Below are 45,887 nucleotides of genomic sequence, written 5' to 3'. Positions count from 1 at the left end.
ACCCGTGCGGCCAGGGGCGGAAGTCCACGCTGGTCGGCGCCAGTCAATCCCTTCGACAAGCATCGACAACTGGGCCTGCGTCAGATGCGCAACACCATCTTTCGCCGTCGGCCAGGGAAAGTATCCGCGCTCGAGAATCTTGTAGAATAGGCAGAACCCTTGGCCATCCCACCATAGAAGCTTGATCCGGTCGGCGCGCTTTCCACGGAAGCCGAAGATTGCGCCGGATCCTGGCGCCTCCTTGATAACCGTCTCAACGAGCGTGGAGAGTCCATCAATGCCACGCCGCATGTCGGTCACTCCGCAGGCCAGATAAACCCGCACATTTCCCGAAGGCCCGATCATGCTGCCTCCACACAAGCGACAAGCGACGATAGCACTTCGAGATCCATATCCGCTGCAATTCTCAGTAGGCGGCCATTCCTCAAGACGATTTCAACGTCCTTGCATCTCGACCGAGCACCGCTCCTCTTGGAACCGTCACTCACGCTCTCCGACGCTCCGATAAGCGAAACCGGGATGAACGATGGGGTCTGTGGAGGTTTCAATTCGGATGGCGAGAACTTCTTTCGCCAGGCGTATATTTGTTGCGGAAGAACGTCGTGCCGGCGCGCTACATCCGAAACGCTGCCATCCGCGCTGAACGCTTCTTGCAAGATCGAAAGCTTCAGTTCCGTGGACCATCGACGTTGTCGCTCGGCACCCGTCAGGATCTCAACCTTGGCCATTCATACCCTGTTACGTCACAAATGAATCATCTGTGACGTAACTTGCGCCAATTCCCCGCCGGACCAAAATCCGCTCACCGGACGCTCACAAAAGATGGAGGATTGGCGCAGAGACTACAATGAGTTTCGGCCCCATGGTGCGATCGGCAACAAGGTACCGATCTCACTGATGAATCCGGGAAGCGCCGCCAGCCCGCTTCCCTGAGTTAGGCCGGAAAACTCTACCATCCGCTGGTCCAGAAACTTGGGGCGGTTCAGTAAACCAAAGAATCTCTCGAAATCTGGAGGGAACTTGGGTCTCAGGTCAATGTCCCGAAAGGGTTGCTCGCAAGACAACGCCGCGTGCGAAGGGTTCTTCGGTCGGTTGAAAACCGAGCTCTTCTATCCACGAGACTGGAAGGTCATCACGATCGAGCAGTTCGTGGCAGAGGTGGACGCCTACATCCGGTGGTCCAATGAAACGCGCATCAAAATATCACTGGGATTACTCAGCCCGGTCGAATATCGTAAGAGCCTCGGCCTGAACTTATAAAGCAGTCCAACTTTTTATCCGCACCCCACCGGCTCAGTTCCGCGTGAAAACCAACACTCTGACACCGCAATTCAAACGCATCCTACCGCCAGCCCAACACTCGGGAAATGATCCTCACGCCACGTCGCCAACGCGACCCCGATTTTGATCGAAACATCGCAACTGCATCGTTATGTATCCGCCGGTCCGATCCATTGTGCACGCGAACCAGCCGATCCACTAGGAGGTTCATTTGCTCTTCCGGCGGAGAGACATTTGCCGCAAACCATTCAGCGGAAGGGGAGGCTATCGGGATATCCCGCAATAATGCCTGAAACGAGCACTCTAGCCCGCTACCTTTGAAAAGTAGGTTCCCAAGATAAGGGCTCCACCCGAAATCTCCCAATACCGCTGTAGGAATATTGCGGGAGATCGCATGGACGAGTACAGTGCTGGCAATCCCTATACACAAATCTATGTCGCAAAGAATTTCTTCTGCCGGCGCGGTAGAAATGCGAATGTTTTTCGGCAGCGCCCCTCCGGCGGACACCAGCAAGAGGTCATCTATGGGGTAAGCCCCCGTGTGGGCAGAGCGGTTATGCGCGCTATCGCGACAGAGGATCCAGAGTTCTCGCTCGGGAAAATGCTGAGCATACCGGACTAAGCTCTGCGCCAACCGAAATCTCTCAGCGTGACTTGCTGGGACGCCGTTTTGGTCGATGTAGGCGACCTTGGCTGGAGGGGTGGAGTAGCCCACCCGAGCCTTCACATCAAGCAGCGCAGGAAACCCGAACAAGAGAGCATTTTCAGAAGAGGCGCCTATCCGAACACAGTACGCCTGATAGTCGACCATGTTCTGGCGCGAATTGATCAATATGACATCGCTCGTTAATCGCTGGGAGAACCCCATTTCCTGACGATATAGCACGACACCGGGAAAACAGCTCACGCATACAGGTGGAGTGTCTTGGTTCGCATGTATCATGCGAATTGTTCTCTCCAATTCCGGACCGGCAAAGAACAGAAAAGACACGTTTGGCTTTAGCCTCGAAGCTTCATCGGGCACGCTGCTGACTTCAGCATAAGAGACACTTCCAAGCGCTTTGAGAGCAGCAAGCCGCGCGCCAGAGAAGAACTGCTTGCCATCCTGTGTCATGACAAGAAAACGCATTGAGGTTACCCTACTGCGTAATGCCGTTGCAACTTGCTTTGCAGCGTCAGCGTACGAGTCGTATGAAATGACGAAAAGCACATCCTGGATCTCGTCCGACATTCTCAGTTCCACTTTCCGTTTGAAGGTAGATCAGAGCACCGTTGCGCGATATTTGAGATCACGACCTTCATCTCCATCCCAATCAGCGGCAGAACGAAGGGCCACCGTAAGTCTCGTTCAGATTTGGGCGTGAGATGAATAGGTAATTGTTGCTCTTGGCGATAACAGAAATGTTGAGAAGCAAATGCTCGAACAAACAGTTCAACTTCCTAAAATCTAACGATTCGATCTATCAACGATCCTCGCCGGGGCTCCGATGGCGACTTGAAAGTCGCCGACGTCGCGTGTCACCACACTTCCAGCACCAATGACTGCGTTTCGCCCAATTGTTACACCCGGCAACACAATTACCCCTGCGCCTATCCAAGCCCCGCGCATAATACGTACTCTCTTAGGGGAGTCGTGTCCTTGATGATAGATGTCAACCGAAGTCTCGGAAAACCTGTGGTTGGACACGTAAATATGCACATCGGACCCAATAAGAACGTTCTCTTCAATAATTATCTGACCACGCCCTTCTGCATCCGGCACTGCGAACAGTTTACAGCCTGGACGGATAACAACATTGCGCCCAAGGGAAATATGCTTTGTTTCAACGAGATAAGCAGCCGGACGGATTTCCGCGCCCTCTTCACAGAGTTTCAATTTGCGTCGCGCGAGCCAGTGGCCAGCACGCTTCGAGTAAAGAAGCAAATGCGTTAATGGCATGTCGGGACCAATTCTGGGCGCGCACAGCCAGAAGTGAAACTTCTTGTAGATACCTAGCATGAAAACCCGTCGTCGACGACGATATTCTGCCCGCAGATATACTGAGCAGCGTCCGAAAGGAGAAACAGCACGGCACCTGTTATGTCATCCGCATCCAACATTCCCTTGCCCCGGGTGAAACTTTTGTAACGCTCGACAAACCGTTCGTCCTGATGAGCGAAAATCCCACCCGGACTGACGCAGTTGGCGCGGAAAAGGGACCCCGTGGTGTATTTAGTGACATAGGCCGTGAGATGTTGCACGGCGGATTTGATCGCTGCGTATTCCACCGGCATTGTCATCGCCGTGCCATCATAGACCTCGAAACGAGGTGCCATCACACCATAAATTGAGGACATACTTACCAGAGAGAATGGCTCCCCACGCTCGATCGCATACTTTGCGCATTGCTGCATACAAACGAAATACCCCCCCAAATGGGAGCCTACATTATCCGTAAAATCGTTGTACGCGACATCAAAGAACTTACGACCATATCGTGGATTGCGGGGATAGGCACAGTTTACGGCACCATCTACTTTGCCGAAATGCGCGCTCGCACTTTGCAAGACACTATATACGAAATCGGCGTCCGTGATGGTTCCCGCCGCGGTCAAGAGTCTTTCCGCGGCGCCGACCTCCGCCGCCAGACGCATGAGGGAAGTGTCGCTGACATCGTTCAGGATAACATTAGCACCTGAGTTCAGCAGGGCCTGTGACAAGACCTTGCCCAACTGACCGGCAGCACCGGCAACCAAGATAGTCTTACCGTGAAGGTCGATCACTGACATTTTTCAAACAAGGCCTCGGCAATAATAAAATCGAATGCGTCGTCGATGTCCACGGCCCGCTCTTTGGGAACCACTACCGAACGGACGCGTCCCTGAAAAAGCCCGGTGGTCCGCATTACGAAATCCGGTCGAGTTACATATGCCACCGTGCTCATATCGTAAACTTCAGGAGCATCCTGGCGCCGTTTGTATCCCACGTCACCGAGAACAACGCGGCTCGATCCGTTGGCTTCGCGAATGACCATGTTAAAGTACGGGCTTCGCGCAGCGGGAGAAACGGTCACCACGACATCGGTTTCATCATCCAGCGCCTGCAGGCACTGCCGGACATCTTCCGCGCTCCGTAGTGGAGCTGTTGCAGGTAGGCTCAAGAATACGTCGAATTCTCTGCCTTGTTCGCGCAAATACTGGATCGCGTGCTGCCAAGCAAGCCATTCCGACGCGGTATCAGTTGCCAATTCGGGCGGACGGTCAATGACCTCCGCATTGTAAGCTCGCGCAACTGCCGCTATATCCGGGTCGTCCGTTGAGACGAAAACCCGCTCAGCGGCCACCTCGAACCCGGCACGAATTGAATGCGCCAAGAGGGGCACGCCACCGATGGGTCGGATATTCTTGCCTGGCAGCCCCTTGGAACCGCCTCTGGCAAAAACGAATGCAAATATTTTCATGGTTGAAGGGTCTCAATTGAAACGGCCTTGCGCTCGCGAGCAGACGCTTTCATTGCATCGACCAGCCTTAAGACGTAAAGACCGTCCTCTAGACTGACAAGAGGGGGAAGCGTTCCGCTCGCGACAAGAGCAAAACGCTCGAGTTCGGAAATATACATCGCGTTCCTATCGTATGCCTCATCCGCGAACAGCACTGCTTCCTGCTTCCCAGGCGCCAACAAGGATACGGAATTCGTCGCGATGTTCCATCGCAAAGTGCCGTTTTCGCCGATCACTTTGCATGTTCGATTGACTACACGCTGCAGGAAATCCATATGCACAACGGCGGTTAACCCGTCGTCACGGCTTAGTATGGCATCCACGCGGTCTTCCACATCGATATCTAGGTTTCCGCTTTCACCGGTCACGCAATATACCTGCTCGAATCGGCCAAACAGCCATGTGAGATAGTCCAATTCATGGCTCAACTCCAGCAGGACACCACCACCAAGCTCCCGTCTGGCGGAGACGTTGAGACGGTAATCGCTTTGGGGTCTCCAATCCGGCAAATATTGTCCCACATCGATCAAGACGCTGTGAATTCGGCCGAGTACGCCCGCATCTAAGAGGCGCTTCATCTCCTGAGCAGAAGGCAAATAGCGCAGGTTATAGCCGACCTCCAGCCGATCTGCATAGGGCCGAAGCACATCTATCTGCTCGACCGCCAACCTGAAATCGTTCGCCAGAGGCTTTTCTATGATAGAGGGCACACCTGCGGCCACAAGTTGCCGCACCTGTGCCAGATGCCATGGTGACGGCGAAGCAACGATGGCAAACACAGGCTTCCAAGTCGCCAATGCCTCGTCGAGCGATTTGAAAACACGGTCCGCACCGCACTCGCCTGGCAGCAAAGCTCGTCCACTCGCCGCAATGCAAGCTATTTCCGCATTCGGAAAAACAACCTTGAGATTCCCAATGTGGCGCCGCGCAATACTGCCGCTGCCAATGACAAGATAGCATGGGTTCTTCATGAGCCTCACCCAATAGCCGTCACAACACTTCGCATCAGACACTTCAAAGGCGCTGATACTCCACTACCTAACGCCGTAAGCTTGTCGGTCACCGAGACGATCCTTGCCCTGCACGTTTTCAGCTTGAACCGGCGTTTTCTCCGCCCTTTCAAACGAAAGACCTGCGCGCCCCTGGTCGCGCGCCATGATTTCAATCAAATAGTTGTCGAACTCGTCGCTATTGTTATCAATAAGTGGCGGCAGCAACCGCTCACGGTCAAGCTCCCGCAGGTTGCGGTAGAAATCATCAGGATCTTTCAAATACCTCAAACGACCCTCTTCTATAAGATCCGCATAATCTACGAGAGGCTCATCTCCGAAAACAAAAGTTGGCACGCCGTAGTACTCAAACTCAAAAATCGATGAGGAATTCACCGTTATATGCAATGTCGCATAGGGCGCCAAGTTTGGAATACTTGTCTCCTTCAGGCCAGCAGGCATATATACATTCTTAAGCTTGGGAATTCCGTTCAGTTTGTTGTTCTTCGGATGCGGTTTAACCAAGAATACGATCCCAGCCTCGGCAGCTCGATCATCGCTAATGATTGCTTTGAGCAATGGCGGGAATTCAACTTGGTCGCGTAACGTAATTACGACGACTTCACTGTACTTACCTACTTTCGCCAAAATCTTCTCGACTACACTCGATCCCCGTACACTCTTCTCCTCAAAGTAATCGAGCCAAGGATATCCCGCGGTTACAATCCGCGTTGAGGGAAATGTTTTCGCAATAGCCTTCTTTTCACGACTTCCCCACGCCAAAAAAACGTCCGGGAATAAATCATAGCCTCCGACGGGAGCTTCATCCCAATGATTATACGGCAGATTGAAACCGACATGGTTGCCGTGTTGTATATCAACAGCAACTACGCCACACTCCTTGCAGGCCATGATTAGAGGAAATGAGTAGTCTACAGGGCTAAAAAACGCGCAACGCGGGCGAAACTCATTTAGGATCTTTTTGTAACTCTCCTTCATGTTAAAAAACTCATCAATATAAAAATTAATGATATCCTCGCTGATTTCAGCTTCGGCGAAGGCCCGCTTCATTGCAGGAACAGCAGAAGACAAATTACTTACCAGCAAATGATAGCGGGTCGCCCTTACGACGGAAGGCAAGATATACTTCGGAACGATATGGCGATTGTGAGGTAACGGACTTTGACCCTTTAGAAATTCTATTTTCTGCACGCTCCCATAACTGGCAAGTCGTTCACATAGTGGATCGGACAACCGATTATATGAAACCCCATCCACCTCACAGAGATCGACGCTATTCTGGTTCGAAAATACTACAAAATCAACAGGTTCCGACGCAGCATCAAGATCGTCTACACATACGGCATTGTGCTCGTCCACATAGTAGTCCCGCCACACCATCCCTGGCGAGTTGTTGATAACGTGTTTCCCCTTTACCGTCTTACCCATTATAAAACAGATCAGGCGCAGCCAAATATAAAAACGCAGCGCCGGCCACATATGAATTTCTTTATACTTTATAGCATTAACTGGGTAGCTCGCAGGGAATGCTCTCACTGTCTGCGAGTGGGCCAGCCATGATGCGAAGCTACTATCCGGCACCTTTGAAATTGCGATTGGCCCCGCTTTGCCAACGGATTTTCTTAGGGACGCCATAGGCCCAGCGACTAATTTTCGAACTTTTTTGTAAGAAATCATTCTCGTTCTCTCGGAATTTCCGGTTGGGACAGCGTTCTCGGCTGCCATCGGGAAACCAATTAACTAGACAATGGGACTAGCGCTGAAACTCCAGGGCTGTCAATCGAAGCTGACCTCGCCTCAACTTTTATCCAGTTTTGATTCGGCACCGGCTATCGACGGCTGAAGTTGTGCGGCATGGGGCGGCTCCGTTGTGGTGCGTTCAGGCCGCGCAACAACTGGCCCACTCTATCCGACGCTTTAAGATACTCCGCACCGGATTGCGTCGTGTGACCATAAAAAGAGCCCTCGGCTTCATCTGCCCAGCTTGAAACGCGCCATGTCCAGTATCTCTGATCGCGGCGCCTTTTTCCAACTTTTCAACTCGGCATTACTCGGTGTGGTTTTCGGTCGGTCGTCGAAAAATCTCAGCGTGAAGCTTTCCAGGCACGTATCCGCTCCCCGCAAGTCTAAAGGGACGGCTCGTTCCGAACATCAAGACAGCAAGTCTTATATTATTCTAAAATTGGATATTCATGGTGCACTCACAGCAGTGTTTTGCGTACAGAGGAATTCTGCATATGCAAAATCCTCTTCGGTATCGATATCGACCGACGCGGCAGGAGACATGTTGTACGCATATACGTTTTCCGTTAGATAGAAGTGACCTTGCTCCCGAAGCTTCCTGGTATTGGCAATGAAAATCGCCCCATTAAGTGTATGGTAGACTGGAAAATCCTGACTTCTTGTCTCGATTAGTTGCCGATCCAGGAAATGGCTCATACTCCCATCCTCCGGTAGAATGTTACACCATAACGGCGAGACGGGGGCTTTTGTCACGGAGATGATCCCATCCGCTCCCTTTTGCACATATAGCTCAAGAGCCTCATCAATGTGAATTGCAGTGCGGAACGGAGATGTCGGCTGCAGGAGGATTACGGCATCATACGGCTGGCATAACGAGTCCATCGCATGAATGACAACGTCTGGCGTTTTTGCTGTATCGCTCGATAGATGCTCCGGACGGTTGATTGTGTCTACGCGTTGTCCGTATGCGCCGGCGATATTCAGCACGTTTAAATCATCGCTGCTCACAACGATTGTGTCGATAAATTTTGATTCCAACGCCGCCTCGATACTCCATGACACCAGCGGTTTTCCGTGTAGCGGGCGAATATTCTTGTTGGGTGCACGCTTGCTCCCGCCACGCGCCGGGATAACAGCGAGGAAGGAAATCGCATTCCCGTCGGGCTTGTTGATAAGCATAGAACACCTGGCAGTGCGGTTGTTTGTAGAGATCGGACGTACCCCGCTCTGCGTACAATCCCTAAGATCTATCGTTTAGCTTGCGGAACACGTTTGTGATCACAAGGATCCAGTTAGCCGATCGCGGTCATATCGTGGACTTTAACAAAATGGAATCCCAGGTTCTGAGAGAAAATCCTATCCTGCTCGCGATCGCCAAAGAAGACGACGTTGCCCGGATCGAGCGAGAGCGGAAAATTCGATAACGTGAGCCTCCTCTTCTCCATTCCGCTGCCAAGCTCGCTGGTGAAGACCATACGATCTTCCGGAATGTAGCGAGCGAGATCCAAGGCTTTTGCTTTGCGGCGCTGTAAGGCACCGCCTCCATCGGTGACTAAGAAGACTTGGCAGGATTGGGCGAAGTAGTGCAGCCAGAATGCCGCGCGCGCGGAGAGCGACAACTTCGGAACGACGTTTCTAAAGGCTTCCAAAGCATCGCGAATAAAAGCCTCTCGCCCCTCCGCGTTAACGTCCTTTCCAAAACGCACGTGGGTTTCCTCAAATATTCTGTTGTATGAGCTGCCCTTTTCAAGCCAACGAAACTCCATGAACGCACGCGCCAGCTCCTTGTCCGTAAGACGGTCGGCGCAAGCATCCAATACGCTATCATAGGCCTGCGTAATGAACGTAAATTCATCATAAAGTGTACCGTCCATATCGAAGCCGACATAGCGGACAGCAGACCAATCACGATGCGGGAATAAAGCACTCAGCATAATATCGCACCATTCTCAGGTCATAGCATACCGGTTTCGGGGTGACATCTTCCCCTCGAACAAGATTTGAAGCAATGAGGGCAATCCAATTCTCCGAGGCTGCGAAACCCAGTGCCATTCCACCAGCTATTCTGGGGTTACACTCGATGAAGAACAACTCGCCTTCCGCCGTTTCAATACACTGGAAGTTCACGGGCCCACGCAATGCGATTTGGCTGCCAATGCGGCGGATATGGGCGTCGATGCGCTCGTGACGGACAGTAATGCCCTTCAAGGATTTCCCATCCACCACGGAATCGCGCCTGCGAGGCACGATGTAAACAGGTTCGTTGTTGCGGTCGAAGAAACAATCACAGGTGTATTCCGTACCCTGGATGAACTCTTGCGAAATCATATCGGTCATATCCTGTGGCGCATCCCCCATATAGATGCCCTTCCCCCCACGCCCCAGACGCGGCTTCACGACCCAATGGTTTTGCGTGAGTGATGTTGCGGGCGTCGGAATCCCAGCTCGGCGGAAAAATTCGTACGTGCGCCACTTATCCTGGAATATCGCAACAGTCTCCGCGTCGGATAGGATGATGTGAATCCCGAGCGCGGAAAAATGCTCGCGCCGCTCCGCCCAGCCAACCAACGTCTCGTCCAAGGAGGGAATGACAATATCGACCCGGTGCGCGCCCAGCAGTTCCTCCGTTTGCTGCCAGAGGTCGGGGGCACTCACACGCGGCATCTTGATGAAGTCGTCGGCCAGAACCGTGCCATGGTTCGCGACATCGATATCAGACGCCACTGCTGTATGTCCGGCCTCCTGAATCGCCTTGATGAGATATCCTGAGACAAGGCTGCCCGAAGCCTCTATCATAATCCGCATTGGTTCAGCCTTCCAACTGTATCGGTTCATCGGCTTCGAAGGCGCGAGTAGCCTTCCTTCCGATGACCTCATCCCAACGCATCGGATCAATTCCGCCTGCGGGTCGCTTCACCGTCAGATTTACCTCGCTGAACGTTTCTCCGGCCTGTATGGGACCATTTGCAACAATGCTTTTGCGGGCGGCATTGCGGTTCACACTTTCACTTTTGCTGGGCTGCTTCACCCCGTCGCCAAGAATCGCTTCGGTGGTGCGAATAGCCGACACCATCTCTTTCAGTTCCTGAGGTTCAAGGCTCGCAGCGTGATCAGGACCGTCCATGGTCCTGTCAAGCGTGAAGTGCTTCTCGATTACCGTTGCGCCCAACGCCGTTGCAGCGACTGGAACCACGATGCCGAGCGTGTGGTCGGAGTAACCATAGGCAACGCCAACTGTTCGACCGATACTTTGCATTGCGAGCAGGTTCACATCTTCTGGCGGAGTAGGATAGGCCGTATTGGCGTGCAGGACGGTGATCTGCTTCTTGGAAACGCCGCTGGCGATCAGTGCTGCTACAGCGTTCTCGACTTCCCGCATAGTCGCAAGACCGCTCGAGAGGATAATGCGTCTTGCCACCGCTGCAACCTTGCGAAGATAGGGCAGATTTGTAATCTCACCGCTGGCAACCTTGTAAATGTCCATGCCCAGTTCGCTCAACAGCTTAATGCTGGGTAGATCGAACGGGGTTGACATAAAAGTAATCTTACGCGTCTCGGCATGCGCCTTCAGCAGGACATGATCGTCCGCGGACAATTCAAGCCGCTTAAGCATATCCAATTGGGACTCACGTTTGTCGGTCAGGTTCTTCTGGTAGTCAGCCTTTTCCGCGCGCGCGCTGGCAAGCTCAGAAGCTCGGAATGTCTGGAATTTCACAGCATCCGCGCCGGCGTCGGCTGCAACATCGATCAGCTTCATCGCCAGTTCGAGGGAGCCATTGTGATTGACCCCTGCCTCGGCAATAATGAACACCTTATTCATAGAAGGCCCTTACTTCTGAATTTCCTTGAGGAGGGAGAAGCTCTCCGCATACTCGCAGCCCGCAGTCGCTCCCCTATGCACCGCAAGCGCTTCGGCGTTCCGCAGACTGCGCGGGAAAGGATGCGGCGCGAACTCGCTTTTGAACACTTGAAGGATCTCTAGCTTCCTCTGGAGATACGGCGAAATATCCACGAAGACATTTGGCAGGAAAACATCTTCCTTCGTCGCAGGAGCGAACTCGGTTTCGCTGGCCGTTTCCATCATCAGCACACGCTTGATATAGGGATAGCGGAAGCTTTTGGTGCAAGCGAAAGCCGCATTAAAGATGTGCCGGTGGTCCGAGTGCACATCACTTTTGAAGGGCAGGTAGACAACTTCCGGCTGGATCAGGCTGAAGATGCGAGAGAAGTGCCCGACCAGTGTGCTAGCATCATATTCATCGACCCGCATCGTCTTCAGGCCAAGTTGATGCACACCATCGAACCCGAACATTCCTGCGACTTTGTCGATCTCAGCACCACGACTGGTGAGGCGCTCGCTTGAGAAGCCCTCTACTTCGTACATGGAAGTGCAGATTATCCAATGGATCTCATCTCCCTGCGCCTTGTGTCGCAGAAGAGTGCCACCGCATCCAATGGCTTCGTCGTCAGGATGCACGGCGACGACAGCGACTTTTCTCATTCTATTGCCCCTGCTATGATAGCATCTTCATTCTTGGCGAGCATCGCACGCCAGTCTGTGCGCTTGATGATGTTCAGCGCCTTTCGCGCACTGTCACCGTCCCCGTAAGGATTGCGAATGCCGGAAATCCGCGCCCGGAAAGCATCCGACGTAGCAAGATCAATGGCATCCGATATGGCCTGCGCTTCCGGCTTACAGAAGATCACGTTCTCACCAGCAACCCGACTGGTCTGCCTTAAACCGACGTTGATCGCGGGAATCGGTACTGAGGCGGATTCAATGACGCCGGACGACGAGTTTCCAATAATGAAGCGCGCGTTCTTATAAATTGACAGAAAGGCATGCGCATCCAGATTGCGGTAAAAATGGAAGTTTATGTCATTTCGATATTTGTCGATCATCGAAATAATCCGGCGGTTACCTGGATCACTGTTCGGATATCCCACGAAAGTCTTGATGCCGCGCGTCTGCAGTGCCTTCAGGATGCACTCAAAATAGACGTCCGCTACGTCCTCCTCTTCCCCCACTGGGTGGAAGATCATCATAGCAAAAGGCGCAAAGTCTTTGCCGACGCCCATGTCCTCGCAAACCTTCTCCGGAGAGTCAGGCTGATTTTGGACGAAGCGATCGAGTGCGATGTTACCAACGACATGGATCCGCTCGGCCGGCTCACCCATGCGGATCAGACGCTGGCGATGCTGATCCAGTGTCACCATATGGCCAGTGGACAGCTTTGAGGTCGCGTGGCGGACAGGATTATCGATGTGAGAGTCCTGTACATGATCGCCCCCATAGAAATGCAGAGTTGGGACGCCCAGATAGCCACCAATGAGCGCGCCCATGATGACCTCTTCCCTGTCTCCGGCGTAGATGATCAGATCGGGGTTGTAGTTGGCCACGGTGTCGATTGCGCCTTGAAGAAAGATGCTGGCCGTTTTGATCCGTGAGGCACGGCTATCGGCATCGAGCAAACTCTCGATCCGCAGCAGGATATCAAACCCGTCCTGTTCGATCTGCCGCGCGGAATGTCCGTATAGCGGCGAAAGATGCGCGCCGGTGACGAGGAGCTTTAGCTCCATCTCCGGATCAGTACGCAGAAGCTCAAACAACGGGGACATCAGGCCATACTCGGACCGCGCGCCTGTGATGGCCAAGACTTTCTTAACACTCATAATGCAATTCCAGTTCTCTGCGGTTAGTTGATGAAGACCCGATCGTACTCATCGTTCGCCTGCTCAAGCTGCTCCTTTCGACCAATATCGATCCAGTATTCCTGCAATGGGAAAGCAATATTCTTGAAACCGGCCTTTTGAAGGTCATCAAACAAGCTCGGCATGTCATAGAAGGTATCCTGCGGAATGAACGACAACGCTTCGGGGCTAACGACATAGATGCCCGCATTGACAAAGAAATGCTGCACCGGCTTTTCCATAATGCGCGCAATTTCCGTATGTTCTAGCTTCACCACCCCAAAAGGCACCTGGAAGTTGTATTCGCGGACTGCCATGGTCGCGAGAGTGTCGTGATTGTTGTGGAAATCCAATATATTGTGAAACCGGACGCGAGTCAGCAAATCGCCATTCATCACGATCATAGGCTCCTTTGGTTTTTCCGAGATTAGACTCAGCGCGCCAGCGGTGCCCATCCGCTTCTTTTCTTCGACATAAGTAATTCGGCAATCAAATTTCTCACCATCGCCAAAAAAGTCTTTAATAACATCGGCATGATAGTTCACCGCCAAGTGAAAATCACTGAAACCTTCATTGATGAAATTCTCGATGATAGTTTGCAGAATGGGCTTTCCACCCACGGGAAGCATGGGTTTAGGTGTGGCCTCAGTCAGCGGCATTAGGCGAGACCCCAACCCCCCGGCCATAAGAAATACTTTGTTAGGGTGGTTGTAGTCTGTACTCAAGCTGTCGAGCGTAGTAATTCCGATGACCCGCCTCCCCTCATCAACCAACACGATCTGCCGGACGCCCGCTTCCAACATCCTCTGCTTCTGTTGGGCGTGCGAAGCCGTCGGCGGAAGAGTAACAGGGTGATCATTTAAGATTTGAGACACCGGTGCGTCCATTCCGATTCCCCGCAACAGGGCTCGGCGCACGTCGCCGTCAGTAACGGTCCCCACCAGCCGGCGTTCAGCGTCAACCACGAGAATGATGCGAAACTCTGCGGCACAGTCAAGCGCGTGCAGCAGTTCTTTTAGGGTAGCGTTCGAACCCAACAGCGCCTTGTCGAAATTGTAGCGTGTCATCGGTTATCGTCCCGGCAATCTAGGAATTAAACGTTAGATTAACGCTGCTCGGAAGGCTCACAACCTCCCTGCTGAGCATTGTCGCAATGTCGAGATTCATACTGGGACATTGCCCATACATGGGCAGCGTATGCATCAGGTCCCATAAAGGTCGGACCATGATACCGCGATGGTTCGCTTCACTAATTACAGTACCGAAAGCCTCTGAATCTTTGATTCGTATTGACGAAAGCCAGTAGTTGGAGCGTGTGTTTGCGGGCTCGGAGATAAAGGATACATCAAGGACCCCGTCGAAGAGTGCCTTGTATTGCTCGGCGATACTGCGCTTTATGTCGAGGAATTCCGGCAGGCGCTCCAACTGCGCGCAGCAGAGCGCAGCATTGATATTGGGCATACGATAGTTATAGCCCACATCGTCGTGGAAAAAGAACCCGCCCTGGCTGGTTTTCGCTGTGGTCGAGAGATGCTTCAACCGCGCGCCAAGCGCCTCATCATTCGTCGCGATTGCGCCGCCGCCCCCAGCAGTGATGATTTTGTTCCCGTTGAAACTTATAGCGCCCATACGACCGAACCCACCGGTGTGCTGGCCCTTATATAAACTCCCGAGAGATTCAGCAGCGTCTTCAATAACGATGATGTTGTAGCGCGAAGCCAACGCGACCAACTTCTCAAGCTCGACAGGGTGCCCCATGCAATGCATGGGAACGATCGCCTTGATGCGCTTTCTTGTGATCGCATTGAGGCAATATCCTTCGTCGTCCATGACAGCGATCGCTGCCAAATGTTCGGCGAGTTTCTCGGGGCAAAGGCCGAGGGTATCTGGCGCGCTATCGCAAAAATGCAGCGTGGCTCCCGTGTAGGCGACAGCATTGGCTGTTGCGACGAACGTCAAGGCCGGGACCAAGACCTCATCCTCGGCAGTGACACCGGCCGCGACGAGCGCCAGGTGAAGGGCGGCGGTACCGTTAACGGTCACGACCACGCGCCTGACTCCTAGATACTCAGCAAGGTTCCGCTCTAACAGATCAACATACGAACCAACCGAGGACACCCATCCGGTACGAATGCACTCGCTGACGTAGGACTCCTCGTTTCCAGCAAATATCGGCTCGTGAAGGGGAATGAAATCCTTCCCATTGCTCAGCATAGAGAGGCGGGAGAGAATGAGATCGCTTGTAGAGGTCATAACTACCGTCTTAGATATTGTACTTATCATGCTTGTACTGAGCGAGGTTCTCCGGTTTGGTGAACCATTCCACAGTTTTCTCAAGCCCCTTGCGGAACCCTTCAATTGAGCCACCGAACTCGGCACTCCATCCGAAGAGGCGTTGCGCCTTCGTCGTATCCGCCCACAGGCGTTCGACTTCGCTCTTCTCCGGACGGATGCGTTGTTCGTCCGTGATGATCTCTACGTCCACGCCCATGACGTCGGCAATAGCCATAACCGTATCACCGATAGAGATCTCAAAGTTGCTCCCAATGTTCACCACCTCGCCGATTGCAGAGTCACAATCGGCGATCGCGGCGAAACCGCGTACTGTATCCGTGACAAATGTGAAATCGCGCGTCGGACTGACGCTACCCAGCTTGATCTGCCGTGAACCAGCGGCAATTTGCGCGACGATCGTTGGGATGACCGCCCGGGCCGACTGTCGCGGCCCATAGGTATTGAAGGGGCGCAGTACTGTAACCGGAGTGTCGAAGGACTTCTGGAAGGACAACGCCATCTGGTCTGCACCTATCTTCGAAGCGGAATAGGGCGACTGACCGACGAGAGGATGCTCCTCCGAGATGGGCACGAACTGCGCGGTGCCGTAAGTTTCGCTGGTAGACGTATGCACCACGCGCGATACACCCAGTTCGCGCGCCGCCTGTAGAATGTTCAGCGTACCCGTGATGTTGGTGTCCACATACGTCGCCGGACTATGATAGGAATAAGGGATAGCAATGAGTGCCGCTAAATGCAGCACCACATCGCATCCCTGCATCGCGGCCTTTACACCGTGCGGATCGCGGATATCCCCAAGGAACGGCTCGAACCGGTTTTTCACTTCAACGTCAAGCGTATCAAGCCAACCGAGAGAACCAAACGAGTTGTACAAACAAAAGGCCCGTACCTCGTGTCCTTGATTTACGAGGTGTTCGACTAGATGTGAACCGATGAACCCGTCTGAGCCTGTTACGAGGATTCTTTTGCCATTAAGCATTGTCTTTATTTCCGCTATGTTATGTTCCCACACGCAGTGGGCGAGCAGGGTTTCCTACTACGGTGGTGAAAGGTGGCACATCTCGAGTAACAACAGCGCCCATCCCGATGACAGCGCCCTCACCGATTGTGAGCGGCCTCTGATTGCTTCCTTGCCGCAAAAGGGCGCCCGCACCGATATAGGCGTGATCGTGGATGTGAACATTGCCATTGCAGCATGCTCGTGGACCGAACGTCACGAAATCCCCAATGACGCAGTCATGAGCTATGTATGTATAAACGTTTGCCTGGCAGAATCTACCTATGCGCGTATCGGGCCCAATTGTGGAGTAACCGCAAATGATCGTCCCTGCGCCGACTTCGACATTCATATGCACCGTCGCGTTGGGCGCCTGCAACGAAAGGGGCAGCACACCGAACGCGTTGCACTTTTCTGCAATCCGTTCACGAATACGAGAGTCCGCGATGGCAATTATAAAGTGGCGCTCGCCATGTAGGGCAAAGAATGCCTCTTCCGTTAATTGCGGAGTGTTGGCAGAAATAGCATGAGCGCTGTCTTTGGCCACGAAGCATACAGTTCTCCCGCGCCTTTCCTTCAAGGGCTCCACATAGGACGAAGGATCCAAGGCAAGGGGCAGGACTTCCTTGCCACAACCTCCTGAACCGAAGATCCCGATGACATCATCTTCTCCGTGCCACCGATCATGATCGTTGACGCCTACATTGCTAGACATTGTGTTCAACGCGGGTTGCAGCAAAATATCCTTCGCGTTGGGCGTTGACTGACTTTTCACAGGTCAATTTCTTTGTCACATATGCCCCACGTCTTTTGGCGGCCGGCAATGCACATACAATCTTGGGTGAACTCTGCCGCAATTCGCCATTCAACTGAGAAACGTTCGACAATGATCGGTTCCTATTCGGTTGGCTACACAGGAGAGTTGCGGGACGCTCATTACCACTGTCTGGACACCGCCTCAAGCGCCAACTCGGCTTTCCGTTGGGCCATTCAGGCGCAGAGAATCACCGCGTGTAAACAATCCCGTACACCTCCGGTAGCGAACCCACAAGATAGATTCACACAGTATCACACGCGCAGATTGTATATTGATACTATCCCATCGGATGCCTCGTAAGAAAGGCTTCATGCCTGACGGGACCTTCCAGAGCGTATCGCTCGGATAACGTGTTGCAAATGGGCTTCGTCGATCAACGCGCCGCCCCAAATTACAAACGTCGCCGATGACCACCTCGGCGACAAGCTGACTTCGATCGTCGATCTCTGTCCCCTTTCAGCCGACGCCACATCGTCCGGGCTCGCTCCAAGGGCCACGTCGTCAACGATAGAGTTGAGCGGGCGCAATGCCGTTCTGTGTCGCCGTCACCGACCGACGTTTTACGGACGATCCTCGATCCGACGACGCGCAAGTATGTACTAAGTATTGAAACGTTTCGTCCTGAGTGAGTTGTGCGGCAAAACATAACGATTGACCAGGAACCGGCAGTCTAAAACCAAGAAAACCATCGAAGCTATGGAAAAAAGTTCAGTAGGGCCCAGTTTTCTGGTAGCCACCCACAGAAAATAGGCCGACTGTCACAAAGGCCGGCTCACGGATGACGGGGAATTCGCTCATCTCGCAATTTTACCGAAATCTCCTGCAATTTCTCAATTTTCTGCCGCGGAACCTGATACATCGCTGACGGCAGCACTTGAGGTCTTCCTAAAGCTTATCGCGGGGGTGTTCCCCTCGAACGCCTCCACCCGCCGGTCATAGTTCGGCGCGACCGTGCCCATCACGCGGTCCCAGAACGAGAAATAGTTGGCGTAGTTGTACTTGAATTCGGCGTGGTGCTGGTCGTGATAGGTCGTGCAAAGCATTGGCGAAGGATACCGCGCCGTGCGTGAGGCGAAGTATTCGAAGCCGGCGTGGCCGAAGGTGCCGTTGATCTGATCGAACAGGCGATGGGCCAGAAGGATGATCGGCGGGAACGGCACAAGGAACGTGATCACGGCGTAGTAGCCCTGGCTCATGGCCGTATCAACCAGTCCGATCGAATCGTTGCTCCAAGCCGTCGGCGCGACGCTGCGGTGGTGCAGCAAATGGTACTTATAGAAGAGCTTGGTGTGCAGCAGCCGGTGGGCGAAATAGAACCAGGCGTCGAAAAGCACCATGCAGAGCACGAAGAGCGGAACGGCCGTCCACCAGCTGAACGCCCAAGGCGAAAACAGCGTCCATCCCTTGTACTGGACGAAAAGTCCGATCGCCACCGACGTGCAGGTGACAAGGATCGAGGCCATGCTCTGGCGGATCTCGATTGCCTTGCGCTTCTCGCCACGCCGGCCCTTCTGGATGCGGCGCTCGGGGTTGCGGTCGTTGAGCCAGGTGATGCCGTAGCCGAGGATGAAATACAGCGCCACCGTCGCCGCATAAATTGCGGTCAGCAAGCCGACAAAGGTGAGACTGTCCTGAAGAAGGGCGCTCAAATCGTGATCCGTCGCGGAAAGAAAAAGTTGAACTGGCGCGTGGACTATACCAAGCACCCTCTTCCGCGCAAGGCGTACGGCTCTAGCCGCGCTCAAGCTCGGCCAGAAATGCGCGCAGTTCCGCGCCGTCAATGCCGACGAGGTGGCCCTCTTGTGGGTAGCTGCCGGAGCGCACATCCTGGACAAACTCCCCGAACGCGGCGATCCGTTCGTGCTGGAGCCGGTCATATTCGGCGGCAAAGTTGCGATAGGTCTTGGCGTGACGCGGCACGTGGCCGCGATTGCTGCCGATTACGTCGGCGGCAAACAGATATTGGGCGTCGCAGCCGGAACCCGCTCCCATCGAAAGCATCAGCATCGACGTTCTGGCACTGATCGCCCCTGCAACATCTCCCGGAACGACCTCGATTTCAGCGGCGAAGGCGCCGGCTTCCTCAAGCGCCTTGACCTGTCGCCAGATCTCAAGCGCGCTCGCCGCCGTCTTGCCGACGGCGCGAAAACCGCCGGTCCAGGTGGCTTTCGAAGGGATGAGGCCGACATGGCCGCAGACGGGAATGCCCTCCTCGCGCATCCGGCGGACGGTGGAAAGCCCGGCGGCACAATAGACCGCATCGGCGCCGGCTTTCAGTGCCTTGAAGGCCGCGCGCATGTATTCTTCCGCGGTGACGTAGTCGCCATATTCGAGGCCCGGAAAGGCAAAGCAGGTCGGCGCCACCTCTCGAAACTCCGGCCCTAGGAGCGCCGGCGGGACGGAGACGAGATCGATGCCGGCGGCTTCCGCCGCTTCGGCCTCATCCAGCGTTTCGACACGCAGCATGGTGAGTTGGCGCTTGCCCTTCATCGACAGGAGATCGGCAACGGTCGGACGGTGGCTTTTCATGAGAAGGCTCCGGATTATGAAAGAAGGATGATTTGCCTGTCGCGCTAGGCGGCGAGGAGTGCTTTGAGCTTGGTTTCGGGCGAGATGAGCGCCTGCGGATCCGGTCGTTTTCGCGCTGCAATCAGCATTTCTGCAAGCCGAATGTCGCGCGCGACCGCATTGCCCGGTCCGATGCCGGAGGCCGCAAGCAGCCGACCGGTGTCGTCGAGATGAAAAAGAATGAAGGCATCGTCGGTAAGTTCGCGCCGCACGGTCGTTGCAGCACCCTCGGCAAGCCCCGCGATCTGCAGTGTCAGATCATACTGGTCGGACCAGAACCACGGCACGCTGGTGATCGCCTCGCCCCCGCCGAGCAGATTGCCGGCAACGAGCGTCCCCTGATCCTGCGCATTGCGCCACGCCTCAAGACGTATCCGACGATCACCATAGTGACAGAGCGGGAACGAGCAGCAATCTCCAGCGGCGTAGATATCCGGGTCGCTGGTTTGAAGCGTTGCGTCGACCGCAATGCCGTTCTCGATTGAAAGGCCGGCGACGGCTGCAAGCTCCGTGTTGGGGACCGCGCCGATGCCAACGACGACGAGATCGGCCTCGATTGTCTCGCCGCCTGCGAGAACGACCCGCGCACGGCCTTCGTCCGCGTCGATACGCTCGATCTTGGCGTCGCATCGTATGTCGACGCCTTCTGCACGATGCCGCGCGGCAACGACCGCCGCAATCTCCTCCGGCACTCCGCGAGAAAGAATGCGCGGCAACCCTTCGATAAGCGACACGGCAGCACCGAGCCGGCGCGCCGTTGCGGCGAGTTCCAGACCGATGAAGCCACCGCCGATGATCGCAAGCTTGCGACCGGGCGAAAGTTCGCGGCGGATCTCTTCAGCATCGGCATGGGTTCTTAGCGTGCGGATACGGCGTGACGCCTCATCCATACCGGCGATGGTTCGCGCCCGCGCACCGGTCGTCAACAACAGCCGGTCATAGGCGACGCTGCTTCCGTCTGCGAGCGTCACGCGCTTCTCGGCCCGATCGATGGCAATGACCGGGATATCCGTCAGCACTTCGATCCCCGCTGCCGCGAAGCGCTCGGCATCGGCGACATATTTCGGCGCGACCTCTGCCTTGAGCCCTTCCTTCGAAAGAGGCGGCCGCTCATAGGGAAGATGCGGTTCCGCGCCGATCAGTGTGATCTTACCGTCGTATTGCTTTTCCCTGAGGGCAAAGGCGGCCCTTGCGCCACATTCGCCGGCGCCCACGATGACGATGGAACCCATCTCAACCTCCCTGCCCGCCGCGGCGAGCCCAATCCTATCGAGAGCGGCTTCAGCCGAGCGCGATGAACACGCTTCCGGCCTCGACCTTCACCGGATAGGTCTTCAGGTTGACGCAAACGGGCGCGCCCTTGGCCTGGCCGGTCTTGTAGTTGAAGCGGCCGTTGTGCTTCGGACATTCGATGATGTCGTCCATCACGAGGCCATCGGCGAGATGAATATGCTCGTGGGTGCAGAGCCCGTCGGTGGCAAAATACTCGTCGTCCGGGCTGCGGTAGACAGCAAAGGTGCGTCCGTCGTGATCGAAACGGATAACATCTTCTTCGTCGATTTCGTCCGCTGCGCAGACTTCAACCCAGTTTCCGCTCATGATTTCCTCCCATTTCCTGGCATCGGTTGGTTATTCGGCTGCGTGCACGATCGCATCGCTGTGAAATTCTTCCCGGTAGGGCTTTGCCGTCGCCGGCAGCTCGCGCCTCAGGAAGTAATCTTCGTTCCGCAACTGCCGCAGGAAGGCCGGGACCATTTCTCGGTAGCCGTGAAGCATTGACGGGTTCGGATCCGGCAGATCATGCTTGATCATGGCGTGCAGCTTCGGCAGCGCGTGATAAGGCACCATCGGGAACATGTGGTGTTCCACATGGTAGTTCATGTTCCAATAGACGAAGCGGCTAACCGGATTCATGTAGACGGTGCGGCTGTTCAGCCGATGGTCGGTCACGTTGTCGGCCAAGCCGCCGTGCTGCAGCAGCCCGGTCAGCACGTGGTGCCAGGCGCCATAGAGCCTCGGCAGACCGATCAGCATCAGCGGCAGGATCGAGCCGAGATAGAAACAGGCGGCGATGGTGGCCGCATAAATCGCAAACCAGATGCGTGCGACCAGGATCGCCTTCGGCTGCTCCATTTTAGGGATGAAAGTCGCTTCCTCGGCGCTGATGATGCCGAACGTGTTGCGCACCATGTCGATCATCGCGTGCCAGACGTCGAGCACACCGAAGAAATTGAGGACGAGGCGCAGCAGATCCGGCGGCCGCATGACAGCGATTTCGGGATCCCGGCCGACGATCACCGTATCCGTATGGTGACGCGTGTGGCTCCAGCGCCAAGTGACCGGATTGCGCATGATCATGAAGCAGGCGATCTGGTAGACGGCATCGTTCATCCACATCGTCTTGAACGCCGTGCCATGGCCGCATTCATGCCAGCGGCTATCGGAGGCGGAACCGGAGAGAACGCCATAGGCAAGGAAGAACGGAACGGCCCACCACGTGCCCCAGAGGGTGATGCCGAGTGCACCGAACAGAACGAGACAACCGAGCCAGATCGCAGTGTCGCGGATGGCCGGCCCATCCTCGCGCTTCATCAGTTCCTTCATCTGCTTGCGCGGAATGTCGGTGTGATACCACTCTGCGGCCGAGAGACCGTTGGCGACCGCCGCCTGGGCATCCCGGCCAAGCAGGCTGTAGTCTCGCTTCGTCGGCATCATCGTCATTTGCGCTCCTCCCCGCGGTCCGACCCCATCTGGCCGGAGACGTCTCATGTCGTGCAATGACGATAGGTTGACTTTTGCCAGGTCTCAATGCAGCAATGATATATTCTCTCAAATGATGTCATAACCCGCATTTCACGCGTGATACAAACCTATCAGGAGCCACGATGAGCAACCGTCCGACCATTGCCGACCTTGCGCGCACTGCCGGCGTCAGCGTCGCCACCGTCGACCGCGTACTCAACGGGCGCCATCCCGTGCGTGAGGAGACCGCGCGCCGGGTCTATGAGGCTGCTAAATCAATCGGCTATCACGCCGTGGGCTTGATCCGGCAGCGCGTCTTTGAGGACCTGCCGCAATACAGGCTTGGCTTTGTGCTGCAAAAGCCGGAGCAGGCCTTCTATCAAACGGTTGCGAAGGAAATCGAAAACGCGGCACTGTCGCTGTCGCATGCCCGCGTCTTCGCCCAGGTCGATTTCGTGGCAAATTCCACCCCATCGGCCATCACGGAAAAGCTTCGGGCCGCTGCGACGCGGAACCAAGCCATTGCGCTCGTCGCTCCCGACTACCCGGCCGTGACCACCGCGATAGAAGAACTCAAGGAACGCGGCATTCCGGTCTTCTCCCTGCTTTCGGATTTTGCCGCCGGCGTTCGCGAGGGCTATGTCGGCCTCAACAATCACAAGGTCGGCCGCACGGCCGCGTGGATGATCACCAAGGCGGCCAAACGCCCCGGCAAGGTCGCTGCCTTCGTCGGCAGCCATCGCTTTCTCGGCCACGAGCTTCGGGAAATTGGCTTTCGCTCCTATTTCCGTGAGCACGCGCCGGATTTCGAAGTGCTGGATACGATGGTTAACCTCGACACGGCCGAGATCACCCATGAAGCTACGCTCAATCTGCTGCAGCGCCACCCGGACCTGATCGGCTTTTATGTCTGCGGCGGCGGCATGGAAGGGGCGATCTCGGCGATCCGCGAGGAAAAGCTTGAGGGAAAACTGATCGCGGTCGTCAACGAGCTGACACCGGATTCCCGTGCGGCCCTTGGCGACGATGTCGTGACCCTGGCGATATCGACCCCGACGGCCGCCCTCGCGCGCGAAACGATCAACCTGATGATCCAGGCGATAGACAAGGGCCCGACCGGAGCGCCGGGGCAAACCTTCTTGCCGTTCGACCTCTTCACACCGGAAAATATCTAGGCAGATGGTGGTTCGTGAGAATGACGGCGCTACGCCTCGCGCCGCGTCTGTGCAATTTCTTTCACAAGGTAATCAATGGCCGCCAGTGTATCCAACCGCACCCATGTCTCAGGATGGCGATACACTGGATAGAGACTTAAAGCCGCAAAGGTGAGTTGATCGAGCGTTGGGCGCGCCGCCGACCTGCGACGCAAGGTGCTTTGCGAAGCCTTGCCCGATCGGTCGTCGGTAAGACCCCAGCCCGCATAAAACGGCGTTGCATAGCAACGGACAGGCAATCCCCGCAAAAGCGCATCGAAGCCCATTTGGCTGGACACCGTCCAGACCTCATCTACGATTTCGAGGATTGAGGCGGCAGAGACCTTGTCCGCCATCAAGATGATCCCGGGCGATTTGGCAGCCCGCTCTGTCATGTAGCCGCGTCTATGGCCGGCGATCACATCTGGATGTGTCCGAACAACGCACTGAGCGCCGCTAGCGAGGGCATCATCCAACATCCGATGAAAGGATGCCGGCGATCCGAGCGCCTTTGCAACGGAAACATCCCCGTACACTTGATCCACGAGCAGAACCCTGCGCCGGTTAGTGCGTTCAATGCGCGGACTATGGTGGGGCAAGCTGTTGTATTTAGAAAGCTTGTTCGCCACCAGGGCCTCCCGGATGGCGGCACCCGTGTTTGTGAACTCCGTACGACCCGCTTCGGCGATCAACAACTCTAGACGCGAGGCACGACCCGCTTCGACCGGAAGCGCTTTGTCGTCGATAACAATCGAAATCGGCACACTGCCTTCCTTGCCCAGACCCACGGAGCGTAGAAAGCCATCTTCGAGGTGCCAATGCGGCAGACCTCTGAGGCGTGCAATACGGATAGCTGCCTTTGCCGGCAACCGACCGCCCCAAGAGACGATCCCGTCGAGTGAAGATGACAGCGTCGAATGAAGCGGCGCATCCCCGAAGTAGTTCCGCAGCCAGGGGAATGCCTGCTGCACGAAAAAGGATGCCCCTATTCTGGAACCCCATCTCGGGTGCCAGGGGCGCGTTGTTTCTGGCGATACTTCGTCCAGCTCGTTCATCCCTTTGTCTCAAGCCGCTAAAATTCTCAACTTCGTCCGGCCAAAAACCATCTCCCCTTCAGAAATGCAATTGCCAACTTGAACCAGGAGCGATCGGAGATCTCCTAACCACTGGGAAGCATGTCAGAGAGAATTTGGTACCCACGCAGGAATGAGAGAATTCCATCACTGACGCAAGACAATCTTGCAGTAATGCAAGGCCTTTTCGCGCTGTGCTCTTTGACTGCGCTCCGACAGTTGGTGAATTGTCCGCAAGGTTATAAATGGAATGAACGTTCCATTTATAACCCATAGCCACCCCACTGGAGGAGACATTCCCGTGACCGCCCTGCCCTTCGCCCTCAATCACATGACGACGCCGAATCTACCGCTTGGCGACTTTTTCCAACTCGCCAAATCGCTCGGCATGACCTCTGTCGAAATCCGCAACGATCTCACCGGTAACGCCATCCTGGACGGCACGCCGGCGAAGGATGTCGCCGCCCTCGCCGGCCGTCACGGCATCACGATCATCTCGATCAATGCCCTTCAACGTTTCAACGAATGGAACGAGGCCCGTCAGGCGGAAGGCGAAGAACTGATCGCTTATGCGCGCGACTGCGGCGCCAAGGCCCTTGTTCTCGTTCCCGTCAACGATGGCACGGGCCAGGCCGATGGCGAACGCCAGGAAAATCTGCGCAAAGCCCTTTCGGCACTGAAGCCGATGCTCGAAAAGGCCGGAATTATCGGCCTCGTCGAACCACTTGGCTTCGAGATCTGCTCGCTGCGCTCGAAGACGGAGGCTGTTGAGGCAATCAAGGCAGTCGAGGGCGTGAAGACCTTCCGCCTGGTGCACGACACGTTTCACCACCACCTCGCCGGTGAGCGGGCGGTCTATCCCGAGATGACAGGCCTCATCCACATTTCCGGCGTCACCGATGAACGCGTGGCCGTGTCAGATCTGCGCGATTCGCACCGCGTCCTCGTCGATCGGAGCGACCTGCTCGACAATGTCGGACAGATTCGACGTCTGCGCGCGGCGGGCTATTCAGGGCCACTCTCCTTTGAGCCTTTCGCCGCCGAAGTCCACAGACTGGCGGATCCGGCCGCAGCCGTCAGGCAGAGCGTGGACTACATCCAAACCCAGATCTGAGCTTCCCCGGCCCCGAGGCCGGCAAATCAACAACGGGCGCCGCATCAGGCCTTGACGGCGCCCGCATAAAATGGAATACATATTCCGTAATCGCAATCTACTGGTTCGTTTATTCCGTTTTATTCGAAAGCGCAGCGGGAGTGCCGCTTTCGAAATGAATGAGCGCAATCCGGCATTGCGTCCCCGGCAGGAGAAGGTGGCGCCGGGCACCATTGTGGAGGAGAAAGATAATGAAGAAATTCGTGCTCAGCACAGCGCTGGCCGTGATGATGTCGACGGCAGCCCATGCCGAGACCATCGGCGTATCCATGGCCCTTTTTGACGACAACTTCCTGACGGTCTTGCGCAACGGCATGTCCGACTACGCCAAGACGCTCGATGGCGTCGAACTGCAGATCGAAGACGCGCAGAACGACGTCTCCAAACAGCAGAGCCAGATCCAGAACTTCATCGCCGCCGGCGTGACCGCGATCATCGTCAACCCGGTTGATACCGATGCGACGGCTGCCATGTCGAAGATCGCTGCGGACGCCGGGATTGCGCTCGTTTACGTCAACCGCGAACCGGTCAACGTCGATACACTGCCGGAAAAGCAGGCTTTCGTGGCGTCGAACGAGCAGGAATCCGGCACGCTGCAGACGCAGGAAATCTGCAAGATGCTTGGCGGCAAAGGCAAGGCCGTCGTGATGATGGGTGAACTGTCCAACCAGGCTGCCCGCATGCGCACCAAGGACATCCACGACGTGCTTGCGACCGACCAGTGCAAGGGCATCGAGATCGTTGAGGAGCAGACCGCCAACTGGTCGCGTACCCAAGGCTCCGACCTTCTGACGAACTGGCTCTCAGCCGGTCTTGAATTCGACGCCGTCATTTCCAACAACGACGAAATGGCGATCGGCGCGATCCAGGCGCTGAAGGCCGCCGGCCGTTCTATGGATAGCGTCGTCATCGGCGGTATCGACGCGACGCAGGACGCGCTTGCAGCCATGGCCGCAGGCGACCTCGACGTCACGGTGTTCCAGAACGCCGCCGGCCAGGGCAAGGGCTCGGTCGATGCCGCCCTCAAGCTCGCTAAGGGCGAACCAGTCGACAAGAAGGTCTACATTCCCTTCGAACTCGTGACGAAGGAAAATCTCGACAAGTACCAGGCGAAGAACTGATCGCCGCAATAGAGAGCGCGGGAACCCCGCGCTCTCTTTCAAAAATGCAGGTCCGACCGCAAAACTCTGCGTCCAATGGATGCCGTACGCGGTAAAATGGGCTGGTCACCCGCCAGCGATGAGGACTTTCCGCGACAGCCGGAAACGACGGGGAGGCAAGGAACATGACGCTCAGTCCGACAACGATGGCAGCCGTGCGCGCCAGCGGCGCGGTACCCAAGGCCGAATATCTTCTTTCTGCGGAAGGGATCCGCAAGGAATTCCCCGGTGTCGTCGCGCTCGACGATGTCGAGTTCAAGCTGAAGCGCGGCACGGTCCACGCATTGATGGGCGAAAACGGCGCCGGCAAGTCGACGCTGATGAAGATCCTCGCCGGCATCTACACACCCGACAAGGGCGACGTGAAGCTGAAGGGTACCGAGATCCGGCTGAAGTCCCCGCTCGACGCGCTCGAAAACGGGATCGCCATGATCCATCAGGAACTGAACCTGATGCCGTTCATGACGGTGGCGGAAAACATCTGGATCCGCCGCGAGCCGAAAAACCGCTTCGGCTTCGTCGATCACCGCGAGATGAACCGCATCACCGCGCGCCTCTTCGATCGCCTGAAAATCAAGATCGATCCCGAAATCGAAGTGCGTCACCTATCGGTGGCCAACCGGCAGATGGTCGAGATCGCCAAGGCGGTTTCCTATGAATCCGACGTGCTGATCATGGACGAGCCGACGTCTGCGCTCACCGAGCGCGAGGTCGCCCATCTCTTCGAAATCATTCGTGATCTGCGCGAACAGGGCATCGGTATCGTCTACATCACCCACAAGATGAACGAATTGTTCGAGATCGCCGATGAATTCTCGGTCTTCCGTGACGGTAAGTTCATCGGCACGCACGCGTCGAGCGACGTTACCCGCGACGACATCATCCGCATGATGGTCGGCCGCGAAATCACCCAGATGTTCCCGAAGGAAGAGGTGCCGATCGGCGACGTCGTTCTGTCGGTCAAGAACCTCGCGCTTAATGGCGTCTTCCGCGATGTCTCCTTCGACGTCCGCGCCGGTGAAATCCTCGGCATTGCCGGTCTTGTCGGCTCCGGCCGCTCGAATGTCGCCGAAACCCTTTTCGGCGTGACGCCGGCAAGTTCCGGCACGATTTCGATCGACGGCAAGACGCTTTCGATCGACAGCCCGAACACGGCGATCCGCAACCGCATGGCGTTTCTGACAGAAGACCGCAAGGATACCGGCTGTCTCCTGATCCTCGACATCCTCGAAAACATGCAGATCGCCGTTCTCCAGGATCGTTTCGTCAAGGGTGGCTTCGTTACCGAAAAGCAGATCACGGCAGCCTGCGAAGAGATGAGCCGCAAGCTGCGGGTCAAGACGCCGAACCTGCAGGAGCGCATCGAGAACCTGTCGGGCGGCAACCAGCAGAAAGTACTGATCGGCCGCTGGCTGCTCACCAATCCGCGCATCCTGATTCTCGACGAGCCGACACGCGGCATCGATGTCGGCGCCAAGGCGGAAATCCACCGCCTCGTCACCGAACTCGCCCGCAACGGCGTCGCGGTCATCATGATCTCTTCGGAAATGCCCGAAGTGCTCGGCATGAGCGACCGCATCATGGTCATGCATGAAGGCCGCGTCACCGGCTTCCTCGACAGGGCGGAAGCAACCCAGATCAAGGTCATGGAGCTCGCCGCGAGCTGAGCGAAGAGCCACCCGACGAAAGGGAGGAATGAAATGGACACCAACATCGCCGCACAGGGAGCAAGCACGCAGCTTGCCGGCGCAAAGCGCCGCCTGCCCCCCGAATTCAACATCTTCCTGGTGCTGATCGGCATCGCGCTGGTTTATGAGATCCTCGGCTGGATCTTCGTCGGCCAGAGCTTCCTGATGAACCCGCAGCGCCTGACGATCATGATCCTGCAGGTGTCCGTGATCGGCATCATCGCCGTCGGCGTCACCCAGGTCATCATAACGGGCGGCATCGATCTTTCCTCCGGCTCCGTCGTCGGCATGACGGCGATGATCTCGGCCAGCGTCGCGCAGGCCTCCACCTGGCCGCGCGCACTCTATCCGTCGCTCACCGACATGCCAGCGATCGTCCCGATCGGCCTTGGCGTCGGCATCGGCCTGCTCGCCGGCTTTATCAACGGTCAGCTGATCGCCCGCACCAAGATCCCACCCTTCATCGCCACGCTCGGCATGATGGTCTCTGCACGCGGCATCTCCAAGTGGTACACCAAGGGCCAACCGGTCTCGGGCCTAACCGAGCAGTTCAACTTCATTGGCACCGGCATCTGGCCCGTCATCGTCTTCCTCGTCGTCGCGATCATCTTCCACATAGCACTGCGCTACACCCGCTACGGCAAGTTCACCTATGCGATCGGCGCCAACGTCCAGGCGGCCCGCGTCTCCGGCATCAACGTCGAGGCGCATCTGATCAAGGTCTATGCGATTGCCGGCATGCTGGCGGGCCTCGCCGGTGTCGTCACGGCTGCCCGTGCCCAAACGGCACAGGCCGGCATGGGTGTCATGTACGAACTGGACGCGATCGCCGCGACCGTCATCGGCGGCACCTCGCTGACGGGTGGCGTTGGCCGGGTCACCGGCACGGTCATCGGCACCATCATCCTTGGCGTCATGACCTCGGGCTTCACCTTCCTCCGGGTCGACGCCTACTACCAGGAAATCGTCAAGGGCCTGATCATCGTCGCCGCCGTCGTCATCGACGTCTATCGACAGAAGAACCGCAAGAAGGCCTGACACCCAAAAGCAATACCCTCCTCCCAGTGAAGCCAACTGGCCGGGATGACGAAAGTCATCCCGGCATTTTATTTTGGCCAGAAGCTATATCGGTAGGTTCAAGGCGTTTTCCACATATGCCTGGCGCGCAGGGCTGCCCCAGCGCACGCGCTCTGGCAAAATCCCCGGCGATGCACTATATGCCAGATGTTCAAAACTATTGGAGACTTCCCATGTTGTCGCAGCGCAAGCTTGCGAGCCAGTTTCAGCCGCGTTTCGTTCTTCAGCTTTGGAACGCGATGCTGCGGGTACAGACCCGCGAGACAGCTTCCTTCTTCGGCCACCGCGGCCGCTAAGCAAGACCCAAAAAACGAGAACTGCCTGAACCATCTGAGCGTGTCGCCTGACCGCTCGCAGATGGCTTTCGCTCAACCGGCCCGCATGTGGCGGCGCCGGATAGAGCCCATTCGTGCTTAGCCCTCCGGAAAGCGAATGGTCACCTTGAGACCGCGGCCGTCGGCCCCTTCGCTCAGGCTTGTCGTCGCGCCGTAAAGCTCGGCAATCTCTTCTACGATCGGCAGGCCGAGCCCGGAGCCTGGCGCATCACTGCCGCCGCGCTCGAAACGCCTGAGCACCGTCTCGCGCAATTCCAGCCGTATACCCGGTCCGTTGTCCTCTACCTCCAGCGACACCGAACCGTCCCGCACAAAGACGCGGCTCGTCACCTCCGCGCCGCGGCCGGCATAAAGCAACGCATTGCCGATCAGGTTCTTGAGCAGCTCACCAATCAGCAACGGCTCGGCGCGGATGAAAGCCTCACCCTCACCGTCAAAGCCGAGATCGATATCCGCGTCTCCAGCCGCCGGCACGTGTTCGGCCGTTATCTCCCGCACGAGCTCGATGAGATCGACGCGCTCCAGCGAACGTGTCTCGTCCTTGCCGGCAGCATCGATCTTCGCCATCAGCAGTAACTGCCCCAGGACGCGCTCGGCATTGGCAACCGCCTCGTCGGCCTTTTTCACAGCACTTCGCGTTTCCTCGATCGAGCCCGCGCGTTGCGCAAGCGCGAGCTGCGTGCGGATGATGGCCAGCGGCGTACGCAACTGGTGGCTGGCATTGCCGGTAAAGTTGCGAAGCGCATCGAGCGCCGACTGCAGGCGCCCCATGAAGGAATTGACCGTATCGACGAGGCCCTGGACCTCGTTCGGAACCCGCTCGCCGATCGGATGCAGATCGTCTGGACTGCGCTCCGAGATCGCGTCACCCAGCCTGTAGAGCGGCCGCAAGGAAAACGTAACCGCGGTCCAGACGATAACGGCCGCACCCGCAATCATCATCCCGAGGCGAAGCGCCGATCGCACCAGGATCGTCTGCGCCAGATGTCGGCGCGCGATCGTCGTTTCGGCGACCGTGACCACGAAGGGCACGGAATTGATGCCTGTTGAGGCGGAGCGACGAAGGGCGGCGATGCGGATCGGTTCGCCGCGGAAGATCGAATCCGCAAAGGTGGTCGACGCTCCCGGTTCCTCCGCCAGCGACGGCAATGTCTGGTAGCCGGTGATGAACTGGCCGGGCGGCCCGTCGACCCGGTAGAACACGCGGTCCTGCGCAGCCGACGTCAGCATCTCCAGGGCAACATAGGGGATATCGACTTCGAGCGACCCGTCTTCCGCGACGACCACGCGCTCGGCGATTGCCAGCGCCGAGCCGGCAAGCACCCGGTCGGAAACGACGTTGGCGGTCGTCACTGCCTCCCGATAGGTATCCATCAGTGCGATGACCCCGATGACCACCGTCGAGATCAACAACCAGCCAAGCAGGCGCCGGCGAAGGGAGTAGACAGTCGCCCTCATTCCGGCCCGGCCGCCTTGTCGAGATAGTAGCCAATGCCCCGGGCGGTGCGCACGGTCAGCCCATGCGGCGCAAGGCGCTTGCGCAGCCGGCTGACATATTGCTCGATCGCATTCGGGCTCAGATCATCGTCAAAGCCGGTCAGCGACTGCATGATCGCATCCTTGGCGACCACCTTGCCGGCACGCATGAACAGAAGCTCTAGAAGGCCGAGTTCGCGCGCCGGGATCTCGATCGGCGCGCCGCCGGACGAGAAGCTGCGCGTGTTGAGATCGAGCGACACATTGCCGTAGCTGACGGTCGAGGCCCTAAGCCCCGCCTGCCGACGCAAGAGCACACGCACGCGCGCTTCGAGTTCGCCGACGTCGAAGGGCTTGATCATGTAGTCGTCGGCGCCGAGGTCGAGCCCCTTGATCCGCTCTTCAGGTGCGCCCCTCGCCGTCAGAATCAAGACCGCCGCGCGGTTCTGGCGGGCGCGCATCGCCCTTAGCACATCCAGGCCATCCATCTCCGGCAGATTGAGATCGAGAATGACAAGGTCGAACGTTTCGGTGGCGGCCACCGCATGCGCCGACGCACCGTCACTGACGACATCGACGGCATAGCCGCTGCCGCGCAAGATCGCCGACAGGCCCTCGGCCAGGTCCTGGTTGTCCTCAACAAGCAAGATACGCAATTATCATCACTCCCCCGACCACCTTATCCGTCGATGCCTTGCTTGTGAACGGTACGACACTGAGGCATTGTGGATTCATGCGGTTCTTGATTTCTTTTCTTTTTTTCGCCCTTTGTCCCCAGCTGCTCCTTGCGGCTCCCATCATATTCCCAGCCCTTTCCGGCAAAGCGGACGTGCGCACGCTGGTCGTCTATTCATCGCTCGACGAGCCGCTTGCAAAGCCGATGATCATCGGTTTCCAGCGGGCCAATCCGGACGTTGCCGTGCGCTATGAAGACATGCTGACCGGAGAAATCTACGACCGCATCATCAAGGAGACCGACGCCGGAATGAAGACGGCGGACTTCGCCTTTTCTTCCGCCATGGACCTGCAAGTCAAGCTCAGCAACGACGGTTACGCCCAGCGCAGCGACCTGCCGATGAGCGACCGCTGGCCGGCCTGGGCCAACTGGCGCAACACCGCTTATGCGCTGACCTTCGAGCCTGCCGTCTTCGTCTACCACAAGCCGAGCTTCACCAAGGAAGAACCGCCGTCGACGCGCGCGGAATTCGTCGATTACCTGAAGCGCCAGGGGGCGGCCGTCTTCGGCAGGATCGGAACCTATGACATCGAGCGGTCCGGCGTCGGCTTCCTCTTCATGTCGCGCGACCAGGAACAGTTCGGCGATATCTGGGATGTCATCCAGGCCATGGGTGCGGCCGGCGTCAAGCTCTACTCGACCAGTGAAGCAATCCTCGAGCGCGTCGCCGACGGCCGCTTCGTGCTCGGCTACAACATCCTCGGCTCCTATGCCGCCGACTGGGCGGCACGGCATCCGGATGTCGGCATCGTCCTGCCAAAGGACTACACCGTGGTGATGTCGCGTATCGGCCTCGTGCCGCAGGCCGCGGCCTCCCCCGACCTCGGCCGGCGCTACCTCGAATTCTTCATGTCCAAGGAAGGCCAGACGATCATGGCGCGGGAACTGCAGATCCCGGCCGTCAGCCCCGAGGTCGCCGGCGAAAACACCGCCAACACCATGCAGGAGATGCTTGGCGGCCAGTTGCGCCCGGTCCCGGTAAGCCCGGGCCTGATGGTCTATCTCGATCAGGTGAAGCGCTCACGGCTGATTGCCAAATGGAACGAGGTTCTGAGGCTTCATTGACCGCAGTGGACGGAAGCGCGACACCTCTGGCCAAGCCGGAAACGCTCCAGCCTTCGGCCTTAAACCTTCTTCCGCGGGCGCCCGGACCGTGAGGCCTGCGTGGAGAGGTTCAGTTCAACGGCAGCCAGAACCAATGCCTTCAAAGCGTCTTCGTCGATCGCCTCGCCTTCCTGGATGTCGATGGCGCGTCGGGTATTGCCTTCCAGGCTGGAGTTGAAAAGTCCGGCCGGATCCTCAAGCGCTGCCCCCTTGGCAAAGGTCATCTTCACCACCGCCTTGTAAGTCTCGCCAGTGCAGATGATGCCGGCATGTTCCCAGACCGGAACACCCCGCCATTTCCATTCCTCGACCACGTCAGGATCGGCTTCCTTGATCAGCTTGCGGATCTGCGCGAGCGTCGCTCCGCGCCAGTCGCCAAGTTCCGCGATCCTCGCATCGATCTGACTGGAGGCGGAAACGGCATCTTCCGCCACATCGTTGTTCTTCGCCTTTGTCGTCGCTTTCGCCATCGAATTTACTCTCCCGTCATCCTTGCCGGAACTCGCCGTCAGGCGCGCCGGCGCAAACCTGTCGTCACTTTGTCGGCGTCGCCTCCTCATACCTAGGCTCGCCCCGCCTGGCGGCAATATCCGAGTAGCGATTCGAGGCTCCGTCGCGAAATTCGGCTGCGGGCTTGCTCATTTGGGGTGCCTAGGACCGGCAACATCGCCCGTCAGCGCATGCGAGAGCCTAAAATTCCGTAAACGGTGCGGCAGGATTTTCGCATTCGGGACTTGATGTCAGCTAAATGTCAGCTTTCTATGGTGCCTTAAGGTCACTGGCACCCGTGGAGGCGGGCCGCCGGTTGCGCACTGGGAGGAAGCCACCAATCCGGTCAAGCGATAAGGGTCGAAAGAGCTCGTCGCTGTCTTCCCGTTCGCACACAGCAACAACGTGCGCGGTGAAAACGCGCCTCACGGAGGACTGACCTTGAAACATATTTTCCTCGCAACGATTCTCGCCGGCGCCATGTCGCTCCCGGCGGTTGCCGCTGACTACACGATCATCGCTCCGGCAAACCCGGGCGGCGGCTGGGACCAGACGGCCCGTTCGCTTCAGACAGTGCTGCAGCAGGAAGGCATTTCCGGCAACGTTCAGGTCCAGAACGTACCGGGCGCCGGCGGCACGATCGGCCTTGCCCAGTTCGCCAGCCAGCAGAAGGGCAACGCCAACGCCCTGATCGTCGGCGGCTACGTCATGGTCGGCGCGATCCTCACCAACAAGTCGCCGGTCACCCTCAAGGACGTCACCCCGATCGCGCGCCTCACCGGTGAATACGAAGCAATCGTCGTTCCGGCTTCGTCCGACATCAAGACGATGGGCGACCTCGTCGAAGCCCTGAAGAAGGATCCGGGCGCGGTTTCCTGGGCTGGCGGTTCGGCCGGCGGTACCGACCACATCGCCGTTGGCCTGATCGCCAAGGCGGCCGGCGTCGACCCGACCAAGATCAACTACATCGCCTATTCGGGCGGCGGTGAAGCACTGGCCGCAATCCTCGGCAGCCAGGTAACGGCTGGCATTTCGGGCTACGGCGAATTCGAATCGCAGGTCAAGGCCGGCACGCTTCGCCTGCTCGCCGTGTCCGGTCCCGAGCGTGTCGCCGGCATCGATGCCCCGACGCTGAAGGAGTCCGGTCTCGACGTGGTCGTCGAAAACTGGCGCATGGTCGCAGCAGCTCCGGGCCTCTCCGACGAGCAGAAGGCAGCCGTCTCCGCCGACATCGAGAAGCTTGCGAAGTCCGCTGGCTGGCAGGAAGTGCTGAAGACCAAGGGCTGGCAGGACAGCTACCTCGCCGGTGACGCCTTCAGCGCCCAGCTCGACAAGGATGTTGCGGCCACCGAAGGTGTTCTCAAGGACATTGGACTGGTGAAATGACCACGGGGCATAACCCTTCAACTTCAACGCGTCGCCCGGATCGGGCGGCGCTCTTCATCGCGGCGGTTCTCGCCGCTATCGCTGGCCTAATCTTCTGGGACGTGTCGCGCCTGACGGGCGCTGCCGGTTACTCCCAGGTCGGACCGACGACGGTCCCCTATGCGATTGCCTGCTGTCTTGCAGCCCTCGCTGTCTGGACGATCTTCGCTGCGTTTCGCAACGATTTTCCAGAGCGCGAGCGTCAGGAAGTCGCACCGGTCATCTGGATCGTGGCGGGCCTTGCAGCACAGATGCTGCTCCTGAAGGTCGCAGGCTTCTCGATCGCCACCGGCATTCTCTTTGCGCTCACCGCGCGCGGCTTTGGCAAGCGCAAGCTCTGGTTCTCCCTGCCAGTCGGCATCGCGCTCTGTTTCGTCGTGTGGGTGATTTTCGCCAAGCTTCTGCAGTTGTCGCTGCCCGCAGGGCCGCTTGAACACCTGTTCTTCTAAGAGGGCCGTCGACCATGGCTACTTTTGACTTCCTGATCCAGGGATTGTGGGTTGCTGCCCAGCCGATGAACCTGCTCTACGCCCTGATCGGCGTGACGCTCGGGACCGCCGTCGGCGTTCTTCCCGGCATCGGCCCGGCGCTGACCGTGGCACTTCTTCTGCCCGTTACCTATCAGCTCGATCCCGCCGGATCGCTGATCATGTTCGCCGGCATCTATTATGGCGGCATGTATGGCGGCTCGACCACCTCGATCCTGCTCAACACACCGGGCGAAAGTGCCTCGATCGTCACCGCGCTCGAAGGCAACAAAATGGCGCGCGCCGGACGCGGTGGACCGGCCCTTGCCACCGCCGCCATCGGCTCGTTCGTTGCCGGCCTGATCGCGACGCTGGGCCTCGCCTTCATCGCACCCTACATCGTCAAGCTGGCCCTGGTCTTCGGTCCGCGCGAGTACTTCGCGCTGATGGTCCTTGCCTTCGTCACCGTATCCTCGGCATTCGGCGACAGCACGCTTCGCGGCCTGACGGCCCTCTTCGTCGGCCTCGCGCTGTCCGTCGTCGGCATCGACCAGCTGACCGGCCAGGCGCGCCTCTCCTTCGGCGTTCCCGAACTGCTCGACGGCATCGAGGTCACCACCCTTGCCGTTGCCATGTTCGCGATCGGCGAGACGCTGTTTATCGCCGCGCAAGGCGAAAAGGGACCAGACAAGGTCGAGGCCGTGCGTGGCTCGGTCTGGATGAGCAAGCTCGATTGGGCGCGTTCGTGGAAGCCTTGGCTTCGCGGCACGTTCATCGGCTTCCCGATCGGCGCGATGCCGGCCGGCGGCGCCGAGATCGGCACCTTCCTGTCCTATGCGGCCGAAAAGAAGCTGGCAAAACATCCCGAAGAGTTCGGCAATGGCGCAATCGAAGGTGTTGCCGGTCCGGAAGCGGCCAACAACGCCTCGGCCGCCGGCACGCTCGTACCGCTGCTGACGCTCGGCCTTCCGACGACGGCAACGGCTGCGATCATGCTCGCCGGCTTCCAGCAATATGGCCTTCAACCCGGCCCGCTGTTGTTTGCGACCAACCCGCAACTCGTCTGGGGCCTGATCGCCAGCCTGCTCATCGCCAATTTCATGCTGCTGGTCCTGAACCTGCCGCTGATCGGGCTCTGGGTGAAGCTGCTGACGATCCCGAAGCCCTGGCTTTATGCCGGCATCCTCTTGTTCGCGACGCTCGGCACCATCGGCGCCAACCCGTCGGTCTACGAACTAGGCATGCTGCTCGCCTTCGGCCTGCTTGGCTACGCGATGCGCGTCTTCGGCTATCCGATCGCTCCTGTCGTCGTCGGTCTGATCCTTGGGCCGCTGGCCGAGCAGCAGCTCCGTCGTGCCCTCGCGATCAGCCAGGGTGACATCTCGGTGCTGTTCACCTCGCCGATCGCCGCCGGCCTCCTGATCATCGCGGCTGCCGCACTGATCGTACCGCTGATCCTTCGGGCCCGTGGCCGCGGCGAAGTCCTTTCGCAGCTCGCCGCCAACGAAGACTAAGCCCCAGTAACAATCAGGTCCGGAAACCGTTCCGGACCTGATCGAATTAGCGCCTCCTCCCAAGGCCTATCCGCAGGCCCGGCCGGTTTGAAAACCGACCGGGCCTGCTTCCTTTGCATGGCTGGCGTGTCCGATTGTGCATTGCAAAAAGACTGGCCAAACCCCATCTTTTGCTCATCAAAGAGAAAACGAAAGCGAGCAAGAAGATGGCCACTACAACTTATCACAAGGGTTTCATCGGTCGTGCATTCGCAGTTCTCGGCGCTGCTAGCGCTGCCGCCGCCGCTGTCGAAGGTCACCGCCGTCCGAAGGCAAGCGACCTGCGCACGCTGGGCATCGACCCCGCGAACTTCCCGGACACACGCCGCGGCTAACAAATTCAAGCGCCCCGAGGGGCGCCTTATCCTCCCAAGGATGAAAAACGGCTCGGGATCGAAAGATCGCCGGGCCGTTGTGTTTTCCGGCATCCGGCAACTTCAACCGCCACGCCCCACAACGTCACAGGCCCGGACCAAGAGGGCGGCGATCGAGGGACCGAAATTCTAAGCCATATGAAGCCGCGATTTTCCGGGAAATGTTGTCTTATCGCCTCCAGAGGAACCGATAACGAGAACTCGATTGGCTTCTGCCAGCATTGCCGACGCTTCGATCAGCGATACGTATCGAGGCACTGAAACATCTCCTTCCTGTAGATTGGTGCGGCAAGTTCGAATGCCTCCGACCGCAATATTCCGGCTTTCATCAGGTGTTGCAGGGTATATGCAAGGGAAAGGGCGTCATCGAGCGCGTCGTGGCCATGCAACGGCGGGTGTTCCACCTGATAGTAGTCAGCGAGCTTGTTGCTCGGTGTCTTGACCAAGTCCTCCATCGGCATGCCTGCAGCCGCAAGCAGTTTGACAGCATTGTAAAATCGATTGGCCGGGATCGGTGGCTGAATGCCTGCGATGTAACAACTGATCGCGACCATGTTGAGTTCGTCCTTGCCCCACGACCAGCACGGAGCACCTCCCGAAAAGCTCTCAAAGTTCGCAAGGGCGTCCTCCAAAGACACGCCCTGTTCCTCGATATTCGTTTCCGTGATGCCCGTCAGCCTGGTGAAAAACGGGTCGAGAGAATATCTTCTGCCAAATCGGTCGATAGGTCGAACGTACGCCTTATAGCTACCTAGGAGGGCAAAATCGCCCTCGAGCGCTAATCGGACAGCGCCAATCTGCGCGATGACCGGGTCCGGGTCATGGGCCCCACACCAAAACCGGCGCTGCGAGTCTTCACGGCAGAGAAATTCGCAGTCGAATATGATGGCGGTTTTCATGACAACCTCTCATGCGTCCCTTGGATGTATTTCCGCAGGCGGATGAGCGTGTTGATGCTTGCCGCGGATGGCTTCCCGCGGCGAACTGCAACTCCGATCCAGTCTGCCTGCCGGCAATCTCCGCGCGGCAGTTTCCGCGGCAACCTCACATGCCCAAACCGAGCCCCCTCTTCAGCCCGCGGGTCAGTTCGTAGCTCCGGCTCAACTCCGCCCGGTGTGTCCTATCAACCAGACGGGCGACGTCTTTAATGCGCTCGATCACGGCGGGATCTTTCAAACCCAGCCGATCGAGCTCCTTCTTGAAACTCCTCGGATCCGCGCTGCCCAAACGCTGCTCAAGAGCGCGGGCGATGGTTTTGGCTTCTTCTAGTACCTGCCGCCCTTCTGGCGTCCCGGAGAGCTCTGTTAGAAACCGCGGTTTTTCGGCCTGAGGCAAGGCATCGAACTGCTTCAAGATGTCCTCGCTGCGCCCGGTCATTCCGGGAACTACGACCACGTCCCTGTTCTGGCGCTGCCAGGTTTCTGATTGGCGTTCGGCCTCAAGCCGGCGCGTCCAGGTGTTGGCCGCCGATGCGACATGGAGCCCGAGTGCCTTGGAGTGGAGCTGAGCAGCTTTGCGCTCTTTGTTGTCACCGAAGAAACCGGCTTTGCCGCGCAGTTCCCCGAACCATTCCGGATGCTCAGTCACGGAGGTTGCAAGCGTCGACCCGTCCGCTCCAGCTTTGACAATAGCCTGTCCGATTTTCGCCGCAGCACCGTCAGGGTCAACATAGATTTGTTGACCAACGGATCGCACCGTTTCCATGGCGCGATCGAAATCTGGTCTTGCCTTTTCGCGCGCGATGTCCTCGATGCTGCGTGCATAGGTCGCGATTGAAGGGATGAGCGGGTTGACGCTCGCGTGCCCTGCCTCTCCTGCCACAAATCCCGTTTGCATCGCGCGAGCAGGCCCGGGTCTGACGCCCCCTGCTGCAACCGCGATGGCGATCTCACTCTGGATGCCGAAACCCTCACCAAGCCCTCTGCGCGCGGCGAAGACGCTTGTGTAGTCGAGCGTCGTTTCCTTCGCGCCTGAGCGTCCCATGCTGGCGCCAAGCGCTTTCATGTCCTTCATCTCATCCCGGCCGACATAGAGCCGCACATCGTCGCGATGGCGGGTCATTACGACATAGGCCAGATGCCGGTCCATGGTAGTGGAGGCCATGACAAAGGCGCGATCGACGCTTGCTCCTTGCGACTTATGGATTGTCGTCGCGTATCCGTGATCAAAGGATTGGTAACTGTTGACCGGTATTGAAACTGTGCGGCCGCTTTTGTTTGCGCCAGCACTGCCGTCGAGACGTATATGTAGTGCGTCCGGCTCGACGGCCTCAACGGTTCCAAGCATGCCGTTCTTCACGCCGAGATCGCGGTTGTTTTCGAGAAGAACGATGCGGTCGCCGCGGGCGAAGGACCGATCGCCATCATTGGTGCGGTAGACGCGTTGCCGCCCAAGGGCCGCATCCTCTTGGTCACGACGCGCCAACCGCCCACGCTCCTGAAGGCCGAACCGGATGTCGGCATTGATCGCCCGGACGTCGACGCGACGATGCGCGAGTGCGACGCGTGACCCCGCTGCTCGTGCCTCGCTGTCGGCGAGATAGTCAGACACCAAAGCTGCTCGAGCCTCGTCGCGATCATCGCGGAAGTGAACCGCCCCACGCTGGGCATAGACGGCCAGTCCCTCCTCCGTGCGATGCGTCGCAAAGGCAACAGACGCCTCGCGCTGCCAGCCTTCTTTCTGACGGCGGATCTCGGAGAGCTCGACCGCTCCGATCCGCTCGGAGATCGCCCGGAAGGGAGACCCTGCGCCGATTGCCTGCAGCTGCTCGTGATCGCCGACGAGCACGAGCTTGGCGCCTCTCACTTCAGCCTCTTTGACGAACCTCGCAAGCTGTCGACTTGCAACCATGCCAGCCTCATCGATGACGAGGATGTCGCCCTTTCCAAGCAGCCCTTTCTCATTCTGCCAGCCGTATTCCCAGGAGGCCAAAGTGCGCGCCGCGATCCCTGAGGATTCCTCCAGTCCCTCGGCCGCCTTGCCCGCAAGAGCCGCACCATGAACACGGTAGCCCTGCATCTCCCAGGCCTGACGCGCCGCAGCCAGCATCGTGGATTTTCCGGCTCCGGCAAACCCAATCACGTTCGCGATCTGCCCAGGCCCGGTGATGTGGCGCACCGCCGCGCGCTGCTCATCGCTGAGACCCACGCGCGTTGTCTTCACGTCGCGATCAACCGGACGCTGATCAGTTCCGCTGGCCGACTTAGGTGACGCAGAAGAAGCGCTTCCTCGAATGGCTTGGTCCTGAATGTCCAAGGCCCGATCGACGTAAGAACGGTGGACGGAGTGACTGGAACGCTGAGCCATGCGGTCTGCGCTTAAGGCCATCGCATGCTCGATATCGATCATTTGCCGTGTCGAGTACCGCGCCAGCTCCGTAGCGCTTTCTGGTTTCAGCTCCACGAGCGCCGGCGACGCCATGACCGCGGCAAAGGCATTGCGAAACCGGTCGGGTTCGTCGATGTAGCGATGCAGTGCTCGCGCGACATCATGACGATCAAACACGCTCTTTTCCCCGGTGATAATCGCAAGCACCTGCTCCGGTTGTCTGCGGATCAACTCGGCATTTTTTCGCGCTGCCTTCTGATCGATCCGCTCGCGCGACACGTCCAGCCCACGCCGGTCCATCTGCGACGCATGCACGCCCATATGCTCGGTCGGCTCGATCTCAAGACCGCGCTCCAGATGCGAGCGATGGTCGACGCGAATATCCAGACCGAGCCGCGCCAGATGCCGGTTAGTGTGATGTTCCCAAAGCTCTCGGATCTCGCGTAGCTGCATGTGCGAGGTCGGCTGATCATGGTTCAACAGCCACTTGTTCTCGCGCTCGATCAGCGTCTTTTCGCCGAGCCCCTGTTCCGTCACCACCCGCGTCGTCATCACCACATGCGCGTGGAAATTCCGGATGTCGCTTTCGCCCTGTGGTAGATGGATGGAGAAGTCGACAGCGGCACCGTAGCGGTTGGCGAGGTCACGCGCAAAGTCACGCGTCAGCGCCCGCCGATCGACTGCAGTCATCTCATGCGGCAGCGCCACTTCGAACTCACGGGCGACGCGCGCATCCTTGCGGTTCTCGGCTTTCTCGACCGCGTTCCAGAGCGTCGAACGATCGAGCGCCCAGGCAGCCTCGACGCCATCCGGAAGCACGATCTCGGAATGCTCGACGCCCCGCTTGTTCGTGAAGTCGTGCACGATGCCGTCGCGCTCGTTCAGCATCTTCGTCGCCGTGCGATAGGCGATGGCGGCAACCGCACTGCGGCCACCGCTTCTGGCGATCGGTTTCATGCTGCAATGGTAGATGGCCAAACGACACTCTCCAAAGTCGCACAACCATACCAAGAACTGAGCTGCACAGCAACTCGTAAGTGCGCCCTTTTTGACTTCCTTCGCTCCGCTCTCTCAGTCCGGGATCATGCAAGATGAACTCTCCCCATAACAATTCCGGGTTGTGCATTCCGCACCGGCGATTAACTTCCGGCCACAACGCGCAATGGCAGAAACTCTCGGATACCACAAGCATCAGGAGAATCTCATGGCACGCAAGTCGATCTCACAGCGCCTCGCCGAACTGGAAGAGCGCAAGAAGACGCTGAAGGCCAGGCTCGGAAAACAGGAGCGCGCCCAGGATACCCGCCGCAAAATCCTGCTTGGCGCCCTCGTGCTGCACCGGCTCGAGCAATCCAACGATCCTGAGTTTACCCGGCGACTGAAAGACTGGCTGCAACGAGAATTGCCCGGCTTTCTCGTGCGCGATGGCGACAGGGCGCTGTTCGACGACATTCTGAACTCAGCAGAGGCCGGGGCTGACATCGGGGCGGATATTAGGGCCGCAGAATGACGATCGCCTCTGTCTTGAAGCCGCTGGTCAAGGCGCCATTCTTTGCGATCGTCTCCGTGCTCATTGGCCTGGCGCTTTCGGCGCTGATCCTGCTTGCAAACTTTCTCATCCACCTGATCGCCGGCGTCGAGTACGGCCTGGCCAACGAGGTCGTCACCGTGATCGCAAAACACCTTCCGATCGCGCTCGGCGTGCTCGGCTTCATCGCCGCCTTCGTCTCTCCAGCTATCGCGACCTCTGTGTTCGGATCGGCGCGCTGGGCCAACGACCGCGAACTGAAAGAGCTTGCCGCCGGCGATGACGGTCTGCTGATCGGGCGCGATCCGGCGACAGGGGACCTCTTGCGTTATGATGGGCCAGCCCACCTTCTGACGATGGCGCCGACGCGAACTGGCAAAGGCGTGGGCACAGTTATCCCGAACCTTCTGACCGCCGATCGTTCGATCATCTGCATCGATCCGAAAGGCGAGAACGCGGAGATCGCCGGCCAGGCACGCGCGCGGTTCGGGCCGGTCCATGTTCTCGATCCCTTTGAAGCAACCGGTCAGCAATCATCGGCCTACAATCCGCTCGACGCGCTCGATCCTGAGGGTCTCGATGTCACTGAGGACGCAAGCACGCTTGCCGACGCACTTGTCTATGACGAGCCTGGGACTGGCGGCGAAGCACACTGGAACGAGGAAGCCAAAGCGCTGATCGCCGGTCTGATCCTGAAGATCGTTGTCGCGGAATCTCCAGGCCGCCGCCACCTCGGGACATTGCGCGAATATCTGACTTTGGCGCCGGAACGCTTCCTAACGCTGATGGCACGCATGCAGGAGATGGATGAGGGCAATGGCCTGATTGCCCGCACGGCCAATCGTCATTTCGGCAAATCGGATCGCGAGGCCGCCGGCGTGCTGTCGGCGGCGCAGCGCCATACCCATTTCCTCGACAGTTCGCGCATGACGGCGGTGCTCAGCCGTTCGGACTTTGCTTTCGCCGACCTGAAGCATCGAAGCACAACCGTCTTTCTCGTTCTGCCGCCCGACCGGCTCTCGACTTATGCGCGCTGGCTCCGGCTGATCGTCGCGCAAAGCCTCTCCGCGATGGCGCGGGACCGCACCACCCCTGCCCGTCCGGTTCTCTTTCTTCTCGACGAATTCGCTGCACTCGGACACCTTGCTCCGGTCGAGCGCGCCATGGGTCTGATGGCCGGCTATGGTGTCCAGCTCTGGCCGATCCTGCAGGATGTGCATCAGCTCCGTGCCACCTATGGCCGCCGCGCCGGAACTTTCCTGTCGAACGCTGCGGTCCTTCAGGTCTTCGGCGTCAACGACATCGAGACGGCCGAGCTGATTGCCCGCACGATCGGCAAGGCCGACGTCAGCTACACCACCCGCTCCTGGAGCAAGGGCGAAACCTCGAGCGCCGAGCACATTGCGGCACGGGATCTCATCAACGCTGACGAGATCCTGCGGCTGTCGGGAAAGAAGATGATCCTGCTGCGCCAAGGGCAGTCGCCAGCCGTCGTCGCAAAGATCCGGTACTTCGATGACAAGGAGTTCGACGGCCTGTTCACCCGAACGCAATAGCGAGATTGCACCACTTCAAGTCTCAGCCCACACGCACTAGATGCACTCGATGCTCTGTGATTGAAGGGATGTCGTCGGCTTGGATGTGCGTGACCTGTCCTGACCGATGGCATTTTTGGATTGGACGGATTGCGATGGGTCAGAAACAACCGACGATCAAATCTCCTCGGGGGAGTTCAAGCCTGGTTCTGGCGCGGGAACGGGAGGTCGCGAAGTCCGAGGCGATCAACGCCCTTCTCCTCCGCCCCATTGCCATTCTTCCGGCTGAGCTCGGCGATCCGATCCGGCCGTTTGCGCTCGGGCTTTGGAATGATATCCGCCCTCTCCTTAAACCCGACATCAGCGTCTCAGCCTTGCGCGAAGCGATGGCAACCTACGTGCACGCGCGCAGCTACCAGATCGCGGTCGCACGGCCGGGTTCCATGCGCCATGACATCGACGGCGAACCGGTTGGGCCGGTCTCAGATGCCGATCGTCTGGATGCGCTCAAGAAGTACGAAGGTTTTAAGGCCCGCAACGGGTCCAGCGTCAAGGCCTCGGTGTCCTCTCTTGCCGCATCGGCGTCAAAGTGCGATGCGATCAGCGCTCATCTGCTGAGGCGGAAAGACGCACCGCGCTAGGGGCGACGCCACGCCGCCGACAGAAGAAATGGCCCAAGGATGTTGAGCGCCACCGAAACCCGTTCATCACGAAAATGAATCGATGAAGCCGGATCGATTCAAAACTGTCGTTGGACGGTCGCGCTGGAACACGCGATTCTTTGCGCATGATCACCCAGCCCTATCGCCTCTATATCGAGCGCAGAGACGCGAGCCGCAATATGGCCCGGTTCTATTCGATCGAAATCGAAAGCACTTTGTTCGGTGGCGTTTGCCTGACGCGGCGATGGGGACGCATTGGCGCTCGCGGGCGATCGGCGGCTCATCAGTTCTCGAAGGAGGAGGAGGCCATCCGCCTGTTCCTTGAACTGGCGCGACGAAAGCGTAACCGCGGCTATCGGCCGAGGAGCGTGGGCTCGCACGGGTAGACCAGAGTTCCGGGTCTTGCCGCCCCGCGTGCGGGGCGGCCGCCGATAAAACCCTGCATGCCGGATCCGCTAAACCGCAGATCCGGCACCATCTAAAGACCTGCCGGTGGTCCCCAGTCTACGCCACGGTGGCCTCGCCTGCATGGGCGGTCGCACTGTCGGATGCGGGCTGCAGTCCATGCAGAAACGTCACAGCGCGTTCGGCGTGAGCGGCCATCTGAAACACGGCACGCTTGTCGTTCTTCAGCACTTTCAGCCACGAGGCGATATAGGCGGCGTGATCCTCGCGCGGCTCGATTGCAATGCCAAGGTCCGCGGAGAGGAAGACGCTGCCAAGTTCGGCAACCAGTTCTTCCTTGGCGTATCCTACATCGCCCCACTGTTCCCGGCCGAGGTCTCGGTCAAGCCGGGTCTCCTTCATCGTCCAATGGGTGTTATGCCGATATCGGCATAACATCCATTATGCCGGGTTCCGGATTATGCCGCGCCGGTGTCCGAAGGCTAGCAATAACCCCAGCTACCG

At 58.0% G+C, this 45,887-nt stretch carries 44 protein-coding genes and 3 pseudogenes; 17 read left to right on the top strand and 30 right to left on the bottom strand.

All coding sequences use genetic code 11. The features are described from left to right. Nucleotides 1-345, bottom strand: a 345-nt coding sequence (gene tnpB / locus ACIQUG_RS34435; RefSeq protein WP_402326885.1) for an IS66 family insertion sequence element accessory protein TnpB, incomplete at its 3' end; no start/stop codon positions are given. Beyond that, entirely contained in the window at nt 342-728 is a 387-nt protein-coding gene (tnpA, locus tag ACIQUG_RS34430) for an IS66-like element accessory protein TnpA (RefSeq protein ID WP_402326884.1), read from the bottom strand. The genes tnpB and tnpA, both read right to left, overlap by 4 nt. 88 nt (nt 729-816) lie before the next feature. Between tnpA and ACIQUG_RS34425 the strand changes: the two are divergent. Next, a pseudogene (locus ACIQUG_RS34425) lies at nt 817-933 on the top strand (integrase core domain-containing protein); the annotation flags it as partial. Nucleotides 934-1,026: 93 nt separating this feature from the next. Then, nucleotides 1,027-1,260 (top strand): annotated as a pseudogene (locus ACIQUG_RS34420) (IS3 family transposase); the annotation flags it as partial. 82 nt (nt 1,261-1,342) lie between these two features. On the opposite strand, the gene ACIQUG_RS34415 reads toward ACIQUG_RS34420, so the two are convergent. The 21 genes from ACIQUG_RS34415 to ACIQUG_RS34315 all read right to left on the bottom strand — a co-directional run bounded on the left by ACIQUG_RS34415 (nt 1,343) and on the right by ACIQUG_RS34315 (nt 22,602). After that, nucleotides 1,343-2,512, bottom strand: a complete 1,170-nt coding sequence (locus ACIQUG_RS34415) for a DUF6716 putative glycosyltransferase (RefSeq protein WP_402326883.1) — start codon at nt 2,510-2,512, stop codon at nt 1,343-1,345. Between the two features lie 216 nt (nt 2,513-2,728). Next, nucleotides 2,729-3,280 carry an acyltransferase gene (locus ACIQUG_RS34410; protein WP_402326881.1) on the bottom strand — a complete coding sequence of 184 codons (552 nt, stop codon included), beginning with the start codon at nt 3,278-3,280 and terminating at the stop codon, nt 2,729-2,731. Continuing rightward, nucleotides 3,274-4,044 carry an oxidoreductase gene (locus tag ACIQUG_RS34405; protein WP_402326880.1) on the bottom strand — a complete coding sequence of 257 codons (771 nt, stop codon included), beginning with the start codon at nt 4,042-4,044 and terminating at the stop codon, nt 3,274-3,276. The genes ACIQUG_RS34410 and ACIQUG_RS34405 overlap by 7 nt, the downstream gene beginning before the upstream one ends. After that, nucleotides 4,041-4,721, bottom strand: a complete 681-nt coding sequence (locus ACIQUG_RS34400) for a cytidylyltransferase domain-containing protein (protein WP_402326878.1) — start codon at nt 4,719-4,721, stop codon at nt 4,041-4,043. Before ACIQUG_RS34400 ends, ACIQUG_RS34405 begins: the two co-directional genes overlap by 4 nt. Next, on the bottom strand, nt 4,718-5,731 hold the full coding sequence (locus ACIQUG_RS34395) for a Gfo/Idh/MocA family protein (protein ID WP_402326877.1): 1,014 nt from the start codon (nt 5,729-5,731) through the stop codon (nt 4,718-4,720). Before ACIQUG_RS34395 ends, ACIQUG_RS34400 begins: the two co-directional genes overlap by 4 nt. A gap of 63 nt (nt 5,732-5,794) precedes the next feature. After that, on the bottom strand, nt 5,795-7,447 hold the full coding sequence (locus ACIQUG_RS34390; protein ID WP_402326876.1) for a hypothetical protein: 1,653 nt from the start codon (nt 7,445-7,447) through the stop codon (nt 5,795-5,797). Between the two features lie 513 nt (nt 7,448-7,960). After that, nucleotides 7,961-8,692, bottom strand: a complete 732-nt coding sequence (locus ACIQUG_RS34385; RefSeq protein ID WP_402326874.1) for a cytidylyltransferase domain-containing protein — start codon at nt 8,690-8,692, stop codon at nt 7,961-7,963. A 113-nt stretch (nt 8,693-8,805) separates the two neighbouring features. Further along, a complete protein-coding gene (locus ACIQUG_RS34380; RefSeq protein WP_402326872.1) occupies nt 8,806-9,447 on the bottom strand; it encodes an HAD family hydrolase in 642 nt (213 codons plus the stop codon). Next, nucleotides 9,419-10,318, bottom strand: a complete 900-nt coding sequence (locus ACIQUG_RS34375; RefSeq protein WP_402326871.1) for an ATP-grasp domain-containing protein — start codon at nt 10,316-10,318, stop codon at nt 9,419-9,421. Before ACIQUG_RS34375 ends, ACIQUG_RS34380 begins: the two co-directional genes overlap by 29 nt. 4 nt (nt 10,319-10,322) lie before the next feature. Further along, on the bottom strand, nt 10,323-11,333 hold the full coding sequence (neuB, locus tag ACIQUG_RS34370) for an N-acetylneuraminate synthase (protein ID WP_402326870.1): 1,011 nt from the start codon (nt 11,331-11,333) through the stop codon (nt 10,323-10,325). Between the two features lie 9 nt (nt 11,334-11,342). Then, nucleotides 11,343-12,014 carry a PIG-L deacetylase family protein gene (locus ACIQUG_RS34365; RefSeq protein ID WP_402326868.1) on the bottom strand — a complete coding sequence of 224 codons (672 nt, stop codon included), beginning with the start codon at nt 12,012-12,014 and terminating at the stop codon, nt 11,343-11,345. Continuing rightward, the gene (neuC, locus tag ACIQUG_RS34360) at nt 12,011-13,186 is read right to left on the bottom strand and encodes a UDP-N-acetylglucosamine 2-epimerase (protein WP_402326867.1); all 1,176 of its coding nucleotides are present in this window, start codon (nt 13,184-13,186) and stop codon (nt 12,011-12,013) included. Before neuC ends, ACIQUG_RS34365 begins: the two co-directional genes overlap by 4 nt. 23 nt (nt 13,187-13,209) lie before the next feature. Further along, the gene (locus ACIQUG_RS34355) at nt 13,210-14,271 is read right to left on the bottom strand and encodes a nucleotidyltransferase family protein (RefSeq protein ID WP_402326865.1); all 1,062 of its coding nucleotides are present in this window, start codon (nt 14,269-14,271) and stop codon (nt 13,210-13,212) included. A 19-nt stretch (nt 14,272-14,290) separates the two neighbouring features. Then, nucleotides 14,291-15,457: a LegC family aminotransferase gene (locus ACIQUG_RS34350; RefSeq protein WP_402326864.1), complete on the bottom strand. Its 1,167-nt coding sequence runs from the start codon at nt 15,455-15,457 to the stop codon at nt 14,291-14,293. Between the two features lie 10 nt (nt 15,458-15,467). Then, nucleotides 15,468-16,478 carry an NAD-dependent 4,6-dehydratase LegB gene (locus ACIQUG_RS34345; RefSeq protein WP_402326863.1) on the bottom strand — a complete coding sequence of 337 codons (1,011 nt, stop codon included), beginning with the start codon at nt 16,476-16,478 and terminating at the stop codon, nt 15,468-15,470. Between the two features lie 19 nt (nt 16,479-16,497). Next, a complete protein-coding gene (locus ACIQUG_RS34340) occupies nt 16,498-17,271 on the bottom strand; it encodes an acetyltransferase (protein ID WP_402326862.1) in 774 nt (257 codons plus the stop codon). Nucleotides 17,272-18,143: 872 nt separating this feature from the next. Further along, a complete protein-coding gene (locus ACIQUG_RS34335) occupies nt 18,144-18,962 on the bottom strand; it encodes a sterol desaturase family protein (RefSeq protein WP_402326861.1) in 819 nt (272 codons plus the stop codon). A gap of 82 nt (nt 18,963-19,044) precedes the next feature. Continuing rightward, nucleotides 19,045-19,842: a 3-methyl-2-oxobutanoate hydroxymethyltransferase gene (locus ACIQUG_RS34330; RefSeq protein ID WP_402326860.1), complete on the bottom strand. Its 798-nt coding sequence runs from the start codon at nt 19,840-19,842 to the stop codon at nt 19,045-19,047. Between the two features lie 44 nt (nt 19,843-19,886). Beyond that, nucleotides 19,887-21,113, bottom strand: a complete 1,227-nt coding sequence (locus ACIQUG_RS34325) for an NAD(P)/FAD-dependent oxidoreductase (protein ID WP_402326859.1) — start codon at nt 21,111-21,113, stop codon at nt 19,887-19,889. A gap of 49 nt (nt 21,114-21,162) precedes the next feature. Further along, nucleotides 21,163-21,480 (bottom strand): MocE family 2Fe-2S type ferredoxin, encoded by a 318-nt coding sequence (locus ACIQUG_RS34320; RefSeq protein WP_060583797.1) that lies wholly within the window; start codon nt 21,478-21,480, stop codon nt 21,163-21,165. Between the two features lie 30 nt (nt 21,481-21,510). Next, nucleotides 21,511-22,602: a fatty acid desaturase family protein gene (locus ACIQUG_RS34315; protein ID WP_402326857.1), complete on the bottom strand. Its 1,092-nt coding sequence runs from the start codon at nt 22,600-22,602 to the stop codon at nt 21,511-21,513. A gap of 164 nt (nt 22,603-22,766) precedes the next feature. Between ACIQUG_RS34315 and ACIQUG_RS34310 the strand changes: the two genes are divergently transcribed. Continuing rightward, nucleotides 22,767-23,798: a LacI family DNA-binding transcriptional regulator gene (locus tag ACIQUG_RS34310; RefSeq protein ID WP_060529654.1), complete on the top strand. Its 1,032-nt coding sequence runs from the start codon at nt 22,767-22,769 to the stop codon at nt 23,796-23,798. Between the two features lie 29 nt (nt 23,799-23,827). On the opposite strand, the gene ACIQUG_RS34305 is transcribed toward ACIQUG_RS34310, so the two are convergent. Next, on the bottom strand, nt 23,828-24,871 hold the full coding sequence (locus ACIQUG_RS34305) for a capsular biosynthesis protein (RefSeq protein WP_402326856.1): 1,044 nt from the start codon (nt 24,869-24,871) through the stop codon (nt 23,828-23,830). A 319-nt stretch (nt 24,872-25,190) separates the two neighbouring features. Between ACIQUG_RS34305 and ACIQUG_RS34300 the strand changes: the two genes are divergently transcribed. From ACIQUG_RS34300 to ACIQUG_RS34280, 5 genes are all read left to right on the top strand, one after another. Next, nucleotides 25,191-26,003, top strand: coding sequence for a TIM barrel protein (locus tag ACIQUG_RS34300; protein WP_402326855.1), 813 nt, complete (start codon nt 25,191-25,193; stop codon nt 26,001-26,003). Between the two features lie 230 nt (nt 26,004-26,233). Continuing rightward, a complete protein-coding gene (locus ACIQUG_RS34295; protein ID WP_402326853.1) occupies nt 26,234-27,163 on the top strand; it encodes a sugar ABC transporter substrate-binding protein in 930 nt (309 codons plus the stop codon). Nucleotides 27,164-27,327: 164 nt separating this feature from the next. Further along, a complete protein-coding gene (locus tag ACIQUG_RS34290; RefSeq protein ID WP_043616199.1) occupies nt 27,328-28,869 on the top strand; it encodes a sugar ABC transporter ATP-binding protein in 1,542 nt (513 codons plus the stop codon). 33 nt (nt 28,870-28,902) lie between these two features. Next, a complete protein-coding gene (locus tag ACIQUG_RS34285; protein ID WP_402326851.1) occupies nt 28,903-29,928 on the top strand; it encodes an ABC transporter permease in 1,026 nt (341 codons plus the stop codon). Between the two features lie 212 nt (nt 29,929-30,140). Further along, nucleotides 30,141-30,263 carry a hypothetical protein gene (locus tag ACIQUG_RS34280; protein WP_255381084.1) on the top strand — a complete coding sequence of 41 codons (123 nt, stop codon included), beginning with the start codon at nt 30,141-30,143 and terminating at the stop codon, nt 30,261-30,263. A 117-nt stretch (nt 30,264-30,380) separates the two neighbouring features. Here the strand turns inward: ACIQUG_RS34280 and ACIQUG_RS34275 are convergent, their stop codons facing one another. Together ACIQUG_RS34275 and ACIQUG_RS34270 are read right to left on the bottom strand one after the other, a co-directional pair. Further along, entirely contained in the window at nt 30,381-31,760 is a 1,380-nt protein-coding gene (locus ACIQUG_RS34275; RefSeq protein ID WP_402326849.1) for a sensor histidine kinase, read from the bottom strand. Further along, entirely contained in the window at nt 31,757-32,434 is a 678-nt protein-coding gene (locus ACIQUG_RS34270; protein WP_043616209.1) for a response regulator transcription factor, read from the bottom strand. Before ACIQUG_RS34270 ends, ACIQUG_RS34275 begins: the two co-directional genes overlap by 4 nt. Before the next feature lie 77 nt (nt 32,435-32,511). Here ACIQUG_RS34270 and ACIQUG_RS34265 point away from each other — a divergent pair, with 77 nt between their 5' ends. Next, entirely contained in the window at nt 32,512-33,579 is a 1,068-nt protein-coding gene (locus tag ACIQUG_RS34265; RefSeq protein ID WP_402326847.1) for an ABC transporter substrate-binding protein, read from the top strand. Nucleotides 33,580-33,638: 59 nt separating this feature from the next. Here ACIQUG_RS34265 and ACIQUG_RS34260 read toward each other — a convergent pair whose 3' ends face one another. After that, nucleotides 33,639-34,088: a DUF1801 domain-containing protein gene (locus ACIQUG_RS34260; RefSeq protein WP_402326846.1), complete on the bottom strand. Its 450-nt coding sequence runs from the start codon at nt 34,086-34,088 to the stop codon at nt 33,639-33,641. 460 nt (nt 34,089-34,548) lie between these two features. Between ACIQUG_RS34260 and ACIQUG_RS34255 the strand changes: the two genes are divergently transcribed. The 4 genes from ACIQUG_RS34255 (at nt 34,549) to ACIQUG_RS34240 (ending at nt 37,887) form a co-directional block, all read left to right on the top strand. Beyond that, nucleotides 34,549-35,493, top strand: coding sequence for a tripartite tricarboxylate transporter substrate binding protein (locus ACIQUG_RS34255; RefSeq protein WP_043616217.1), 945 nt, complete (start codon nt 34,549-34,551; stop codon nt 35,491-35,493). Beyond that, nucleotides 35,490-35,981, top strand: coding sequence for a tripartite tricarboxylate transporter TctB family protein (locus tag ACIQUG_RS34250; protein WP_043616220.1), 492 nt, complete (start codon nt 35,490-35,492; stop codon nt 35,979-35,981). Before ACIQUG_RS34255 ends, ACIQUG_RS34250 begins: the two co-directional genes overlap by 4 nt. A 14-nt stretch (nt 35,982-35,995) precedes the next feature. Beyond that, a complete protein-coding gene (locus ACIQUG_RS34245; RefSeq protein WP_043616223.1) occupies nt 35,996-37,513 on the top strand; it encodes a tripartite tricarboxylate transporter permease in 1,518 nt (505 codons plus the stop codon). Nucleotides 37,514-37,719: 206 nt separating this feature from the next. Continuing rightward, nucleotides 37,720-37,887, top strand: a complete 168-nt coding sequence (locus ACIQUG_RS34240; protein WP_089045897.1) for a hypothetical protein — start codon at nt 37,720-37,722, stop codon at nt 37,885-37,887. Nucleotides 37,888-38,162: 275 nt separating this feature from the next. On the opposite strand, the gene ACIQUG_RS34235 is transcribed toward ACIQUG_RS34240, so the two are convergent. Beyond that, a complete protein-coding gene (locus ACIQUG_RS34235) occupies nt 38,163-38,825 on the bottom strand; it encodes a 3'-5' exonuclease (RefSeq protein ID WP_402326844.1) in 663 nt (220 codons plus the stop codon). A gap of 145 nt (nt 38,826-38,970) precedes the next feature. Beyond that, on the bottom strand, nt 38,971-42,231 hold the full coding sequence (traA, locus tag ACIQUG_RS34230) for a Ti-type conjugative transfer relaxase TraA (RefSeq protein ID WP_402326843.1): 3,261 nt from the start codon (nt 42,229-42,231) through the stop codon (nt 38,971-38,973). Nucleotides 42,232-42,457: 226 nt separating this feature from the next. On the opposite strand from traA, the gene ACIQUG_RS34225 reads away from it, so the two are divergent. From ACIQUG_RS34225 to ACIQUG_RS34210, 4 genes are all read left to right on the top strand, one after another. Continuing rightward, the gene (locus ACIQUG_RS34225; RefSeq protein WP_402326842.1) at nt 42,458-42,763 is read left to right on the top strand and encodes a mobilization protein; all 306 of its coding nucleotides are present in this window, start codon (nt 42,458-42,460) and stop codon (nt 42,761-42,763) included. Beyond that, nucleotides 42,760-44,337 carry a type IV secretory system conjugative DNA transfer family protein gene (locus ACIQUG_RS34220; protein ID WP_402326841.1) on the top strand — a complete coding sequence of 526 codons (1,578 nt, stop codon included), beginning with the start codon at nt 42,760-42,762 and terminating at the stop codon, nt 44,335-44,337. The genes ACIQUG_RS34225 and ACIQUG_RS34220 overlap by 4 nt, the downstream gene beginning before the upstream one ends. Before the next feature lie 134 nt (nt 44,338-44,471). Continuing rightward, nucleotides 44,472-44,957, top strand: coding sequence for a ProQ/FINO family protein (locus tag ACIQUG_RS34215; protein WP_402326840.1), 486 nt, complete (start codon nt 44,472-44,474; stop codon nt 44,955-44,957). A gap of 146 nt (nt 44,958-45,103) precedes the next feature. Beyond that, nucleotides 45,104-45,364, top strand: coding sequence for a WGR domain-containing protein (locus ACIQUG_RS34210; RefSeq protein WP_402326839.1), 261 nt, complete (start codon nt 45,104-45,106; stop codon nt 45,362-45,364). A gap of 118 nt (nt 45,365-45,482) precedes the next feature. On the opposite strand, the pseudogene ACIQUG_RS34205 reads toward ACIQUG_RS34210, so the two are convergent. Continuing rightward, nucleotides 45,483-45,797: pseudogene (locus ACIQUG_RS34205) on the bottom strand (zincin-like metallopeptidase domain-containing protein); the annotation flags it as partial. Between the last annotated feature and the right edge of the window lie 90 nt (nt 45,798-45,887).

Origin of the sequence: Ensifer sp. NPDC090286, assembly GCF_044769565.1 — a bacterium.
Classification (GTDB): Bacteria; Pseudomonadota; Alphaproteobacteria; order Rhizobiales; family Rhizobiaceae; genus Ensifer.
This window is presented reverse-complemented; position numbering and strand designations above follow the sequence as displayed.

Excerpts from the sequence above, each read along its gene's own strand:
- tnpA (WP_402326884.1), bottom strand. The coding sequence starts at position 728 with ATGGCCAAGGTTGAGATCCTGACGGGTGCCGAGCGACAACGTCGATGG.
- ACIQUG_RS34415 (WP_402326883.1), bottom strand. The coding sequence starts at position 2,512 with ATGTCGGACGAGATCCAGGATGTGCTTTTCGTCATTTCATACGACTCG.
- ACIQUG_RS34410 (WP_402326881.1), bottom strand. The coding sequence starts at position 3,280 with ATGCTAGGTATCTACAAGAAGTTTCACTTCTGGCTGTGCGCGCCCAGA.
- ACIQUG_RS34400 (WP_402326878.1), bottom strand. The coding sequence starts at position 4,721 with ATGAAAATATTTGCATTCGTTTTTGCCAGAGGCGGTTCCAAGGGGCTG.
- ACIQUG_RS34395 (WP_402326877.1), bottom strand. The coding sequence starts at position 5,731 with ATGAAGAACCCATGCTATCTTGTCATTGGCAGCGGCAGTATTGCGCGG.
- ACIQUG_RS34390 (WP_402326876.1), bottom strand. The coding sequence starts at position 7,447 with ATGATTTCTTACAAAAAAGTTCGAAAATTAGTCGCTGGGCCTATGGCG.
- ACIQUG_RS34385 (WP_402326874.1), bottom strand. The coding sequence starts at position 8,692 with ATGCTTATCAACAAGCCCGACGGGAATGCGATTTCCTTCCTCGCTGTT.
- ACIQUG_RS34380 (WP_402326872.1), bottom strand. The coding sequence starts at position 9,447 with ATGCTGAGTGCTTTATTCCCGCATCGTGATTGGTCTGCTGTCCGCTAT.
- ACIQUG_RS34375 (WP_402326871.1), bottom strand. The coding sequence starts at position 10,318 with ATGCGGATTATGATAGAGGCTTCGGGCAGCCTTGTCTCAGGATATCTC.
- neuB (WP_402326870.1), bottom strand. The coding sequence starts at position 11,333 with ATGAATAAGGTGTTCATTATTGCCGAGGCAGGGGTCAATCACAATGGC.
- ACIQUG_RS34365 (WP_402326868.1), bottom strand. The coding sequence starts at position 12,014 with ATGAGAAAAGTCGCTGTCGTCGCCGTGCATCCTGACGACGAAGCCATT.
- neuC (WP_402326867.1), bottom strand. The coding sequence starts at position 13,186 with ATGAGTGTTAAGAAAGTCTTGGCCATCACAGGCGCGCGGTCCGAGTAT.
- ACIQUG_RS34355 (WP_402326865.1), bottom strand. The coding sequence starts at position 14,271 with ATGACACGCTACAATTTCGACAAGGCGCTGTTGGGTTCGAACGCTACC.
- ACIQUG_RS34350 (WP_402326864.1), bottom strand. The coding sequence starts at position 15,457 with ATGACCTCTACAAGCGATCTCATTCTCTCCCGCCTCTCTATGCTGAGC.
- ACIQUG_RS34345 (WP_402326863.1), bottom strand. The coding sequence starts at position 16,478 with ATGCTTAATGGCAAAAGAATCCTCGTAACAGGCTCAGACGGGTTCATC.
- ACIQUG_RS34330 (WP_402326860.1), bottom strand. The coding sequence starts at position 19,842 with ATGAAAAGCCACCGTCCGACCGTTGCCGATCTCCTGTCGATGAAGGGC.
- ACIQUG_RS34325 (WP_402326859.1), bottom strand. The coding sequence starts at position 21,113 with ATGGGTTCCATCGTCATCGTGGGCGCCGGCGAATGTGGCGCAAGGGCC.
- ACIQUG_RS34320 (WP_060583797.1), bottom strand. The coding sequence starts at position 21,480 with ATGAGCGGAAACTGGGTTGAAGTCTGCGCAGCGGACGAAATCGACGAA.
- ACIQUG_RS34315 (WP_402326857.1), bottom strand. The coding sequence starts at position 22,602 with ATGACGATGATGCCGACGAAGCGAGACTACAGCCTGCTTGGCCGGGAT.
- ACIQUG_RS34310 (WP_060529654.1), top strand. The coding sequence starts at position 22,767 with ATGAGCAACCGTCCGACCATTGCCGACCTTGCGCGCACTGCCGGCGTC.
- ACIQUG_RS34305 (WP_402326856.1), bottom strand. The coding sequence starts at position 24,871 with ATGAACGAGCTGGACGAAGTATCGCCAGAAACAACGCGCCCCTGGCAC.
- ACIQUG_RS34295 (WP_402326853.1), top strand. The coding sequence starts at position 26,234 with ATGAAGAAATTCGTGCTCAGCACAGCGCTGGCCGTGATGATGTCGACG.
- ACIQUG_RS34290 (WP_043616199.1), top strand. The coding sequence starts at position 27,328 with ATGACGCTCAGTCCGACAACGATGGCAGCCGTGCGCGCCAGCGGCGCG.
- ACIQUG_RS34285 (WP_402326851.1), top strand. The coding sequence starts at position 28,903 with ATGGACACCAACATCGCCGCACAGGGAGCAAGCACGCAGCTTGCCGGC.
- ACIQUG_RS34280 (WP_255381084.1), top strand. The coding sequence starts at position 30,141 with ATGTTGTCGCAGCGCAAGCTTGCGAGCCAGTTTCAGCCGCGTTTCGTT.
- ACIQUG_RS34275 (WP_402326849.1), bottom strand. The coding sequence starts at position 31,760 with ATGAGGGCGACTGTCTACTCCCTTCGCCGGCGCCTGCTTGGCTGGTTG.
- ACIQUG_RS34265 (WP_402326847.1), top strand. The coding sequence starts at position 32,512 with ATGCGGTTCTTGATTTCTTTTCTTTTTTTCGCCCTTTGTCCCCAGCTG.
- ACIQUG_RS34260 (WP_402326846.1), bottom strand. The coding sequence starts at position 34,088 with ATGGCGAAAGCGACGACAAAGGCGAAGAACAACGATGTGGCGGAAGAT.
- ACIQUG_RS34250 (WP_043616220.1), top strand. The coding sequence starts at position 35,490 with ATGACCACGGGGCATAACCCTTCAACTTCAACGCGTCGCCCGGATCGG.
- ACIQUG_RS34245 (WP_043616223.1), top strand. The coding sequence starts at position 35,996 with ATGGCTACTTTTGACTTCCTGATCCAGGGATTGTGGGTTGCTGCCCAG.
- ACIQUG_RS34240 (WP_089045897.1), top strand. The coding sequence starts at position 37,720 with ATGGCCACTACAACTTATCACAAGGGTTTCATCGGTCGTGCATTCGCA.
- ACIQUG_RS34235 (WP_402326844.1), bottom strand. The coding sequence starts at position 38,825 with ATGAAAACCGCCATCATATTCGACTGCGAATTTCTCTGCCGTGAAGAC.
- ACIQUG_RS34225 (WP_402326842.1), top strand. The coding sequence starts at position 42,458 with ATGGCACGCAAGTCGATCTCACAGCGCCTCGCCGAACTGGAAGAGCGC.
- ACIQUG_RS34220 (WP_402326841.1), top strand. The coding sequence starts at position 42,760 with ATGACGATCGCCTCTGTCTTGAAGCCGCTGGTCAAGGCGCCATTCTTT.
- ACIQUG_RS34215 (WP_402326840.1), top strand. The coding sequence starts at position 44,472 with ATGGGTCAGAAACAACCGACGATCAAATCTCCTCGGGGGAGTTCAAGC.
- ACIQUG_RS34210 (WP_402326839.1), top strand. The coding sequence starts at position 45,104 with ATGATCACCCAGCCCTATCGCCTCTATATCGAGCGCAGAGACGCGAGC.